General features: G+C 51.9%; 52 protein-coding genes and 1 tRNA gene (1 of these 53 running past the window's edge). 40 read left to right on the forward strand and 13 right to left on the reverse strand.

What is annotated here, in order from left to right:
• The 4 genes from dnaA to gyrB all read left to right on the forward strand — a co-directional run.
• The coding region (dnaA, locus tag DY231_RS00005) for a chromosomal replication initiator protein DnaA (RefSeq protein ID WP_115626818.1) at positions 1–1,047 on the forward strand (1,047 nt) is incomplete at its 5' end.
• A gap of 4 nt (positions 1,048–1,051) precedes the next feature.
• Positions 1,052–2,152, forward strand: coding sequence for a DNA polymerase III subunit beta (gene dnaN, locus DY231_RS00010; RefSeq protein ID WP_034499793.1), 1,101 nt, complete (start codon positions 1,052–1,054; stop codon positions 2,150–2,152).
• The gene (gene recF / locus DY231_RS00015) at positions 2,153–3,226 is read left to right on the forward strand and encodes a DNA replication/repair protein RecF (RefSeq protein WP_034499790.1); all 1,074 of its coding nucleotides are present in this window, start codon (positions 2,153–2,155) and stop codon (positions 3,224–3,226) included. It abuts the gene before it with no gap.
• Between the two features lie 28 nt (positions 3,227–3,254).
• Entirely contained in the window at positions 3,255–5,669 is a 2,415-nt protein-coding gene (gyrB, locus tag DY231_RS00020; protein ID WP_115626819.1) for a DNA topoisomerase (ATP-hydrolyzing) subunit B, read from the forward strand.
• Position 5,670: 1 nt separating this feature from the next.
• Here the strand turns inward: gyrB and DY231_RS00025 are convergent, their stop codons facing one another.
• On the reverse strand, positions 5,671–6,573 hold the full coding sequence (locus DY231_RS00025; RefSeq protein WP_115626820.1) for a LysR family transcriptional regulator: 903 nt from the start codon (positions 6,571–6,573) through the stop codon (positions 5,671–5,673).
• Between the two features lie 111 nt (positions 6,574–6,684).
• Here DY231_RS00025 and DY231_RS00030 point away from each other — a divergent pair, with 111 nt between their 5' ends.
• The 9 genes from DY231_RS00030 to DY231_RS00070 all read left to right on the forward strand — a co-directional run bounded on the left by DY231_RS00030 (position 6,685) and on the right by DY231_RS00070 (position 15,413).
• On the forward strand, positions 6,685–7,722 hold the full coding sequence (locus DY231_RS00030; protein ID WP_115626821.1) for a zinc-dependent alcohol dehydrogenase family protein: 1,038 nt from the start codon (positions 6,685–6,687) through the stop codon (positions 7,720–7,722).
• Positions 7,723–7,770: 48 nt separating this feature from the next.
• On the forward strand, positions 7,771–8,160 hold the full coding sequence (locus DY231_RS00035; protein ID WP_115626822.1) for a YidB family protein: 390 nt from the start codon (positions 7,771–7,773) through the stop codon (positions 8,158–8,160).
• 180 nt (positions 8,161–8,340) lie between these two features.
• Positions 8,341–9,153 (forward strand): sugar-phosphatase, encoded by an 813-nt coding sequence (yidA, locus tag DY231_RS00040; RefSeq protein WP_115626823.1) that lies wholly within the window; start codon positions 8,341–8,343, stop codon positions 9,151–9,153.
• A gap of 231 nt (positions 9,154–9,384) precedes the next feature.
• Positions 9,385–10,068: a D-galactonate utilization transcriptional regulator DgoR gene (gene dgoR / locus DY231_RS00045; RefSeq protein ID WP_115626824.1), complete on the forward strand. Its 684-nt coding sequence runs from the start codon at positions 9,385–9,387 to the stop codon at positions 10,066–10,068.
• The gene (locus DY231_RS00050) at positions 10,065–10,949 is read left to right on the forward strand and encodes a 2-dehydro-3-deoxygalactonokinase (protein ID WP_115626825.1); all 885 of its coding nucleotides are present in this window, start codon (positions 10,065–10,067) and stop codon (positions 10,947–10,949) included. Before dgoR ends, DY231_RS00050 begins: the two co-directional genes overlap by 4 nt.
• On the forward strand, positions 10,933–11,553 hold the full coding sequence (locus DY231_RS00055) for a 2-dehydro-3-deoxy-6-phosphogalactonate aldolase (protein ID WP_115626826.1): 621 nt from the start codon (positions 10,933–10,935) through the stop codon (positions 11,551–11,553). The genes DY231_RS00050 and DY231_RS00055 overlap by 17 nt, the downstream gene beginning before the upstream one ends.
• A complete protein-coding gene (gene dgoD, locus DY231_RS00060) occupies positions 11,550–12,698 on the forward strand; it encodes a galactonate dehydratase (protein ID WP_115626827.1) in 1,149 nt (382 codons plus the stop codon). The genes DY231_RS00055 and dgoD overlap by 4 nt, the downstream gene beginning before the upstream one ends.
• Positions 12,699–12,802: 104 nt before the next feature.
• Complete coding sequence (locus DY231_RS00065) at positions 12,803–14,095, forward strand: MFS transporter (RefSeq protein ID WP_115626828.1); 1,293 nt, start codon at positions 12,803–12,805, stop codon at positions 14,093–14,095.
• Between the two features lie 49 nt (positions 14,096–14,144).
• A complete protein-coding gene (locus DY231_RS00070) occupies positions 14,145–15,413 on the forward strand; it encodes a YidR family protein (RefSeq protein ID WP_115626829.1) in 1,269 nt (422 codons plus the stop codon).
• On the opposite strand, the gene DY231_RS00075 is transcribed toward DY231_RS00070, so the two are convergent.
• Positions 15,414–15,731 carry a YceK/YidQ family lipoprotein gene (locus DY231_RS00075; protein ID WP_370511341.1) on the reverse strand — a complete coding sequence of 106 codons (318 nt, stop codon included), beginning with the start codon at positions 15,729–15,731 and terminating at the stop codon, positions 15,414–15,416.
• Positions 15,732–16,052: 321 nt separating this feature from the next.
• Between DY231_RS00075 and ibpA the strand changes: the two genes are divergently transcribed.
• The 3 genes from ibpA (at position 16,053) to DY231_RS00090 (ending at position 18,904) form a co-directional block, all read left to right on the forward strand.
• A complete protein-coding gene (gene ibpA, locus DY231_RS00080; RefSeq protein WP_034499759.1) occupies positions 16,053–16,466 on the forward strand; it encodes a small heat shock chaperone IbpA in 414 nt (137 codons plus the stop codon).
• A 228-nt stretch (positions 16,467–16,694) separates the two neighbouring features.
• Positions 16,695–17,123 carry a small heat shock chaperone IbpB gene (gene ibpB / locus DY231_RS00085; protein ID WP_034499757.1) on the forward strand — a complete coding sequence of 143 codons (429 nt, stop codon included), beginning with the start codon at positions 16,695–16,697 and terminating at the stop codon, positions 17,121–17,123.
• Between the two features lie 125 nt (positions 17,124–17,248).
• Complete coding sequence (locus tag DY231_RS00090) at positions 17,249–18,904, forward strand: putative transporter (protein WP_115626830.1); 1,656 nt, start codon at positions 17,249–17,251, stop codon at positions 18,902–18,904.
• Positions 18,905–18,923: 19 nt separating this feature from the next.
• Here DY231_RS00090 and DY231_RS00095 read toward each other — a convergent pair whose 3' ends face one another.
• The gene (locus DY231_RS00095) at positions 18,924–19,631 is read right to left on the reverse strand and encodes a GntR family transcriptional regulator (protein WP_115626831.1); all 708 of its coding nucleotides are present in this window, start codon (positions 19,629–19,631) and stop codon (positions 18,924–18,926) included.
• 308 nt (positions 19,632–19,939) lie between these two features.
• Here DY231_RS00095 and DY231_RS00100 point away from each other — a divergent pair, with 308 nt between their 5' ends.
• Entirely contained in the window at positions 19,940–21,562 is a 1,623-nt protein-coding gene (locus tag DY231_RS00100; protein WP_034499750.1) for an alpha-glucoside-specific PTS transporter subunit IIBC, read from the forward strand.
• Positions 21,559–22,881: a 6-phospho-alpha-glucosidase gene (locus DY231_RS00105; RefSeq protein ID WP_115626832.1), complete on the forward strand. Its 1,323-nt coding sequence runs from the start codon at positions 21,559–21,561 to the stop codon at positions 22,879–22,881. Before DY231_RS00100 ends, DY231_RS00105 begins: the two co-directional genes overlap by 4 nt.
• 92 nt (positions 22,882–22,973) lie before the next feature.
• Here the strand turns inward: DY231_RS00105 and dsdA are convergent, their stop codons facing one another.
• Positions 22,974–24,302, reverse strand: a complete 1,329-nt coding sequence (dsdA, locus tag DY231_RS00110; protein WP_115626833.1) for a D-serine ammonia-lyase — start codon at positions 24,300–24,302, stop codon at positions 22,974–22,976.
• Positions 24,303–24,320: 18 nt separating this feature from the next.
• Entirely contained in the window at positions 24,321–25,658 is a 1,338-nt protein-coding gene (gene dsdX, locus DY231_RS00115) for a D-serine transporter DsdX (protein ID WP_115626834.1), read from the reverse strand.
• Positions 25,659–25,884: 226 nt separating this feature from the next.
• On the opposite strand from dsdX, the gene dsdC reads away from it, so the two are divergent.
• The 4 genes from dsdC (at position 25,885) to DY231_RS00135 (ending at position 29,308) form a co-directional block, all read left to right on the forward strand.
• Positions 25,885–26,808 (forward strand): DNA-binding transcriptional regulator DsdC, encoded by a 924-nt coding sequence (gene dsdC, locus DY231_RS00120; protein WP_115626835.1) that lies wholly within the window; start codon positions 25,885–25,887, stop codon positions 26,806–26,808.
• Positions 26,809–26,928: 120 nt separating this feature from the next.
• On the forward strand, positions 26,929–27,666 hold the full coding sequence (locus DY231_RS00125) for a basic amino acid ABC transporter substrate-binding protein (RefSeq protein ID WP_370511342.1): 738 nt from the start codon (positions 26,929–26,931) through the stop codon (positions 27,664–27,666).
• 168 nt (positions 27,667–27,834) lie between these two features.
• Positions 27,835–28,599 carry an amino acid ABC transporter permease gene (locus DY231_RS00130; RefSeq protein ID WP_115626836.1) on the forward strand — a complete coding sequence of 255 codons (765 nt, stop codon included), beginning with the start codon at positions 27,835–27,837 and terminating at the stop codon, positions 28,597–28,599.
• Positions 28,586–29,308 carry an amino acid ABC transporter ATP-binding protein gene (locus tag DY231_RS00135; RefSeq protein ID WP_034499910.1) on the forward strand — a complete coding sequence of 241 codons (723 nt, stop codon included), beginning with the start codon at positions 28,586–28,588 and terminating at the stop codon, positions 29,306–29,308. Before DY231_RS00130 ends, DY231_RS00135 begins: the two co-directional genes overlap by 14 nt.
• An 18-nt stretch (positions 29,309–29,326) precedes the next feature.
• Here the strand turns inward: DY231_RS00135 and emrD are convergent, their stop codons facing one another.
• Positions 29,327–30,511: a multidrug efflux MFS transporter EmrD gene (gene emrD / locus DY231_RS00140; RefSeq protein WP_115626837.1), complete on the reverse strand. Its 1,185-nt coding sequence runs from the start codon at positions 30,509–30,511 to the stop codon at positions 29,327–29,329.
• A gap of 134 nt (positions 30,512–30,645) precedes the next feature.
• Here emrD and DY231_RS25180 point away from each other — a divergent pair, with 134 nt between their 5' ends.
• Entirely contained in the window at positions 30,646–30,801 is a 156-nt protein-coding gene (locus DY231_RS25180) for a hypothetical protein (RefSeq protein WP_172588641.1), read from the forward strand.
• Here DY231_RS25180 and DY231_RS25575 read toward each other — a convergent pair.
• Both DY231_RS25575 and DY231_RS00150 read right to left on the reverse strand, forming a co-directional pair.
• On the reverse strand, positions 30,760–30,849 hold the full coding sequence (locus DY231_RS25575; protein ID WP_115626838.1) for a type I toxin-antitoxin system toxin TisB: 90 nt from the start codon (positions 30,847–30,849) through the stop codon (positions 30,760–30,762). The genes DY231_RS25180 and DY231_RS25575 overlap by 42 nt on opposite strands.
• Before the next feature lie 432 nt (positions 30,850–31,281).
• The gene (locus DY231_RS00150) at positions 31,282–31,584 is read right to left on the reverse strand and encodes a hypothetical protein (protein WP_115626839.1); all 303 of its coding nucleotides are present in this window, start codon (positions 31,582–31,584) and stop codon (positions 31,282–31,284) included.
• Between the two features lie 199 nt (positions 31,585–31,783).
• Between DY231_RS00150 and DY231_RS00155 the strand changes: the two genes are divergently transcribed.
• Positions 31,784–32,401, forward strand: coding sequence for a hypothetical protein (locus DY231_RS00155; protein WP_115626840.1), 618 nt, complete (start codon positions 31,784–31,786; stop codon positions 32,399–32,401).
• A 56-nt stretch (positions 32,402–32,457) separates the two neighbouring features.
• Here the strand turns inward: DY231_RS00155 and DY231_RS00160 are convergent, their stop codons facing one another.
• Positions 32,458–33,120, reverse strand: a complete 663-nt coding sequence (locus DY231_RS00160; protein ID WP_115626841.1) for an OmpA family lipoprotein — start codon at positions 33,118–33,120, stop codon at positions 32,458–32,460.
• Between the two features lie 166 nt (positions 33,121–33,286).
• Between DY231_RS00160 and DY231_RS00165 the strand changes: the two genes are divergently transcribed.
• Entirely contained in the window at positions 33,287–35,617 is a 2,331-nt protein-coding gene (locus tag DY231_RS00165; RefSeq protein ID WP_115626842.1) for a molybdopterin guanine dinucleotide-containing S/N-oxide reductase, read from the forward strand.
• Here DY231_RS00165 and DY231_RS00170 read toward each other — a convergent pair.
• Together DY231_RS00170 and tag are read right to left on the reverse strand one after the other, a co-directional pair.
• The gene (locus tag DY231_RS00170) at positions 35,586–36,026 is read right to left on the reverse strand and encodes an N-acetyltransferase (RefSeq protein ID WP_115626843.1); all 441 of its coding nucleotides are present in this window, start codon (positions 36,024–36,026) and stop codon (positions 35,586–35,588) included. The two genes, DY231_RS00165 and DY231_RS00170, sit on opposite strands and share 32 nt — an antisense overlap.
• Complete coding sequence (gene tag, locus DY231_RS00175) at positions 36,023–36,586, reverse strand: DNA-3-methyladenine glycosylase I (protein WP_115626844.1); 564 nt, start codon at positions 36,584–36,586, stop codon at positions 36,023–36,025. The genes DY231_RS00170 and tag overlap by 4 nt, the downstream gene beginning before the upstream one ends.
• A gap of 140 nt (positions 36,587–36,726) precedes the next feature.
• Between tag and DY231_RS00180 the strand changes: the two genes are divergently transcribed.
• A complete protein-coding gene (locus DY231_RS00180; RefSeq protein ID WP_034499715.1) occupies positions 36,727–37,443 on the forward strand; it encodes an autotransporter domain-containing protein in 717 nt (238 codons plus the stop codon).
• 238 nt (positions 37,444–37,681) lie between these two features.
• Positions 37,682–38,890: an L-lactate MFS transporter gene (locus DY231_RS00185; protein ID WP_115626845.1), complete on the forward strand. Its 1,209-nt coding sequence runs from the start codon at positions 37,682–37,684 to the stop codon at positions 38,888–38,890.
• Here DY231_RS00185 and DY231_RS00190 read toward each other — a convergent pair.
• A complete protein-coding gene (locus DY231_RS00190; RefSeq protein ID WP_115626846.1) occupies positions 38,881–39,465 on the reverse strand; it encodes an HD domain-containing protein in 585 nt (194 codons plus the stop codon). The two genes, DY231_RS00185 and DY231_RS00190, sit on opposite strands and share 10 nt — an antisense overlap.
• 277 nt (positions 39,466–39,742) lie before the next feature.
• Between DY231_RS00190 and eptB the strand changes: the two genes are divergently transcribed.
• Both eptB and DY231_RS00200 read left to right on the forward strand, forming a co-directional pair.
• A complete protein-coding gene (eptB, locus tag DY231_RS00195; RefSeq protein WP_115626847.1) occupies positions 39,743–41,425 on the forward strand; it encodes a kdo(2)-lipid A phosphoethanolamine 7''-transferase in 1,683 nt (560 codons plus the stop codon).
• Positions 41,426–41,525: 100 nt separating this feature from the next.
• A tRNA-Pro gene (locus DY231_RS00200) sits at positions 41,526–41,602 on the forward strand.
• Positions 41,603–41,683: 81 nt separating this feature from the next.
• On the opposite strand, the gene DY231_RS00205 is transcribed toward DY231_RS00200, so the two are convergent.
• Complete coding sequence (locus DY231_RS00205; protein ID WP_172588644.1) at positions 41,684–42,292, reverse strand: DUF3829 domain-containing protein; 609 nt, start codon at positions 42,290–42,292, stop codon at positions 41,684–41,686.
• A gap of 778 nt (positions 42,293–43,070) precedes the next feature.
• Here DY231_RS00205 and dppA point away from each other — a divergent pair.
• From dppA to DY231_RS00265, 11 genes are all read left to right on the forward strand, one after another.
• Positions 43,071–44,678: a dipeptide ABC transporter periplasmic-binding protein DppA gene (gene dppA / locus DY231_RS00215; protein ID WP_115626849.1), complete on the forward strand. Its 1,608-nt coding sequence runs from the start codon at positions 43,071–43,073 to the stop codon at positions 44,676–44,678.
• A gap of 145 nt (positions 44,679–44,823) precedes the next feature.
• A complete protein-coding gene (dppB, locus tag DY231_RS00220) occupies positions 44,824–45,843 on the forward strand; it encodes a dipeptide ABC transporter permease DppB (protein ID WP_115626850.1) in 1,020 nt (339 codons plus the stop codon).
• A 9-nt stretch (positions 45,844–45,852) separates the two neighbouring features.
• The gene (gene dppC / locus DY231_RS00225) at positions 45,853–46,755 is read left to right on the forward strand and encodes a dipeptide ABC transporter permease DppC (protein ID WP_115626851.1); all 903 of its coding nucleotides are present in this window, start codon (positions 45,853–45,855) and stop codon (positions 46,753–46,755) included.
• Between the two features lie 11 nt (positions 46,756–46,766).
• Positions 46,767–47,750 carry a dipeptide ABC transporter ATP-binding protein gene (gene dppD, locus DY231_RS00230; protein ID WP_034499682.1) on the forward strand — a complete coding sequence of 328 codons (984 nt, stop codon included), beginning with the start codon at positions 46,767–46,769 and terminating at the stop codon, positions 47,748–47,750.
• On the forward strand, positions 47,747–48,751 hold the full coding sequence (gene dppF, locus DY231_RS00235) for a dipeptide ABC transporter ATP-binding subunit DppF (protein WP_115626852.1): 1,005 nt from the start codon (positions 47,747–47,749) through the stop codon (positions 48,749–48,751). The genes dppD and dppF overlap by 4 nt, the downstream gene beginning before the upstream one ends.
• A gap of 429 nt (positions 48,752–49,180) precedes the next feature.
• Positions 49,181–49,924, forward strand: a complete 744-nt coding sequence (locus tag DY231_RS00240) for a Fic family protein (protein ID WP_115626853.1) — start codon at positions 49,181–49,183, stop codon at positions 49,922–49,924.
• Between the two features lie 538 nt (positions 49,925–50,462).
• A complete protein-coding gene (bcsO, locus tag DY231_RS00245; RefSeq protein ID WP_172588645.1) occupies positions 50,463–51,077 on the forward strand; it encodes a cellulose biosynthesis protein BcsO in 615 nt (204 codons plus the stop codon).
• Positions 51,068–51,871, forward strand: coding sequence for a cellulose biosynthesis protein BcsQ (gene bcsQ / locus DY231_RS00250; protein WP_115626855.1), 804 nt, complete (start codon positions 51,068–51,070; stop codon positions 51,869–51,871). The genes bcsO and bcsQ overlap by 10 nt, the downstream gene beginning before the upstream one ends.
• 19 nt (positions 51,872–51,890) lie before the next feature.
• Positions 51,891–54,011, forward strand: coding sequence for a UDP-forming cellulose synthase catalytic subunit (gene bcsA / locus DY231_RS00255; RefSeq protein ID WP_115626856.1), 2,121 nt, complete (start codon positions 51,891–51,893; stop codon positions 54,009–54,011).
• Complete coding sequence (gene bcsB, locus DY231_RS00260; RefSeq protein WP_115626857.1) at positions 54,008–56,329, forward strand: cellulose biosynthesis cyclic di-GMP-binding regulatory protein BcsB; 2,322 nt, start codon at positions 54,008–54,010, stop codon at positions 56,327–56,329. Before bcsA ends, bcsB begins: the two co-directional genes overlap by 4 nt.
• A gap of 12 nt (positions 56,330–56,341) precedes the next feature.
• Positions 56,342–57,671: the beginning of a cellulose biosynthesis protein BcsC gene (locus DY231_RS00265; RefSeq protein WP_115626858.1), read on the forward strand. It continues 2,519 nt past the right edge of the window; the window shows 1,330 of its 3,849 coding nt (coding positions 1–1,330); its start codon is at positions 56,342–56,344; its stop codon lies beyond the right edge, outside the window.

Below are 57,671 nucleotides of genomic sequence, written 5' to 3' on the forward strand. Positions count from 1 at the left end.
CTCCCGGCTCCGGCTGAACAGTTATACCGCTCTAACGTCAACGTAAAACATACGTTCGATAACTTCGTTGAGGGTAAGTCTAACCAACTGGCTCGCGCGGCGGCGCGTCAGGTGGCTGATAACCCAGGCGGCGCATATAACCCTTTATTCCTTTATGGCGGCACGGGTTTAGGTAAAACGCACCTTTTGCATGCTGTTGGCAACGGTATTATTGCTCGCAAACCGAATGCAAAAGTGGTGTACATGCACTCTGAGCGTTTCGTTCAGGACATGGTAAAAGCACTGCAAAACAACGCTATTGAAGAGTTCAAACGTTACTACCGTTCTGTTGATGCGCTGCTCATTGATGACATTCAATTCTTTGCTAATAAAGAGCGCTCACAAGAAGAATTCTTCCACACCTTCAACGCCCTGCTTGAAGGTAATCAACAGATCATTCTGACTTCGGATCGTTATCCAAAAGAGATCAACGGTGTTGAAGATCGTCTGAAATCTCGTTTCGGTTGGGGACTGACGGTAGCGATTGAACCGCCGGAACTGGAAACTCGCGTTGCGATCCTGATGAAAAAAGCTGACGAGAATGACATTCGTCTGCCAGGTGAAGTGGCTTTCTTTATTGCCAAGCGTTTACGTTCTAACGTGCGTGAGCTTGAAGGAGCACTGAACCGTGTTATTGCCAATGCCAACTTTACTGGCCGGGCGATAACCATCGACTTCGTGCGTGAAGCGCTGCGTGACTTGCTGGCGCTGCAAGAAAAACTCGTTACCATCGACAATATCCAAAAGACGGTGGCCGAGTACTATAAAATAAAGATTGCTGACCTGTTGTCCAAGCGTCGTTCTCGCTCGGTTGCCCGTCCACGTCAAATGGCGATGGCGCTGGCGAAGGAACTGACTAACCATAGCTTGCCAGAAATCGGCGATGCCTTTGGTGGCCGCGACCATACTACGGTCCTGCACGCCTGCCGTAAGATTGAGCAGTTGCGTGAAGAAAGCCACGACATCAAAGAAGATTTCTCCAACTTAATCAGAACATTATCTTCGTGACGCTATGAAATTTACCGTTGAACGTGAAACTTTATTAAAACCGCTGCAACAGGTGAGTGGCCCCTTAGGTGGCCGTCCGACGTTACCGATTCTCGGCAACCTGCTGTTGCAAGTCGCGGAAGGGACTCTTTCATTAACAGGCACTGACCTGGAAATGGAGATGGTCGCGCGTGTCGCATTGGTGCAACCGCATGAGCCGGGTGCTACAACCGTTCCTGCGCGTAAATTTTTCGACATCTGTCGTGGTTTGCCAGAAGGTGCAGAAATCGCTGTTCAGCTTGAGGGCGACCGCATGTTGGTGCGCTCCGGGCGTAGCCGTTTCTCGCTTTCAACGCTGCCTGCGGCGGATTTCCCGAACCTGGACGACTGGCAGAGCGAAGTCGAATTCACGCTCCCGCAAGCGACCATGAAACGCCTGATTGAAGCCACGCAGTTTTCTATGGCGCATCAGGACGTCCGTTACTATTTGAACGGCATGTTGTTTGAAACCGAAGGCGAAGAACTACGCACCGTGGCGACCGATGGTCACCGCCTGGCTGTGTGTTCAATGCCGGTCGGTCAGTCTCTGCCTAACCATTCGGTGATCGTGCCGCGTAAAGGCGTGATTGAGCTGATGCGTATGCTCGACGGCGGTGATTCACCGCTGCGCATTCAAATTGGCAGCAACAACATTCGAGCTCACGTCGGCGACTTTATCTTCACTTCTAAGCTGGTTGATGGCCGTTTCCCGGATTATCGCCGCGTATTGCCGAAGAATCCGGACAAACATCTCGATGCCAGCTGTGATTTGCTGAAACAAGCGTTTTCGCGGGCGGCGATTTTGTCGAATGAGAAATTCCGTGGCGTTCGTCTGCAAGTGATTGCCAATCAGTTGAAAATCACCGCGAACAACCCGGAACAGGAAGAAGCCGAAGAGATTCTGGACGTCACTTATGACGGCACAGATATGGAAATCGGCTTTAACGTCAGTTACGTGCTTGATGTACTGAACGCACTGAAGTGCGAGAACGTACGCATTTTGCTGACTGACTCTGTTTCCAGCGTGCAAATTGAAGATGCAGCTTCTCAGGCCGCGGCCTATGTCGTCATGCCAATGAGACTGTAGATGTCGCTGTCGCGTTTACTGATTAAAGACTTTCGTAATATCGAAAATGCGGACCTGGCTCTCTCTCCAGGGTTTAATTTCCTGGTGGGAGCCAACGGAAGCGGCAAAACCAGCGTGCTTGAGGCGATTTATACCCTCGGGCACGGGCGTGCTTTCCGCAGTCTGAAAATTGAACGTGTGATCCGCCATGAAACAGAATCCTTTGTCCTGCATGGGCGTATACAGAACGGCGAGCGGGAAACCTCTGTTGGCCTGACCAAAGACCGTGCAGGCGACAGCAAAGTGCGCATTGATGGTAGCGACGGCCACAAAGTGGCAGAGCTCGCGCTGTTAATGCCCATGCAACTTATCACCCCTGAAGGGTTTACATTGCTCAACGGCGGTCCCAAATACCGTAGAGCTTTCCTCGATTGGGGATGTTTCCACAACGAACCAGGTTTTTTCGTCGCCTGGAGCAATCTCAAGCGCCTGCTAAAGCAACGTAACGCTGCGTTGCGGCAAGTCACGCGCTATGCGCAACTACGGCCATGGGATCAAGAGCTTATCCCACTCGCGGAGCAAATCAGCCGCTGGCGCGCCGAGTACAGTGCAGCCATTGCCGATGACATGGCAGATACCTGTGCGCAATTTCTACCGGAATTCGCGCTTAACTTTTCCTTCCAGCGTGGTTGGGAAAAAGAGAGTGACTACGGTGAGCTACTGGAGCGCAACTTCGAGCGCGACAGAATGCTGACCTACACCGCCCACGGCCCTCACAAAGCTGATTTCAGAATTCGTGCAGACGGTGCGCCGGTAGAAGATACGTTGTCGCGTGGGCAACTTAAATTACTGATGTGCGCCTTACGACTGGCGCAGGGTGAGTTTCTCACCCGACAGAACGGGCAGCGTTGCCTGTATCTGATAGATGATTTTGCCTCTGAACTAGATGATGCACGTCGTGGTCTATTAGCCAGCCGGTTAAAGGCGACGGAATCACAGGTTTTTGTAAGCGCGATTAGCGCAGAACATGTGATGGATATGGCGGACAAAAATTCGAAGATGTTCGCCGTGGATCAGGGTAAAATAACGGATTAACCCAAGAATAAATGAGCGAGAAACGTTGATGTCGAATTCTTATGACTCCTCCAGTATCAAAGTCCTTAAAGGGCTGGATGCGGTACGTAAGCGCCCAGGCATGTATATCGGCGATACGGACGACGGCACCGGTCTGCACCACATGGTATTTGAGGTCGTAGATAACGCTATCGACGAAGCACTTGCCGGTCACTGTAAAGACATCGTTGTCACCATCCATGCTGATAACTCTGTTTCCGTAACCGATGATGGTCGTGGTATTCCTACCGGTATTCACCCTGAAGAAGGTGTGTCTGCTGCCGAAGTTATCATGACCGTGCTTCATGCCGGCGGTAAGTTCGATGACAACTCTTATAAAGTTTCTGGCGGTCTGCACGGCGTGGGTGTTTCGGTTGTTAACGCCCTGTCTCAGAAGCTGGAACTGCTGATTCGCCGTGAAGGCAAAGTACACCAGCAAACTTACATCCACGGCGTGCCACAAGCGCCGCTGGCGGCAACGGGTGATACCGATGCAACCGGTACGCAAGTCCGTTTCTGGCCAAGCCACGAAACCTTCACCAATGTGATTGAGTTTGAATACGACATTCTGGCTAAACGCCTGCGTGAACTGTCGTTCCTGAACTCTGGTGTTTCTATCCGCCTGATTGATAAGCGTGATGGCCGCCAGGACCACTTCCACTACGAAGGTGGTATCCGCGCATTTGTTGAATACCTCAACAAAAACAAAACCCCCATTCACCCAACTGTGTTCTATTTCAGCACTGAAAAAGACGGCATTGGCGTAGAAGTGGCGTTGCAGTGGAACGATGGTTTCCAGGAAAACATCTACTGCTTTACCAACAACATCCCGCAGCGCGATGGGGGTACGCACCTGGCCGGTTTCCGCGCCGCAATGACGCGTACGCTGAACGCGTATATGGATAAAGAAGGCTACAGCAAAAAAGCGAAAGTGAGCGCCACCGGTGACGATGCCCGTGAAGGCCTGATTGCTGTTGTCTCCGTAAAAGTTCCAGACCCTAAATTCTCTTCTCAGACCAAAGACAAACTGGTTTCTTCAGAAGTGAAAACAGCGGTCGAGCAGCAGATGAACGAACTGCTGTCTGAATACCTGCTGGAAAACCCGTCTGACGCGAAAATCGTCGTCGGTAAAATTATTGATGCGGCTCGTGCTCGTGAAGCAGCACGTCGCGCACGTGAAATGACCCGTCGTAAAGGCGCGCTGGATTTGGCTGGTCTGCCAGGCAAACTGGCTGACTGCCAGGAACGCGACCCGGCTCACTCCGAACTGTACCTTGTGGAAGGGGACTCTGCGGGCGGCTCTGCAAAACAGGGGCGTAACCGTAAGAACCAGGCGATCCTGCCGCTGAAAGGTAAAATTCTGAACGTTGAGAAAGCGCGTTTTGACAAAATGCTCGCCTCTCAGGAAGTTGCCACGCTGATTACTGCGTTGGGCTGCGGCATTGGCCGTGACGAATACAACCCGGACAAACTGCGTTACCACAGCATCATCATCATGACGGATGCGGACGTCGATGGTTCACACATCCGTACCCTGCTGCTGACCTTCTTCTACCGTCAGATGCCTGAAATCGTTGAACGCGGCCATGTGTATATCGCGCAGCCACCGCTGTACAAAGTGAAGAAAGGCAAGCAAGAGCAGTACATCAAAGATGATGAAGCGATGGACCAATACCAGATCGCAATCGCACTGGATGGCGCAACGCTGCACACCAATGCCCACGCACCAGCCATTGCTGGCGAAGCGCTGGAAAAACTGGTGTCTGAGTTTAAAGCCTGCCAGAAAATGATTGGTCGCATGGAGCGCCGTTATCCGCGCAACTTGCTGAACAACCTGGTATATCACCCGACGCTGGCTGACGCCGATTTGGTTGACGAAAGCAAAGTGAATGCCTGGGTTTCTGCTCTGGTCACCGCGCTTAACGAAAACGAGCAGCACGGCAGCACCTGGAACTCCCTGGTTCGCCATAACCGTGAACTGAATCTTTTTGAGCCGGTGATTCGTGTGCGTACCCACGGCGTTGATACTGACTATCCGTTGGAGCAAGAGTTTATCGTGGGTGGTGAATACCGTCGTATTTGCACCCTGGGCGAGAAACTACGCGGTCTGATCGAAGAAGATGCGTTCATTGAACGTGGCGAGCGCCAACAGCCCGTTGCCAGCTTCGAGCAGGCGCTGGAGTGGTTGGGCAAAGAGTCACGTCGTGGCCTGTCTATTCAGCGTTACAAAGGTTTGGGCGAAATGAACCCGGATCAGCTGTGGGAAACCACGATGGACCCACAAAGCCGTCGTATGTTGCGCGTGACTGTAAAAGACGCGATTGCAGCCGATCAGCTGTTCACCACCCTGATGGGTGATGCGGTTGAACCACGTCGTGCATTTATCGAAGAAAACGCCCTGAAAGCGGCGAATATCGATATCTAAGCTAAGTCATGCTGGTGGGCAATTTGCTCACCAGCATATCTACCGCCAGCCTTACTCTGAGCGGGAGATGAGATGTCTGAAGCCACACCGCATGGGTTTCATAAACATTATCCAAATCCTCACGCAGTATCCTCACCAGCTTCCCATTCTGTAACTCTTCTTCAATCAGCCAGCAAGGCAGTAGCGCAACACCCAATCCGGCAATCGCTGCATCTGCAATCGCTTCTAAATTGTCCATCATCACCCGTGATTTCGGGACAAACTCGCTTTTCTTGCCGCCATCGGCATTAATAACCCAGCGATGCGGCACGCCAGCATTCATGTAATTGAACACTTCGTGGTGCGATAAATCATCGATGGTTTGCGGTTCACCGTGTTGCATCAAATAGCGAGGCGACGCGCAAATCATCATGCGGTGCTCGCCAATCTTTCGCGCCACCAGGCCACTGCTGTCAGGTAATTTTCCGTTGCGAATCACCAGATCTAATCCGTCTTCAACCAGGTCAGAAATTTTATCGCTAAACAGCAAATCCACTGCCAGATTTGGATGCTGGCTCGCAAACTCTACCAACAAAGGCGCGATGCACATGCGCCCATAAAGCACCGGCATGGAGACACGCAACCGCCCACTGACGCTCTTTTTTCCGCTTTCTAGCAGCGTTTGGGCCGCATTAATTTCTGCCAGCGCTCGTAGGCAATGCTCATAGAACAGTGCGCCGTCATCCGTCAGTGCCAGGCTGCGCGTGGTGCGCTGAAACAGCCGGACAGCGAGCCGTTGCTCGAGCTGAGCCACTGTTTTTCCGACCGCAGAACGTGAAAGATGCAGGCGCTCCGCCGCAAGAGCAAAACTCCCCGCTTCAACTGCGGTCACAAAAACAGAGATCCCCTTCAGTTGTTCACTCATCTTTTGTATCCATTCTGGAACCAATATCGAGAAAATCTATCGCCACTGGTGACTCCAGGCCAGCGATATACTTCCGTTTGTGATGAATTAATCGAATACGCGGAGCAAATGATGAGCCAGACAACGAGCAAAACCATGCAACGCTGGACCATGAACGCCGTTGGGCGTGAAAACCTGACGCTCTCTACAGCAGCGATTCCAGCACCTGGCCCCGGTGAAGTTCTGGTGCGGGTCAATGCAGTATCGCTCAATTACCGCGACAAAATGGTGATTGACGGAACCATGCCGTTAGCACTTCCATTCCCTTTTACTCCAGCGTCCGATATGGCAGGTGTGATTGAAAGCATCGGCGAAGGCGTTACTCGCTTCCAGGCGGGGGCGCGAGTTATCTCAACGTTCTCGCCCGGCTGGATAGACGGCAAACCAAACGGAACGGCTCGCACTCCACCGTACCGCACGCTCGGCGGGGTTTATCAGGGGATGCTCGCGCAATACGTGGTGATGAATGAAAACTGGCTGGTAGCCTCACCTGAAAGTCTTGACGATATTCAGGCCAGCACATTGCCGTGCGCAGGGCTGACCGCCTGGTTTGCGCTGGTGGAGCGCGGCGGCATACACGCCGGGCAATCCGTGCTGGTGCAGGGAACCGGCGGTGTTTCAATGTTTGCTCTGCAAATTGCCAAAGCCCACGGTGCCGAGGTTTTTGTTACCTCAGGGAGCGATGAAAAACTGGCGCGTGCCAAAGCGCTCGGGGCGGATCACGGCATCAATCGACTGGAAAGTGATTGGGTCGATGCGATTTATGAACTGACTCAGGAACGCGGTATCGACCATATTATTGAAACCGTTGGCGGTGCGAACCTGGCAAATTCCCTGCGTGCGGTTGCCGTTCATGGGCGCATATCGGTGATTGGCGTCCTGGAAGGCTTTGAGTTCTCAGGCCCGGCAGGTGAGCTATTACTGAAATCCCCGACGATTCAGGGGATTGGCGTTGGGCATCGCCGTGCTCTTGAAAATTTCGTGCGCGCCATTGACGCAAGCAACATCCAACCGGTCATCGAAACCTGCTACCGTCTGGATGAGCTGCCGCAGGCACTGGAGCACCTCGACCGTGGAGCATTCGGCAAAATCGTCTTAACCCTCCCGTGATTGACTACACTTCAAGTACACACTTCGTGAATGCAAGAGGACACGGTCATGGGTTTATTCGATCAAGTTACTGGCATGATGGGGGGTGGCGATGCAGGTAAATTCAAAGTCATCCTTACATGGATAAATGAACAAGGCGGCATTCAGGCAATTCTGGAGCGGTTTCGCGAAAAAGGTTTCTCAGATGTGGTCACTTCATGGCTGAGTGGCGCGCATAATCAAAGCGTTAGCCCTGAGCAAATACAAGATGTCCTGGGCACGCCTGCAATTAGCGGCCTGGCCGAGAAACTCGGGATTGATGTGGGAAGTGCCTCTCAGTTGCTGGCAGAGCAGTTCCCGAAAATTGTCGATACTTTATCGCCAGCAGGTGAAGTCGCTCACGATGAAGATTTGCTGACCAAAGGTTTCCATATGCTGAAGGATAAATTCTTCCGCTAATACCCGCCTTTCTGCAACTCGAATTATTTTGGGTATAAACGCCACTCACGCCAGTTTTTTTACGGTTCCGGGTGGCGTTTTCTTACCGTTAAAACGGACCTATTTCTTAAGCAACGTAGCGCTATTTTTGCAGGCTTAATCGCGTTAGCATGAGATAAACTCACTACCTCAGATAATCCTATGCCTATAAAACTCATTGCTATTGATATGGACGGCACACTGTTGCTGCCAGACCACACCATTTCTCCAGCCGTTAAAGCAGCCATCGCCAGCGCGCGCGAACGCGGCGTCAACGTTGTTTTGTGTACCGGACGTCCTTTTGCAGGTGTTGAGAGCTATCTCAAAGAGCTGCATATGGATAAACCGAATGACTACTGCATTACCTATAACGGTGCATTAGTTCAGAAGGCCAACGATGGCAGCACCGTGGCGCAAACCGCGCTGAGTTATGACGACTATCGCTACCTGGAACAGCTTTCCCGCGAAGTCGGTTCCCACTTCCACGCGCTGGACAGATACACGCTGTACACCGCGAACCGCGATATCAGCTACTACACCGTTCATGAATCCTTTGTCGCCAATATCCCGCTGGTATTCAGCGAGCCAGAAAACATGGATAAAAACGGCGCGTACCTGAAAGTGATGATGATCGACGAGCCAGCGATTCTGGATAAAGCCATCGCTAAAATTCCAGCCGATGTGTATGAGCGTTATACGCTACTGAAAAGCTCGCCTTATTTCCTCGAGATCCTCGATAAGCGCGTTAACAAAGGCACAGGCGTGAAAGCGCTGGCGGAATCCTTAGGCATCAAGCAAGAAGAAGTGATGACGCTGGGCGATCAGGAAAACGACATCGCGATGCTGGAATACGCGGGTATCGGTGTGGCGATGGAAAACGCCATTGATAAAGTGAAAGAAGTCAGTAACTTCGTCACGAAATCTAACCTCGAAGATGGCGTTGCGTATGCGATTGAGAAGTTTGTTCTGAACTGATCCCATGCTGAAATTGAAACAGAAACCCTGGCTTTTGCGCCGGGGTTTTTTTTGATCTTATTTTTATCAATTGTCTGTTTTGTGATCCAAATTGTAGTACAACCTATCTATGTTGTACTACATTACGCACATAAGAAGAATAATCTGTCTGACATTGGTACTTCAAAATAGCGGTGTTTTTCAGCGATCGCGGTAAAGTGGGGTTAAAACCTACGTTGAACAGGGCAAACCATGACTAAGACCGATCGCATCATCGTGACGCTGGGCAAACAGATTGTCGGCGGCAAGTACACACCGGGCGCTGCATTACCGTCAGAAGCGGACTTATGTGAGGAGTTCGAAACCTCACGCAACATTATCCGCGAAGTTTTTCGCTCCTTGATGGCGAAGCGCTTAGTTGAAATGAAACGTTATCGCGGCGCTTTTGTGCAGTCGCGTAACCAGTGGAATTACCTCGATACCGAAGTGTTGCAGTGGGTGCTGGAAAACGATTACGACCCGCGTCTGATTAGCGCCATGAGCGAAGTGCGAAATCTGGTCGAACCCGCTATCGCACGCTGGGCCGCAGAACGGGCCACATCAAGTGACCTGGCACGTATCGAAGGCGCACTCAACGACATGGTGGCGAATAACCAGGATCGTGACGCGTTTAACGAAGCCGATATCCGCTACCACGAAGCGGTGCTGGAATCGGTGCATAACCCGGTGCTTCAGCAGTTAAGTATCGCAATAAGCTCACTCCAGCGTGCCGTTTTTGAACGCACCTGGATGGGTGATGAAGCCAACATGCCGCAAACGCTTCAGGAGCATAAAGCGCTATTCGATGCGATTCGCCATCAGGATAGAGAGGCGGCAGAAAAAGCGGCGCTGACAATGATTGCCAGCTCCACCCGACGACTAAAGGAAATCACATGACATCACGTTACATCGCTATTGACTGGGGTTCGACTAACCTGCGCGCCTGGCTCTACCAGGACGGTATTTGCATTGATAGTCGCCAGACCACCGCGGGCGTTACGCGCCTGAACGGTAAAACCCCAGAAGCGGTGTTCGATGAAGTTACCCAGGGCTGGCGTGAAAAGACTACGCCAGTACTGATGGCCGGAATGGTAGGCAGCAATGCCGGGTGGAAAATAGCCCCTTACCTGCCGTGTCCGGCGCGGTTTTCTGATTTAAGCCAGCAACTGACTCCGGTGCTGGATAACGTCTGGATCATTCCCGGTCTTAGCGTCCAGAGCGACGATAACTGCAACGTGATGCGTGGTGAAGAAACCCAGCTTCTCGGTGCGCGTACTCTTGGCCCGTCGTCGCTCTACATCATGCCGGGAACGCACTGCAAATGGGTTCATGCGGATAACGAAACGGTGCAGGATTTCCGAACCGTGATGACCGGCGAGCTGCATCATATCCTGCTCAATCACTCCTTAATTGGCGCAGGTCTGCCTGAGCAACAAACCAGCCACGAATCCTTCGAGGCCGGGCTGCATCGCGGTATTAACGACAGCGATTTGTTGCCACGACTTTTTGAAATACGGGCTGCCCATGTGTTGGGTGAACTGCCGCGTAGCGAAGTCAGCGAATTTCTTTCCGGGTTGTTGATTGGTAATGAAGTGGCGGCGATGGCTCGCCTGTACGCTCCGGACACTCAACAGCCTGTCACTATTGTTGCTAATCCATCCCTGAGCCAGCGTTATATCAAAGCGCTTGAGTTGCTGGGCTACCAGGCGAAAGTGCTGGATGGCGACAATGCATTCCAGGCAGGAATAAGGAGTATTGCAAATGCAGTGGCAAACTAATCTTCCGCTCATCGCTATTTTGCGCGGTATTACGCCGGATGAAGCGCACGCCCACGTTGCCGCGTTGCTGGATGCGGGATTTGACGCGATAGAAATCCCGATGAATTCACCAAACTGGCAGCAAAGTATTCGCGCGATGGTTGCGGAATTTGGGCATCGTGCACTGATCGGTGCAGGGACCGTTTTGAAACCCGATCAGGTCAATGAACTGGCTGAGATGGGCGGCAAACTGGTCGTCACACCGAATACGCAGCCGGAAGTTATTCGTCGCGCTGTCGCCAACGGAATGACGGTCTGCGCCGGTTGTGCGACCGCCTCAGAAGCGTTTACCGCACTGGATGCGGGCGCTCAGGCCCTGAAGATCTTCCCTTCTTCCTCTTTTGGCCCGGACTACATCAAAGCGCTGAAAGCAGTGCTGCCGCCAGAAGTACCCGTTTTTGCCGTTGGCGGTGTGACACCTGAAAACCTGGTGCAATGGCTAAAAGCTGGCTGCGCTGGAGCAGGTCTTGGCAGCGATTTATACCGTGCTGGTCAATCTGTTGAGCGTACAACTGAGAAGGCGAAAGCATTTGTTAAAGCGTACAAGGAGGCTGTGCAGCCATGAAAATTACTAAATTAACCACTTACCAATTACCGCCGCGCTGGATGTTCCTGAAAATTGAAACTGATGAAGGCGTGGTTGGCTGGGGCGAACCGGTTATTGAAGGTCGGGCAAAAAGCGTTGAGGCAGCCGTTCATGAATTAAGTGAAATGCTGATTGGTCAGGACCCTGCACGTATTAATGATTTATGGCAAGTGATGTATCGCGGCGGTTTTTATCGTGGTGGCCCTATTCTGATGAGCGCAATTGCCGGTATTGACCAGGCATTGTGGGATATTAAGGGTAAAGTATTAAACGCTCCTGTCTGGCAATTAATGGGTGGACTGGTTCGCGACAAAATTAAAGCCTATAGCTGGGTCGGCGGCGATCGCCCATCAGAAGTGATTGAAGGTATTTCTGCATTGCGGAAAATTGGTTTTGACACCTTTAAATTAAATGGCTGCGAAGAAATGGGAATTATTGATAACTCCCGTAAAATTGATGCCGCTGTTAATACCGTTGCACAAATTCGCGAAGCCTTTGGTAATGAAATTGAATTTGGTCTGGATTTCCATGGCCGTGTCAGTGCGCCAATGGCGAAAGTGTTAATTAAAGAATTAGAGCAATATCGCCCGCTGTTTATTGAAGAACCGGTTCTTGCCGAGCAAGCCGAATACTATCCGCGTCTGGCGGCACAAACCCACATTCCAATCGCCGCAGGCGAACGTATGTTCTCGCGTTTTGAGTTCAAACGCGTACTCGAAGCGGGCGGACTGGCGATTCTGCAACCCGATCTTTCTCATGCGGGTGGTATCACCGAGTGCTACAAAATCGCCGGTATGGCTGAAGCTTATGACGTTTCACTGGCTCCACATTGCCCGCTTGGCCCAATCGCACTGGCTGCATGTTTGCATATCGACTTTGTGTCCCGCAACGCGGTGTTCCAAGAACAAAGCATGGGGATTCATTACAACAAAGGAGCGGAATTACTCGACTTCGTGAAAAACAAAGACGATTTCAAAATGGATGGCGGTCACTTTATGCCATTAATGAAACCGGGCCTTGGTGTAGAAATTGACGAAGAAAAAGTCATTGAACGTAGTAAAAATGTGACCGACTGGCGCAACCCTTTATGGCGTTACGAAGATGGTGCTGTAGCCGAGTGGTGATAATTATTTTATAGCTGACCCGCAATACCAAAATAAACACAAAACACCCTATGTAATAAACAGGGTATGGTTAAGCCATACCCAAATTCTGGAGACAGAACACGATGGATATTTCTGTAACCGCTACAAAACCTACGCGTCGCCGTTATGTGACGCTTATTATGATCTTCATTACCGTTGTTATTTGTTATGTCGATCGCGCGAACTTAGCTGTGGCGTCGGCGCATATTCAGGAAGAATTTGGCATCACTAAAACTGAAATGGGCTATATCTTCTCGGCATTTGCCTGGCTATATACATTATGCCAGATCCCAGGCGGTTGGTTCCTCGACCGGATGGGTTCGCGCATGACCTATTTTATTGCTATTTTCGGTTGGTCTGTCGCAACATTATTCCAGGGTTTTGCTACAGGATTAATGTCGTTAATTGGCCTGCGTGCGATTACCGGTATTTTTGAAGCCCCTGCATTCCCTACGAACAACCGCATGGTAACAAGTTGGTTCCCGGAGCAAGAACGTGCATCGGCAGTCGGTTTTTATACTTCCGGGCAATTTGTTGGCCTGGCATTTTTGACGCCGCTGCTCATCTGGATTCAGGAAATGCTGAGCTGGCACTGGGTGTTCATCATCACCGGCGGCATTGGTATTGTTTGGTCGCTGATTTGGTTCAAGGTTTATCAGCCACCCCGCGCCAGCAAAGGGATTAACCAGGCCGAGCTTGAGCACATCCGTAACGGTGGTGGTCTGGTAGATGGCGACGCTCCGGTTGAGAAAAAAGCCCGCACGCCGCTGACACGTGCCGACTGGAAACTGGTGTTCAATCGCAAGCTCGTGGGTGTTTATCTTGGGCAGTTTGCTGTGGCTTCCACGTTATGGTTCTTCCTGACCTGGTTCCCGAACTACCTGACTCAGGAAAAAGGAATTACGGCACTGAAAGCCGGATTCATGACCACGGTTCCGTTCCTGGCGGCATTTGTCGGTGTGTTGCTCTCTGGTTGGGTGGCGGATCGCCTGGTGCGTAAAGGCTACTCATTGGGTGTGGCGCGTAAAACGCCAATCATCTGCGGCCTGCTGCTTTCCACCTGCATTATGGGCGCGAACTACACCAATGATCCGGTCTGGATTATGACGTTGATGGCTATCGCCTTCTTCGGCAATGGTTTCGCATCAATTACCTGGTCGCTGGTTTCTTCACTGGCCCCGATGCGCTTGATTGGCCTGACTGGCGGGGTCTTTAACTTCGCGGGTGGTCTGGGCGGGATTACGGTTCCGTTGGTGATTGGTTATCTGGCTCAGAGTTATGGCTTTGCTCCGGCTCTGGTCTACATCGCCGTCATCGCCTTGCTTGGCGCACTCTCCTACATTCTGCTGGTGGGTAAAGTAGAAAGGGTGGGATAAAAATCAGCAATGATTTACCCTGAGGCGTCCACCGCTTCAGGGTAAAACCATGACCAAACAACTCACTTTTGCACCTCGTCATCATCAACTCACCAACACCCATACCTGGACTCCAGATAGCCAATATCTGGTGTTTGATGTGCGCCCGTCTGGCGCGTCGTTTACCAGCGAAACCATTGAGCGCGTTAATATCAATACCGGCGAAGTGCAGGTTGTGTACCGGGCATCACTGGGTGCGCATGTTGGCGTAGTGACGGTAAATCCGCAGCAACCTGAGCGTTATGTTTTTATCCACGGCCCCGAAAATCCTGACGAAACCTGGCAGTACGATTTCCATCACCGCCGTGGCGTGGTGGTCGAAAACGGGATGGCAACCAATCTCGATGCAATGGATATCACCCCACCCTTTACCAAAGGCGCACTGCGCGGCGGTAGTCATGTTCATGTCTGGAGCCATGATGGTTCACGCCTGAGCTTCACCTATAACGACCACGTCATGCATAAATACGACGCGGCGCAAGATATGCGTAACGTCGGTGTTGCGCTGCCTTACGGGCCTGTGACACCCGCGAAGCAACATCCTCGTGAATATGACGGCAGCCATTATTGCGTGTTGGTTAGCCGCACGACATCAACGCCGCAGGCAAGCAGTGATGACATAAACCGTGCTTATGAGGAAGGTTGGGTCGGCAATAACGGCTACCGCAAAGCCGATGGAGAGCAACAGCGCTGGGCGCTGGCGTTTATCGGCGATACGCTTTCAGCAAGCGGCGACAAAGTACCAGAACTGTTTATCGTTGATTTGCCTGAGAACAAAGAGGCGTATTTTATTGCGGGTGATGAGCCGATTGAAGGCTCGCAAACTACGCTGCCTTCGCCACCTGCGGGTGTGCAGCAACGTCGCCTCACGTTTACTCACCAGCACCGCTATCCAGGTTTAACCACGCAGCCACGGCATTGGGTGAGATGCTCCCCGGACGGCAGTTTGCTGGCATTTTTGATGCGTGACGATTCAGGTGTGGTGCAGATGTGTCTGGTTTCACCCAACGGCGGGGAGCCACGCCAGCTTACGCAGGGTAAAGATGACATTCAGTCGGCGTTTAATTGGCACCCGTCAGGGCGTGTAGTGGGCTTTGTGCAGAACAATCGGATTGTATTGTGCGATGTGAATAATGGTGCCATCACACCGCTCACGCCGCCAAATGGCAATGCGCCATCAGCGGATGCGGTGGTGTTTTCACCCGATGGGAAACAGGTTGCGTGGATGCAAGATGTTGACGGCTTCCGCCAGCTATTTATAACCCAAACAGGGCTTTAATTACTGAACGGGCGGGATCACAGAATTTGTCGCCAGGTTCTTGCTCTCGCTCGCTTCAACCCTGGATTTCAGTGATTTATCTTCGCGGAACAGATCCCACGGTAACAACACGGTATCCGCCACTGCGGTAAACGGCATATCAAGCGCGACAAATGGTTTGTATCCCCAGCTCGTTTCACTGTCAGTCAGCATTTCGTAGCTTGCGCGAGTGCCGGGATAGGTTCCCTCTTGCCCACCTGTGTGAGTCATAACACTTGAACATCCACTGACTGTCAGAAGCCCGCTGCCCAGAATTATTGTTGGAAGATAGCTATTCATCATCACTGTTAATTTTTCGTTAATAAGGGCCATTTCCGGCCTGGCTGCATTGGGTTATATCACCCATGCAGAGAATAAAAACTGTGCGGTTGCCACTCTGTGGCGGCTATCGCAGATTAATCTTGTTTACTCCATTAGGAGTCTATGTACTGACAGCCAATGTCGCAAAAAATTTCCTTTCGTACCCTTGAAAAGTGTAGATAAGGACCGATTTTAGGAATGTAGCCAATGACAGTACGCCGTAAGGGTACTGGGTTCCTGAAGCCTGTCCATGATGGAAGGCAATGTTTGATTCTCGCTGATTATCAGGAGTTTTAATTTATGCGTAATTTCGACTTATCCCCGCTCTACCGTTCTGCAATCGGGTTCGACCGTCTGTTCAACCTGCTGGAAAACAACCAGGGTCAGAGCAACGGCGGCTATCCTCCATACAATGTTGAATTGGTTGATGAAAACAACTATCGCATTGCCATTGCTGTTGCCGGTTTCGCTGAAAGCGAACTGGAAATCACAGCCCAGGATAACCTGCTGGTGGTAAAAGGCGCGCATGCAGACCCACAGCCAGAACGTACTTATCTGTATCAGGGGATTGCTGAACGCAACTTCGAACGCAAATTCCAGTTAGCTGAAAACATCCACATTCGTGGCGCTAACCTGGTTAACGGCCTGCTGTACATCGACCTGGAACGCGTAATTCCGGAAGCGATGAAACCGCGCCGTATCGAAATCAATTAATTCTGCGGGTCGCATTAAGCGGCCCACACCAAAAATTTAACCAGACTTAGGCTTGCCGACAGGGAGCCGAAGGCTCTTACCCGAGCAACTTCATGATGCAGGTAGGCGGCAATCGAATGAATCCCGATGAGCTTACTAAAGTAAGTGATTCGGGTGAACGAGAGCAGCCAACAACCCTGAATCTTGAAGGGCGATGGGTAAAACTCGCTTCATAGAAGGAGAATAACTATGCGTAACTACGATTTATCACCTCTGCTGCGTCAATGGATCGGTTTTGACAAATTGGCTAACGCCTTACAAACCAGCAGCGAAGGCCAGACATTCCCGCCTTACAACATTGAAAAAGGCGATGACAACCACTACCGCATCACCCTTGCGCTGGCCGGGTTCCGTCAGGAAGATCTCGAAATTGAGCTGGAAGGCACGCGTCTGCATGTGAAAGGGACGCCGGTAAAATCTGAAAAAGAGACCACCTGGCTGCATCAGGGGTTAGTGACTCAGCCATTTAACCTGAGCTTCACCCTCGCGGAATATATGAAAGTTTCCGGCGCGACCTTTACCAACGGTCTGCTGCACATCGACCTGGTACGCGAAATTCCGGAAGAAGTCGCACCGAAACGCATCGCAATCAGCGAACGTCCGGCGCTTAATAGTTAATAGTAGTAACCCCCTTTTGAGGCCCCCTTTTATGGGGCCTTTTTTGTGCTCTGCACCCCATTAACTCCCCTGCCTCTCTGCCAGAATCCTTGTTAACAATAATGTTATTCACAGGGAATTCTTAAATGAGTGGAATAGCGTTAACCGTCAGTATGTTGGCATTGGTCGCAGTCGTGGGCTTGTGGATTGGTAACATCAAAATTCGCGGCGTCGGGTTTGGCATCGGAGGCGTGTTGTTCGGCGGGATTATCGTCGGCCATTTTATCAATCAGGCGGGAGTCAACCTGAATGGCGATATGCTTCATTTCATTCAAGAATTTGGCCTGATTCTTTTCGTTTACACCATCGGCATTCAAGTGGGGCCAGGTTTCTTCTCGTCATTACGGGTTTCCGGCCTGCGGCTTAATCTCTTTGCCTTGCTGATTGTGGTGATTGGCGCGCTGGTCACGGCACTCATCTATAAAATTTTCGATGTTCCGTTACCGGTGGTGCTGGGGATTTTCTCGGGTGCGGTAACGAATACTCCGGCACTCGGTGCGGGTCAGCAAATTCTGACCGATCTCGGCACGCCTGCGGAGTTGGTGGATAAAATGGGGATGAGCTACGCGATGGCCTATCCCTTCGGCATTTGCGGCATTTTGCTCACCATGTGGCTCATTCGTATGGCTTTTCGCATCAATGTCGATCAAGAAGCGCAGCGTTTTGATAGCAGCTCAGGGCAATATCACGCACAACTCCAGACGATGAATATCTGCGTCGCCAACCCGAATCTCAACGGATTACCGATTCAGGATGTTCCGGTACTTAATAGCGACACCATTATCTGCTCGCGCCTGAAACGCGATGAATTGCTGATGGTTCCGGCGCCTGGCACCATCATTCAAACCGGAGATTTATTGCACCTGGTCGGCCAGGAAAAAGATCTGCACTCCGCATTGCTGGTGATTGGCCAGCAGGTTGATACCTCACTTTCTACACGTGGCACTGATTTGCGCGTGGAGCGCGTGGTGGTGACGAACGAGAAGGTGCTCGGCAAGAAAATCCGCGATCTGCATTTAAAGCAAAAGTATGACGTGGTGATTTCACGCCTGAATCGTGCGGGCGTCGAGCTGGTTGCCAGCAGTAATGCCAGCCTGCAATTTGGCGATATCCTCAATCTGGTGGGCCGCCCGGAATCCATAGAGGCGGTGGCGGCAGAGGTGGGGAACGCGCAGCAAAAACTCCAGCAGGTGCAAATGCTGCCGGTGTTTATCGGTATTGGGCTTGGCGTGCTGCTCGGATCTATCCCGTTGTTTATTCAGGGATTCCCGGTTGCGCTGCGTCTCGGGTTAGCGGGCGGGCCGCTGATTATGGCAATTATCCTGGGGAGAATCGGAAGCATCGGCAAGCTGTATTGGTTTATGCCACCGAGTGCGAATCTGGCGCTGCGGGAATTGGGGATTGTGCTATTTCTGGCGGTCGTCGGTTTAAAATCTGGCGGTGATTTTATCGGCACTTTGCTACATGGTGACGGTGTGAGCTGGATTGGCTACGGCATTCTGATTACCGGCATTCCGCTACTGGTCACGGCGTTGGTTGCCCGGCTCCTCGCCAAAATGAATTACCTGACGCTGTGCGGCATGCTGGCTGGTTCGATGACCGATCCGCCCGCACTGGCCTTCGCAAACGGTTTGCACGCGACCAGTGGTGCCGCAGCACTTTCTTACGCCACGGTTTATCCGTTGGTGATGTTCCTGCGCATCATCACGCCGCAGCTTCTGGCCGTGCTGTTCTGGATGTAATGGTGATGAATGCCAGCGCTTACAGGTGTACCCGTCGTAAGTGGTAATCCACCTGATATTCGCTGGCATTCCGGAACATCACGGAATAATTCACATAGTCACCGCTGTCGCTATATGACAGCGATGTGATGCGCAGAATAGGAGTTAGCTCATCGATATTGAGCAATTTTGCCATCTTCTTGTCTGCTAATACCGGCGTCAGGCTTTCATAGTTACCGCACACGATAATGTGGCACTCATCCTCAATATAACTGAATTTTGAACCTTCCAGATGGGCGATGGACAAATTGCGGAATAATTTCAACGGCATATAGCTGTCTTCTACCATCAGCGGTTTGCCATCTACCGAGCGCACCCGGCGCGAGAAATAGATCCGTTCATCAATATTAATGCGCAACTGACTGGCGATGGCGGGCGGTGCGGGCATTATCAGAAACTCCAGCACATTGCTTACCACCTCTTTGCCCTGGTTGCGCATCACCTCGATAAAACCCGTCAGGTTGCTGGTTTCGTGGTGGACGTCTTTTTTAGCCACATAGGTGCCGCTGCCGTGGCGGCGCACAACTAACCCCCAGCTCACCAGCAAATCGATAGCTTTGCGTAAAGTCATTCGTGATACGCCGAACTCACTCGCCAGACGCTTTTCAGAAGGCAGCGGGCTGCCAATATTGTAATCCGCTGAATTAAGCCGGATTCGTAACCTGTCAGCGATAGATTTGTAGATCACCTGTAGACCTCTTAATGGCTTCGCGCTGGGCTTAATAAACCCTCGTTCCATTAAACAATTATCTGATTTTAATGATTTTAATTTCACATTCACCTAATGAATTAGAAAGTAAAAATCACAGTGTCTAGTTATTAATCAAAAAGTAGACAACTTACCCCAAATAAAAACTATGAAAGCGATCACGAATCGGTGCGACGGGCAACGATAAGTCACCTGCGTCTCCCTACTCTCAGTCTCAGGCCAGCGTTAAAACCAGCGTTAAAAAATAAGGCCATTTACCCTACAGGTTGTTACGTGAGGATTTAAAAATGCTCAGTCAAATACAACGTTTTGGTGGCGCAATGTTTACCCCAGTTTTGCTGTTTCCGTTCGCCGGGATTGTCGTTGGTATCGCCATCATGCTGCGCAATCCGATGTTCGTCGGCGAAGCGCTCACCGCCCCCGATAACTTATTTGCGCAGATAGTCCACATTATTGAAGAAGGTGGCTGGACGGTATTTCGTAATATGCCGCTGATTTTTGCCGTCGGCTTACCGATTGGCCTCGCTAAGCAAGCGCAGGGCCGTGCTTGCTTAGCGGTGCTGGTGAGCTTTATGACCTGGAATTACTTCATTAACGCTATGGGGATGACCTGGGGCCATTACTTCGGCGTCGATTTCAACGCCGATCCGGTGGCGGGATCGGGGCTAACCATGATTGCCGGGATCAAAACGCTTGATACCAGCATCATCGGTGCGATTGTTATCTCAGGGTTTGTCACGGCGATTCACAACCGCTATTTCGAAAAACAACTCCCTGTTTTTCTCGGCATCTTCCAGGGCAGTTCATTTGTCGTGATTGTCGCTTTCTTCGCCATGATCCCTTGCGCCTGGTTTACCCTGTTTGGTTGGCCAAAAGTGCAAATGGGCATTGAATCCCTACAGGAATTTTTGCGCAGCGCCGGTTCGCTTGGCGTCTGGGTGTATACGTTCCTGGAACGCATTCTGATTCCAACCGGCCTGCATCACTTTATCTACGGTCCGTTTATCTTTGGCCCGGCGGTCGTGGAAGGGGGCATTCAGGTTTACTGGGCGCAGCATTTACAGGAGTTCAGCCAAAGCACGCTGCCGCTGAAAACCCTGTTCCCGGAAGGCGGATTTGCGCTGCACGGTAACTCGAAGATATTTGGTTGCCTCGGGATTGCGCTTGCTCTGTACGCCACTTCGGCTCCTGAAAACCGCGTGAAAGTCGCAGGCTTGCTGATACCCGCAACACTCACCGCGATGCTGGTGGGCATTACCGAACCGCTTGAATTTACCTTCCTGTTTATCTCGCCGGTTTTATTTGCCGTCCATGCATTCCTCGCCGCAACGATGGCGACCGTGATGTACATGTGTGGCGTGGTGGGCAACATGGGCGGCGGGCTTCTCGACCAGTTCCTGCCGCAAAACTGGATACCGATGTTCCACAACCACGCGTCGATGATGTTTATCCAGATTGGTATCGGTCTGGCCTTCACCGGCATCTACTTTGTGGTGTTCCGCACTCTAATCTTGCGCTTCAACCTGAAAACGCCAGGCCGTGAAGAGAGTGAGATCAAGCTGTACAGCAAAGCGGATTACCAGGCGTCCCGCAGTCAGACAACGGCTGCGGCAACCAAAGAAACCAAACAAGGCCAGGCTGCTGGCATCCTCGAAGCGCTGGGCGGTACTGGCAACATTCTTAGCGTCAATAACTGTGCGACTCGCTTACGCATCACCCTTGCGGATATGGCGCAGACGCAAAGCGACGACATTTTCAAAGCGCTGGGCGCCCACGGTGTGGTGCGACGCGGCAACGGTATTCAGGTGATTGTGGGCCTGCATGTCCCGCAGGTCCGAGACCAACTTGAAACCCTGATGAAAGACACTTCTTTGACCGAACTTAAATCCATGACGGAGGCAGTATCATGAAAAAATTCTCTGTAGTTGTAGCCGGTGGCGGCAGCACATTCACTCCTGGTATCGTATTGATGTTACTGGCAAACCAGCACCGCTTCCCGCTGCGCGCCCTGAAGTTCTATGACAACGATGGTGCACGCCAGGAAACGATTGCAGAAGCGTGCAAAGTTATCCTCAAAGAGCAGGCTCCTGAAATCGAGTTCAGCTATACCACCGACCCGAAAGAAGCCTTTACCGATGTGGATTTCGTGATGGCGCACATCCGTGTTGGCAAATACCCAATGCGTGAAAAAGACGAGAAAATCCCACTGCGCCACGGTGTACTGGGTCAGGAAACCTGTGGGCCAGGCGGGATTGCCTACGGCATGCGCTCCATCGGTGGAGTATTAGAGCTGGTTGATTTCATGGAAAAATATTCGCCAAACGCCTGGATGCTTAACTATTCCAACCCGGCAGCGATCGTGGCTGAAGCCACGCGTAAACTGCGTCCGAACGCGAAGATTCTCAACATTTGCGATATGCCAATCGGCATTGAAAGCCGTATGGCGCAAATCGCTGGCCTGAAAGATCGCAAAGAGATGCGCGTACGCTATTATGGTCTTAACCACTTTGGCTGGTGGACATCAATCGAGGATAAGAATGGCAATGATTTAATGCCTAAGATCCGCGAACACGTCGCTAAATTTGGTTATGTTCCGCCATCAGATGAACATGGCACCGAAGCCAGCTGGAACGACACATTCTCTAAAGCAAAAGACGTATGGGCTTTGGACCCGGGCACCTTCCCGAATACTTACCTGAAATACTACCTGTTCCCGGATTATGTCGTTGAGCACTCCAACCCGGAACACACTCGCGCCAACGAAGTGATGGATCACCGCGAAAAACATGTGTTTGGCTCCTGTAATGCCATCATTCAGGCCGGGAAATCATCGGCTGGGGAACTTGAGATTGACGAACATGCGTCGTACATCGTCGATCTGGCTGCGGCTATCGCCTTTAACACTCAGGAACGCATGCTTTTGATTGTGCCGAACAACGGCGCGATTAATAACTTTGACCCGGAAGCGATGGTCGAAATTCCATGTCTGGTCGGTCAAAGCGGGCCGGAACCGCTGGTTGTCGGCAACATTCCGCAATTCCAGAAAGGGTTGATGAGCCAGCAGGTGGCGGTAGAAAAACTGGTGGTCGAAGCCTGGGAAGAAGGCTCTTACGTGAAGTTATGGCAGGCGATTACGCTGTCTAAAACCGTACCGAGCGCCTCGGTTGCCAAAGCCATTCTTGATGATTTGATTGAGGCTAACAAAGAGTACTGGCCTGAACTGAAGTAACGGTGGACTGGAGTAAGGGGTCCCCCTTACTCCAGATTTTTTCGTAGGTCGGATTAGCGTTAGCGACATCCGACAACTTTGCCGTAAACGGATTACTTCGCTTTCGCCAGATACTGCGCCATCTCTGCTTCTGGCACCATGCCGCCGCCCGTCGCCCAAACGATATGCGTGGCGTTTTGCAATTGTTCAGCCGTGAAACCGTGTATCTGATGGTAAGCCGTATCCGCACTGATGTGCAGCGGGCCAGGCATTCCTGCTAATGCTGAAGGCTCAAGGCGAATACTTTCTTCTTGCGCAAGCCAGCCGAGCAGCCGGTACATGGTCTGATCTTCAAGAGTATAGAAACCGTCGAGCAAGCGTTGCATCGCACGCCCGACAAACCCGGATGCGCGCCCAACCGCCAGGCCATCTGCGGCAGTAACATTATCAATGCCTAAATCCTGCACGGAAATTGTGTCATGCAGGCCGGTGTAAACGCCCAGCAGCATGCATGGCGAGTGAGTCGGCTCGGCGAAAATGCAGCGAACGCTATCGCCGAACGCCATTTTCAGGCCAAACGCTACGCCGCCAGGGCCGCCGCCTACGCCGCACGGCAGATAAACAAACAGCGGATGCTGTTCATCCACAATGCGTCCGAGCTGCGCGAACTGGTCTTTCAGGCGCTGCCCGGCAACCGAATAGCCGAGGAATAATGTGCGCGAGTTTTCGTCGTCGATAAAGAAACAATTCGGGTCGGATTCAGCGGCTTTACGACCTTGTTCAACGGCGACACCGTAATCTTCTTCGTACTCCACAACCGTCACGCCGTGGCTGCGTAGTTTGGCTTTCTTCCAGGCGCGGGCGTCGGCAGACATATGCACGGTGACGTTAAAACCAATGCGCGCGCTCATGATGCCGATGGATAAACCCAGGTTGCCCGTTGAACCCACGGCAATGCTGTATTTGCTGAAAAATTCTTTAAATTCAGCCGTCAACAGCTTGCTGTAATCGTCTTCGGTGGTCAGCAACCCAGCTTCAATCGCCAGTTTTTCGGCGTGAGTCAGAACTTCATAAATCCCGCCACGCGCTTTGATCGAACCTGAAATCGGCAGATGACTGTCTTTTTTGAGCCACATCTGGCCGCCAATCACCTGCTTAAACTCTTTCTCCAGGCGTTTTTGCATCGCCGGAATCGCCACTAATTCTGATTCAATAATCCCGTTGGTGGCGGCTGTTTCTGGAAACGCCTGCGCCAGATAAGGTGCGAAACGCGTCAGACGGGCATGCGCATCCTGCACATCTTCTGCCGTCAGGCCGACGTACGGCAAGCCTTCGGCAAGTGTGGTGGTTTGCGGGTTAAACCAGCGTGTTTCTTGCAGCGCAACCAAATCGCGAACCAGTGGGAACTGTTGAATCAATGTGTTTATTTCAGCGTTTTTCATAAGACAATCTCTTTGCGCTTAAATGATAAAGGAAAGCAGGAACGTTGCACCCAGTGCCAACACAGAGGCGATAAAAGTCGCCGTTGTATAGTATTTGAATGTTTCGTTGAGTGTCGCGCCGCAATACTGTTTCACCAGCCAGAACAGTGAATCAGTGACGATGGTGCAACCAATCGCGCCGGCACCGATAGCAATGGTGATAATTTCCGGGCTGACGTTGGGATAGAGCGGCAGCATCGGGGCGACAATCGCGGTAGCTCCCATCATGGCGACCGTTGCCGAGCCGACAGCCGCATGCAGAATTAGGGCGACCAACCAGGCCAGCAAAATCGGGTGCATATGCAAATTCGACAGCAATACCGCCAGCGAATCTGCCAGGCCACTGGTTTTCAGAATCGCGTTAAACGCACCACCCGCACCGATAATCAGCAAAATATTGGCGATAGAAGCAAAGCCATTTTCGGTATGCGTCAGGAGTTTGTTCATCCCGATATGCTGGCGGAGCCCCAGCACGTAATAGGCGACAAACACGGCAATAAACATGGCGGTAATCGGGTTGCCGATAAACTCCAGCAGCGTATACAACGTACCGCTTTTCGCCATATTCAGCTCGGCGATGGTTTTCACCAGCATCAGGCCAATCGGCAGCAATATCGTAAACAGCGTTGCGCCTAATGAAGGGAGTGTTTCTTCGTTACGTACTTTCAGATCGGAAAATTCAGCGGGCACCGCTTTAAACGGCAGGCGATTGCCAATCACTTTCAGGAACAGCGGCCCGCCGACTAGCGATGCGGTTAAACCGACCAGCAAACCGTACAAAATCACCGTGCCGACATCCGCGCCCAATTTGTTGGTGACAAACATAGCTGCCGGATGTGGTGGAACCACGCAATGCACTGCCATTAACGCTGTGCACAATGGAATAGCCAGTTTCAGCAAAGAGGTGTTGGTCTTTTTGGCGATTGAAAACGCCAGTGGAATCAGCAACACCACGCCCACTTCTACAAATAACGTAATGCCGCAAATCAGACCGACCAAAACCATTATGACGTCAGCAGATAACCATCGGCAGCGCTGGAGCGCGAGGCCAATGCGTTCCGCACCGCCTGACACTTCCATCATTTTGCCCAGAATCGTACCCAGGCCAATCACTGCCGCGAGGAACCCGAGAGTGCTGCCGATGCCGCTTTCAATAGCATTCACCATATCCAGCGGGCTCATGCCCATCATGGTGCCGACAAAGAAACTTGCCAGCAGCAAAGCGAGGAAAGGGTGAAACTTCAGTTTGACGATGGTTAAAACAATTAAAATGATGCTACTCAGTAGCGTGCCCACAACCCAAATCTGAGATTCCATACCTCACCTCGTTCTGCGATTTATCTGCCGCTATTGGATAAAAATTGCGCCAGGCTGACAAACGATATAAATGGCATTTCACATGAGCTGAATTGAGGCAAAAGAGTGATTCAGGTCGAAAATAGGGGGGGTAATTTGATTTTGGTTCGATTTTTCACATCTTAAAACGAAGTTTTCGAGAGCATATTTTACAATGCCGCCATGATTTATCTCTCAGGAAAGCACTATGGATCCGTTACGTGAAGTCAGAAACCGCCTGCTTAACGGCTGGCAGCTATCAAAACTCTATACTTTTGAAGTGGCTGCCCGGCACCAGTCATTCGCACTGGCGGCAGAAGAACTTTCGTTAAGTTCCAGTGCGGTCAGTCACCGTATAAACCAGCTTGAGCAGGAGTTAGGGATTCAATTATTTGTGCGTTCACACCGCAAAGTTGAACTGACTCATGAAGGGAAACGTGTTTTCTGGGCATTGAAATCATCGCTCGATACGCTAAACCAGGAGATTCTGGATATAAAAAACCAGGAGCTTTCGGGCCTGCTGACGATTTATTCGCGCCCTTCCATTGCTCAGTGCTGGCTGGTTCCGCTGCTGGGGGATTTTACCCGGCGCTATCCTTCGATTTCCCTGACCATTCTGACCGGCAACGACAACGTGAATTTGCAGCGCGCTGGTGTTGACCTCGCACTCTATTTTGACGATGCACCCTCTTCGCAGTTATCCCACCATTTCCTGATGGATGAAGCCATTTTGCCCGTGTGCAGCCCGGAATATGCACAACGTTTTGAATTGCACAATAAGCCTGCGCACCTGCGAAATTGCACGTTGTTACATGACCGCCAGGCATGGAGTAACGACTCCGGCACTGACGAATGGCACAGTTGGGCGCAACATTTCTCCGTTGATTTACCGCCTTCTTCTGGCATTGGTTTTGACCGCTCAGACTTAGCGGTGATCGCCGCTGTGAACCAGGTGGGCGTGGCAATGGGACGGAAAAGACTGGTGCAAAAACGTATCGACAAGGGCGAGTTGGTGGCCCCATTTGGAGACATGACCCTGAAATGCCATCAGCATTACTACGCCACCACACTTCCTGGGCGGCAGTGGCCTAAAATTGAAGCGTTTATTCAGTGGATGCAGTCACAAGTTTGATTTTGTTGTTGCCGCGCCTCGTCAAATTATGTATTTTTATGCAAATTAAATGCATAAATAATTCATCAGGAGCGTCACATGTTAAGGATGTTTGCCAAGTCAGTTCTTTTAGCCGGGTGCATGGTTTCCACCGTTCTCACTTCCGCCTACGCCGCACAGCAGACTTATGTGGTCGGCTCTGGCGGCACTTACCGTCCATTTGAATTTGAAAATAGCCAGAAGCAACTGGAAGGCTTCGATATCGACATCATTAAAGCTATCGCTAAAGCGGAAGGCTTTGATATCAAACTGGTTAACACGCCGTGGGAAGGTATTTTCGCCACCCTGAATTCTGGCGATCGCGACATTATTATTTCCGGCATCACCATCACCGACAAGCGTAAAGCGATGGTCGATTTCTCCGCGCCTTACTTCCCGGCAGAGCAATCCATCGTGGTACCAAATGATTCCAAAGTGGATTCTGTTAATGCGCTCAAAGGTAAGAAAGTCGGCGTGGTGAACTCCAGTGCGGGTGACACCGTGGTTTCCGACACTCTGGGTAAAAACAGCACCGACATCAAACGTTTTGATAACACGCCATTGATGCTACAAGAGCTGGCTGAAGACGGTATCGACGCGGCTGTTGGTGACGTTGGCGTGGTGAAGTACTACATCAAATCTCACCCGGAAAAAGCGCTGAAAGCCGTTAAAGACGACAAATTTGAACGCCAGTATTTCGGTATCGCGGTCGCAAAAGATAACCAGGAGCTGTTGGGTAAAATTAACTCCGGCCTGAAGAAAATCGTTGCCGATGGGACTTACGCAAAAATCTATTCCACCTGGTTTGATAGCAACGTTCCAACCCTCCCCGCTGAATAATTTGTTATACCCGTTAGCATTCGAGTTGCAGCCAGGCGGCAAGAGAGTCAGTCCCCAGGAGCTTACTTGAGTAAGTGACTGGGGCTAGGGAGCGCAGCCAACACCCCTGCAGCTTGAAGGATAATGGGTATATGACTCGGGGCCGCTTCGGCCCCAACAAGGACAGGTATGACCGGATTTCGCTGGGAGATAATCTCAGAATACGCGCCGCTATTTATGCAAGGCGCGATCATGACCATCAAGTGCACCATCATCTGCGTTATTTTAGGCACCACCTGGGGCTTGTTGCTTGGGCTAGGCCGCATGGCGCACGCTGAAGATGGCCCGTGGAAACACGTGCTGCGTTACGCTGTGCAGTGGCCAGTGCGCGTTTATGTGAGCGCCTTCCGTGGCACGCCATTGTTTGTGCAAATCATGGTGGTTCATTTTGCGCTGGTGCCGCTGTTTATTAACCCGCGTGACGGCATGTTTGTGACCAGCGGACTGATGTCGGTGGATTTCGCCCGCATGCTGCGCTCTGAATACGGCGCGTTTCTTTCGTGCGTGGTGGCGATTACGCTGAATGCGGGAGCTTACGTTTCGGAAATTTTCCGCGCTGGTATTCAGTCAATCGACAAAGGCCAGATGGAAGCGTCACGTGCACTGGGAATGGGATGGGGAAAAACGATGCGCAAAGTGATTTTGCCGCAGGCGTTCCGCCGCATCCTGCCGCCGTTGGGCAATAATGCTATCGCCATCGTGAAAGATTCTTCACTGGCTTCAGCGATTGGTCTGGCCGATCTGGCTTATGCAGCGCGTACTGTTTCTGGCGCTTATGCGACGTATTGGGAACCGTACCTGACAATTTCATTAGTTTATTGGGTGCTGACGTTCCTGCTTTCGCTGATGGTGCAACACATGGAAAAGAGGTTTGGCAAAAGTGATTCACGTTAAAGACTTGCAGAAACAGTTTGGCAAAACCCATGTGCTGCGCGGTATTTCATGTGATATCGCGCCGCAAGAAGTGGTGTGCGTCATTGGTCCGTCCGGTTCCGGGAAAAGTACTTTCCTGCGTTGTCTGAACGCGCTGGAAAAACCAGACGGCGGTGAAGTCGTGGTCAACGGTTACGCGGTTCATGACCCGAAAACCAACCTGAATACGCTGCGTTCTGGCGTCGGCATGGTCTTCCAGCGTTTCAACCTGTTCCCGCATATGACGGTGCTGGAAAACCTGACGATGGCGCCGATCTCGCTTAAAGGTTTGTCGAAAGCCGAAGCCGTGTCACGTGCCGAAAAGCTGCTACAAAAGGTGGGATTGATCGACAAGATTGACGCCTGGCCGTCGAGCCTTTCCGGTGGACAGCAGCAGCGTGTGGCGATTGCGCGTGCACTGGCAATGGAGCCGTCGATCATTTTGTTTGATGAGCCAACTTCAGCGCTCGACCCTGAACTGGTGGGCGAAGTGCTGGCGGTCATGAAACAGCTGGCGCTGGAAGGGATGACGATGGTTATCGTCACCCACGAAATGGGCTTTGCCCGAGAAGTCGCTGACCGCGTGGTGTTTATCGATCAGGGCGTGATTCAGGAGCAGGGGCCGCCGTCGCAACTGTTCAGCAACCCGACCAACCCGCGTACCAAAGAGTTCTTGAGTAAGGTGCTTTAATTTCGGGCATGGGGAAACTTACACCGTTTCCCCATGCTGCTGAAAACGATGCGCCAGCGGCAACCAGCAGAACAGAATCATCACGCCCATCGCGGTCATTAACATGCCGAGGCTGAATTGCCCGGTTTGTGGCAGCAACGCTGAAAACCACGCCATTGCGCCTGATCCAATATTTTGCAGCCCGCCCACAAGCGCCCCTGCGGTGCCTGCCAGGAACGGAAACGGCTCCATTGCACCGCTGGTCGCCAGCGGGAATAACATGCCTGCGCCGAAGAAGAACAGCGCGGCTGGCACCAACAGCGTCCAGATATTCATCACTCCCAGCCAGCCTGGGATCCACATCAGGATGCCAGCAAACAGGCAGCTTAAAACCGCTTGCCACATCAGCGATGAAAAGCGCGCGTTTTGCCGCCCGGCATACCAGGAGCCAAAAAAGGCGGCAGGAATCGGCAGAATGAACAGAATACTCACCACCACGCCATTAAGCCCCAAAACGCCGCCCATCAACACGCCAGAGCAGGCTTCAAACACGGCAACACCGGCAAGACCACCGACCAGCATCAGCAAATAACAATTAAACGAACCACTGCCGAGCAGCGTTTTATAGCTCGCCATCAGCCGTTGCGGTTTTTCCTGAACCGGGCGCGTTTCCGGCAGCCAGCGCAGCATGCAGAACGCCACAATCATGCACAGCACCAGCAGGAAACCGTAGCAAGCGCGCCAGCCCCACACGGAGTCAAGCATTCCGCCAATCACCGGCGCCATGAGTGGGCTAACCAGAATTCCCATATTCAACAAACTGTTAGCAGAGCGAAGCGATGCACCTTCGTAAAGGTCACGTGGCATGGTCCGCGCCATGACGCCCGCAACGCCCGTCCCCATTCCCTGCAACGCGCTGGCAATCACTAGCGCAGTTAAATTTGTTGTAAACAGCGCCCACAGAGTGGCGAGGATGAAAATGCTCATGCCAGTGAGAATGACCGGGCGACGGCCAATGCGGTCTGAAATTGGCCCGTAGACAAGTTGTGATAAGCCATAGGTCAGCAAATAAGCCGCCATCACCTGCTGGATTGCGCCGCTGCGCACGCCGAAGTCGCGAGCCATATCGGGAATTGAGGGGATATAAATGGTTTGCGTCATTTGTCCGACAGCAACCAACAGAATCAACATCATCAGAAGGTGAATATTGGCTAACTTTTTCATTTTCTCAGGTGTTATTTTGGGTATAGATGCCAATTGCCAGTTTATAAAACTGACTGTGCCAAAAAATCGAGAGGAATCTACCACACAAAGACCATGAAACCCTATCGCCTGACACCTTTTGAACCAGAGATAAAATGGCAGCCTGTAAAGCCTCAACGGCAATTTTTGTTGCCAGCGAAACGGCTGCGGAGATTTATAAAAGGGAGGCGGTTTCCCGCCTCCCTTTGGTGCGACTTGAAGGCCAGGAATTACTTAAAGTATTTCATGGCGACTTCAAGCAGTTGCAGTAACGCAACCATGAGTTTCAGAAACGCAATAGCCAGTCCCATCAAGCCCATACGCTTTTTCTCCTGTAGTCAGGAGCACTTTCAGCTGACGAGCCTTTCCGCTGCCTGTAGCCAGCTGAATTTGTTGAGGTTGTACGATGTGCCCCTCCGAGGTTAAGACACTGACGGCACCACCCGTTTCAGCCAGGACTTGAATTGCGCGGCGGTTTGCGGCCCTCAGAGCACATCACTTCCAACACACTCAGTATATCTATTTTACTGTATAAATAAACAGTAAAATGATGAAAATGCGAACAGCTTCGCAAGCCACAGATTTATGCGGTGCTCACAATAGCAGCAAGTATTTGCGCCAGTTCGGCTTTCGTCGTATATTTGGGAGGTTGATGTTGTACGGTGTGCGAAGCAGTAAAAGCACTAGCAGCAAAAACAAAAGACCTCGCCTCACCAGCGGGGTTTTTTGTTTTTATAAGATATGAAATTTACTTAGTTATAAAACCCTTGTGGAACCGACTGCCCGAAGCCATCACCGCTGTCGGTGCTGTTATCACGTCGCCCGCGAGCTTCAAGTCTGTCGGCGCGCATTTGTTCGCTTATCTCTCTGCGCTGCTCCGTCGTTAAATTCTCACGGCCATAATAGTGATCCGGATATTGCGAGCGCATGATTAATGCCTCGTTGGTCTCGGTCGGGCTAAGGGTTTTATGCCCGTCATAGCCTGACGTATCAGTCGATGAGCAACCAATAATGGCGAGCGGGATAAGCAATATCAAAGCGTATTTATAAGCCATATCTCTTCCTGAACCAGCACGATGGATAACGAATTCACGCAGCGTATCATGGATAGTTTAGCTGCGACTGTCTGCCGCCACACGATTCGGCGAAATGTTTAATCACACTCTTTCAGCCCACTTTTCTCACCGTTTTTCATTTGCGAATTACCCTTAATAAGCTTGCTAATAATTCATGAACTGAATACTGGAGAGAAACATGATTAAGCCTTGTTTTTCCGCTTTGTTGCTCAGTGCTTTACTGCTGAGTGCCGGAGCCATGGCTGCTGGATCTGAAAATGTCATCAGGCCCGTGCGAGGCACCATCGACGCGGTGGAGGGGAATACGCTCAAAATCACCACGCGCCAGGGCGAGAAGCTCGACGTCGCGCTAACAGATGAAACCAAAGTCAATAGCGTCAGCGAGGCGAAAATCAGCGATATCAAGCCTGATAGCTTTATAGGCACCGCCGCCGTGCAACAGGCGGATGGCACGCTAAAGGCGCTGGAAGTCCATGTTTTTGCACCCAGTTTACGTGGTTCAGGCGAAGGATTTAATCCCTTTGAATCTGCGGATGGGAATGTGAACACCATGACTAACGGCACCGTAGGTAAGCTGGTGAATAGTCAGGGTCGGACGATGACAGTGAAGGTTAAGGATCAGGAGAAAACGGTTATCGTGCCAGACGATGTGCCTGTGGTTTTGATTGCCCCGGGCGATCGCAAATTGCTGCAACCGGGTACAAAAGTGGTGCTGCACGTGACAAAAGACGACAAAGGGCCGTTCGTCGTGCGCGGTGTTTCTGCGGGTAAAGACGGGCTGACGCCGCCGATGTAAATGCCTGGGTACAAAATATTTCGCCCCGGCACAGCGCCCGGGCGAATTAAAGCCGATTAAGACAGCGGGCTAAGCGTTATTTCTACGCGGCGGTTCTGCGCTTTGCCTTCAGCTGTGCTGTTGCTGGCGATTGGATTTGCCGGGCCAGCCCCTGTGGAACGCACGCGGTTTGCGGCCACGCCTTGCGTGATAAGCGCGCTACCCACGCCGTCTGCACGTTGCTGTGAGAGCTTCATATTCAGCTCCTGGCTGCCGGTGCTGTCGGTGTAACCCACAACGTTAACCGCCGTTTTTGGATACTCTTTCAGGACCATTGCCACGCCGGTTAAGGTATTTGCACCAGCCGGTTTCAGCGTCGCGCTGCTGCTATCAAAGGTCACATTATTTGGCATGTTCAGCACGATGTTGTCGCCATTACGCGTCACACTTACGCCTGTTCCCTGCATCTTGTCGCGAAGTTTAGCTTCCTGCACATCCATGTAGTAACCCACGCCACCACCTAAAGCTGCACCCGCAGCGGCACCGATCAGTGCGCCTTTGCCGCGATCTTTCTTGGATGAGGAAAGTACGCCTACGCCCGCCCCAACCAGCGAGCCGATGCCTGCTCCAATACCTGATTTCCCTGCTTCACGTTCGCCGGTGTAAGGGTTGGTCGTACAACCAGAAACTGCTAACGTGCCGCAAACAATGGCGGCAATCATCATGACGCGTTTTTTCATCTCATTTCCTTTGTGAATTTAATAACTCAACCGCATGATCGGCGGCGGTTGATTATGCAGTGTGAATGTGTAGAAATTTCTATAGAGTCGTCTGAATTTGTAAACTAAATATTGAGTGGCCATCAGGCCGCCACCTGCCCACTACCTGCAACAAGGGGAGCCTGAATTGGCTAATACACTCTCATCAAACAAGAAAATCCTGACCGCCGCTCACTGGGGGCCGATGCTCGTCGAAACTGACGGAGAGCGCGTGCTCACATCCATCGGCGCACTGGAAACCGGCCACGAAAACTCATTGCAAAGCGCCGTTCCGGATCAGGTCCACAGCAAAGCCCGCGTGCAATTTCCCATGGCGCGAAAAGGTTTTCTTGCCTCGCCTGATGCCCCACAAGGTGTGCGTGGCGACGATGAATATGTGCGGATTAGCTGGGATGAGGCGCTGCACCTGATTCACCAGCAGCACCAACGTATTCGTGCCACTTATGGCGCAGCGTCTATTTTTGCGGGTTCTTACGGCTGGCGATCCAATGGCGTGTTCCATAAAGCGGCGACGTTATTGCAGCGCTATATGAGCCTTGCGGGTGGTTACACCGGGCATCTGGGAGACTATTCAACGGGCGCTGCGCAGGTGATTATGCCGTATGTGGTTGGCTCAAATGAAGTTTATCAGCAGCAAACCAGTTGGCCGTTAGTGCTTGAACATAGCGACGTGGTGGTGCTCTGGAGCGCTAATCCGCTGAACACATTGAAGATTGCGTGGAACGCCAGTGACGAACAGGGCGTGAAGTTTTTTGAGCAACTGAAAAACAGCGGCAAAACGGTGATCGCCATTGACCCGATGCGCTCGGAAACGGTGGATTTCTTTGGCGACAATGCACAATGGATTGCCCCGAATATGGGGACTGATGTTGCGCTGATGCTGGGTATCGCGCATACGCTGGTGAGACACGGCTGGCACGATACAGAATTCCTGGACCGTTGCACGCATGGCTACGATAAATTCGCCGCTTATCTGATGGGCGAATCAGACGACCAACCGAAAACGGCAACCTGGGCGGCAGAAATTTGCGGCGTGCCTGCGAAAACTATCGAATATCTGGCGCAGTTGTTTAGTGAAAACCGCACCATGCTGATGTCCGGCTGGGGTATGCAACGCCAGCAATACGGCGAGCAAAAACACTGGATGCTGGTGACGCTCGCGGCGATGCTTGGGCAAATTGGCACGCTTGGCGGCGGTTTTGGCCTGTCCTATCATTTTGCGAATGGCGGCAATCCAACGCGGCGCGCGGCGGTATTAGGGTCTTTGCAGGGAGCCGTGGCAAACGGAACCGATGCCGTGGAAAAAATCCCGGTGGCGCGAATTGTAGAAGCGCTGGAAAACCCCGGTGGTGAGTATCAGCACAACGGGCAGCAGAAAACCTTCCCGGATATCCGCATGCTGTGGTGGGCTGGCGGCGGTAATTTCACCCATCACCAGGACACAAACCGCCTGATAAAAGCCTGGCAGAAACCGGAACTGGTGGTGATTTCCGAATGCTTCTGGACGGCGGCGGCAAAGCACGCCGATATTGTTCTACCGATCACCACATCGTTTGAACGCAATGATTTAACGATGACCGGCGATTACAGCAATCAGCATCTGGTGCCGATGAAGCAGGTCGTTGCCCCGCAGGGTGAAGCGCGCAATGATTTCGACGTTTTTGCGGCACTTAGCGCATTGTGGGAAGAGGGCGGCGAGGCGCGTTTCACCGAAAGTAAAACCGAGCTGCAATGGCTGGAAGCGTGCTATGAAATCGCCCGCAAACGCGGTGCGGCGCAGCAGGTGGAATTACCGGACTTTAAAACGTTCTGGGAAAGTAACCAGCTGATTGAAATGCCGGAAAGTGAAAAGAATGCCGGTTTTATCCGTTTTGCTGATTTCACGCGCGATCCGCTGGCGAATCCATTAAAAACGCCGAGCGGGAAAATCGAAATTTATTCTGAACGAATCGCCAGTTTTGGTTATGCCGATTGCCCGCCGCATCCGACCTGGCTTGCTCCGGACGAATGGCAAGGCAATGCTGAAGCAGGCCAGCTTCAATTGCTTTCTTCTCACCCGGCGCACCGTCTGCATAGCCAGCTTAACTACGCAGCGCTGCGTGACAAATACGCCATCGCCGGGCGTGAGCCGTTAACACTGCATCCGCAAGATGCCGCAGCGCGTGGTATTGCTGATGGCGATTTGGTGCGGGTCTGGAACGCCCGAGGGCAGGTACTGGTGGGGGCGCGGGTGACGGACGGCATTAAACCTGGCGTCGTCTGTATACACGAAGGTGCCTGGCCGGATTTAGATGACCGGAAACTGTGTAAAAACGGGGCGGTCAATGTGCTGACGCTGGATATTCCGACGTCTCGGCTGGCAAATGGCTGTGCGGCGAACTCCTCGCTGGTATGGGCCGAAAAATATCTCGGCCCGGTGCCGGAGGTTACTGCGTTTTCTCCTCCTGCCAGCTCATAATCCACGTCGGGTGGCGCGTTTCATTTTGCCAGGCGCTTTCTTCAATGCGAAAGCCCTGGCGATGGTAAAAATGCACCGCCCGCTGATTCTTCTGGTAAACCTCGAGGCTCAGGGAGGGGTAAATCGCTTTGACGTGTTCCATCAACGACTGACCAATCCTCTTGCCGATAAAAGGTTCGCTGACAAACAGCGCGCCGATAAACAGTGAATCCAGCACGCTAATAAATCCCACCATTTTGTCCTGATGCTGATAAATCCAGGTCGCAGATTGCGGGATATACACGTTGCGCACGATGGACTCACTTTCGTGCCAGTAGTTTTCGCTGATAAAGGGATGAGCCTGAATAGTGCTGGCAAGCCAGATTTCAATCAGTTCATCCATTTCACCTGGCTGTAAGCGGCGAATCATTTGAGATTATCAGGATGGCAGAAGCAGGTGGTGACATGATCGTTAACCAATCCGCAAGCCTGCATAAACGAGTAGCAAATCGTCGAGCCGACAAATTTGAAGCCGCGTTTTTTCAGCGCTTTTGACAGCGCGTCGGAAGCGGGAGTCATGGCTGGAATTTCACCCAGCGTTGCGGCTTTCGTCACTTGCGCCTGATTATCGACAAATGACCAGACGAACTCCGGGAATTTCTCGCCGTTGGCTTCCATCGCCAGATACGCTTTGGCGTTATTGATGATGGCTTCAATTTTCCCACGATGGCGAATAATTCCCGCGTCTTGTACTAATACATCGACATCTTCCGGTTGCAGTAATGCCACGGCCTGCGGGTCGAAATTCTTAAAGCACCGACGGTAGTTTTCACGCTTTTTCAACACGGTAATCCATGACAAACCGGCCTGTTGCCCTTCAAGGCAAATCATCTCGAAAAGGTGTTGACCGTCAGTCACCGGCACGCCCCATTCCTTATCGTGGTACGCAATATAGAGCGGGTCCTGGGATACCCATCCACAACGCAACATATGTATCTCCTTTGATGAAATTTCTCGTGCCAACTTGACGTGCCAGATAAAGAGACAATAGTTAATTCAGGGCTATCCGCAAGCCCGCCAAAAACACAAAAAAATATCGCCGGATTTGGCTCTTTCCTGGAGTCGCTTTAATGAATAAAAACTTTAAACGCAGTGGTCGCCGTGTCACTTTCTCCACGGTGCTGGTTTTGTGTTGCCTGCCCTATGCTACGAATGTATTTGCCTGGCAACAAGAGTATGTCGCCGAAGAAACTTCAGGCGAAGCGCAGGATCGTTATACCTGGGACAGTAATCACCAACCAAGTTATAACGATATTCTCGCAGAAAGGATTAATTCTTCATTTACCTCCCAAAACCAGGAGGGGCTGATGCTCGTTTCTGGTAACGACAGTGTTAACGCTGATAGCTCACATTTGGGTATCGGCTGGAATATCTCTTTGCCTGGCAAAATAACCACCGGGCCGACGGCAAAATACCGTTGGGATGGCTCGTCTACCGGGATTTATAACGAATATGGCGACTCCGCCGTTGCCGCGCAATTTACCGATCAACTCTGGCATGCCAGCGTTTCCACTGTGGGCTGGCGGGTCGATTCATCCGTGGGTTATCTGCGCCCGTGGGCACAGCTCAGTTACAACCATCAATATGGTGAAAATCAGTGGAAAGCGCAGTCCGGGATGCGATCTAACGTCGCGAACGGACAGGATGCGAGCTGGATGGATGTGACCGTGGGTGCGGATATGCCGATTGGTAAGAATATGGCAGCGTTTGCTTCTATGTCACAAGCGGAAGGTTTAGCCACCGGCGAGGCCTATATTTATAATGTCGGTGTCAGCGCCCGTTTCTGATCATTAATTTAACCTTGAGTCTGTATATTTAACATCTGATGCTCAATGTTTACGGGCATCAGGTTGATAGTAATCACTAACAAAACGGGCTGCTCAATCCCCGTCCAGGTCATTCATACCCTCTCAGATGCATTTCATTCCGGCTTGAGTGCAACTCATGCCTTTTTCTCCTGGAATAAAATGCACTTCGTTACTCTTGGCAGCAGAAGATTTCTCTTAAATTTTGCGGACATCTGCCATGAACAATGCCTCTTACAACCGTACTCGCTGGTTAACTCTGATCGGCACCATCATTACCCAATTTGCCCTGGGTTCCGTTTATACCTGGAGCCTGTTTAACAGCGCGCTTTCACAAAAACTGGATGAGCCAATCAGCCAGGTCGCGTTCTCCTTCGGTTTATTAAGCCTCGGTCTGGCGATTTCCTCCTCTGTTGCGGGCAAATTGCAGGAACGCTTTGGTGTCCGCAAAGTCACAATGGCGGCGGGTGTGTTGCTGGGTGTCGGTTTCTTCCTTACCGCTCACTCCAATAACTTGTTGATGCTGTGGCTCAGCGCTGGTGTGCTGGTCGGCCTGGCCGATGGCGCGGGTTATCTGTTGACCCTTTCCAACTGCGTGAAATGGTTCCCGGAACGTAAAGGCCTGATTTCTGCATTTGCCATCGGTTCTTACGGCCTCGGTAGCCTGGGCTTCAAATATATCGACAGCCATTTGCTGGCAACTGTCGGCCTGGAAAGCACCTTCATGATTTGGGGTGGCCTGGCGATGGTGATGATTCTGCTGGGTTCCATGCTGATGAAAGATGCGCCATTGCAGGAAGTGAAATCCGCAAACGGCGTGGCTGAAAAGGACTACACCCTGGCAGAATCTATGCGTAAACCGCAGTACTGGATGCTGGCAGTAATGTTCCTGACCGCCTGCATGAGTGGCCTGTATGTGATTGGTGTGGCGAAAGATATTGCGCAAGGCATGGTGCATTTAACCGCTGAGTCTGCGGCGAATGCGGTAACGGTTATCGCGATTGCTAACCTGAGCGGCCGCCTGGTGCTGGGTATTCTGTCCGACAAAATTGCCCGTATCCGTGTTATCACCATCGGCCAGGTTATTTCTTTAGTGGGCATGGCAGCGCTGTTGTTCGCCCCGCTTAACGAAGCGACTTTCTTTGCCGCGATTGCCTGTGTGGCATTTAACTTCGGCGGCACCATCACCGTTTACCCTTCACTGGTAAGTGAGTTCTTTGGTCTGAATAACCTGACTAAAAACTACGGTGTGATTTACTTAGGCTTCGGTATCGGCAGCATTTGCGGTTCGATTATCGCGTCTATCTTCGGCGGTTTCTATGTGACCTTCTGCGTCATCTTCGCCCTGCTGATTCTGTCTCTGGCGATTTCCACTACCATCCGCCAGCCAGCACGAGAAGTTATGCAGAAAGTTCCCGCTCACGCTTGATAGCGAGTCATTAATGCCGCAAACCATGCCGCCGGGACGTTATACGGCGGCATCATTAATTGTGAAATACCCTGTTCGATAATGTTCTCCGCCTGACCCTTCAGGAACTCATTTCCCCGTTGTAACCCCGCCAACTGAATTCGCTTTTCGATTAAATAAACCCGCGCAAAATGCGGGTCGTAGCGCAAAATCTCACGGGTATTATCAATGATGTCAGCGAGTTTAATGGTTTGCGCTTCACCGCTGGCATTGGCGGTGTGCAGGAAATGGGCGCGCTTGCGATGCATGCGGTTGGTGCCGGGGAGTTGCTCCGGGTTGGTAACCATGGCGACAAGTGCCGCGACCTCCGGGCCGAAGCGCTCTTCAATATCAATTATCGTGGTGCCGGTGTCTTCCACCGTATCGTGTAGCCAGGCGGCTGCGAGCACCTCTTCAACAGGGCAAACACCCCTGACTAGCTCAACCACAGCGGCAGGATGGACAATATAGGGTTCAAGCGTATATTTGCGGCGCTGATCGCAAGCCGCATGTGCCTTTGTTGCATACCGACGGGCGCGTTCTTCCAACGATTGCATGTTTTTCCCTCAGCATTAACAACATTATTTAATATGCTCATAACATCGTTGCGGCGTCATTCAGCCGTTCGGCTTCAAATTGTGTAAACAACGGGCCAGATCACGCATTTTGCCGATACTTTTGACCTTCCCTATGTTCTACTAATCCGCGCTAAATCGGCTAAGAATCGTCCTGATTCAGACACTATTTTTTATTGCTCAGAATTTTCCAGGTAATGTGGAGTCTGAGTGATGCTTATAACTTTTTCTTTTTGCGCTTTATTTTCGGACACCCTGCATGAACTACGTTAAATCGATGTCGCAGCAGAAGCTCAGTTTTCTGTTAGCGGTATACATCGGACTGTTTTTGAACCTTTCAGTTTTTTACCACCGTTTTGAGGGATTCGTTCAGAACTTTAGTGGCCTGTCAGGCGTTTATATGGTGGCGGAAGTCGTGGCTTGTGTATTGGTCACTTTCTTTTTATTCCGCATGTTATCGCTGTTTGGGCGCACCGCCTGGCGCATATTATCGACGCTAGTGGTACTGTGCTCTGTCGCCGCAAGCTACTACATGACGCTACTTAATGTGGTCATCGGCTACGGGATTATTGCCTCGGTAATGACTACCGATATTGACCTTTCGAAAGAAATTGTCGGCTATCAGTTCGTATTATGGCTCATTCTGATAAGCGCCGTGCCGTTGGTACTTATCTGGACTAACGCCGCACGCGATACGCTTATTAAGCAGCTCAAAACCCCTGGTCAGCGTTTTAAAAATGTCGCCATTGTGCTGCTCGCCGGGCTAATGGTGTGGGCGCCGCTCAATTTACTGGGCAAACAACAAAAGAATTCAGAAAGGCGCACGACCGTAGATATGCCAAGCTATGGCGGTGTGGTGGCCAACTCCTACTTACCCTCTAACTGGGTTTCAGCGTTAGGGTTGTATGCCTGGGCACAAGCCGATGAGTCCACCGATAATCGCTCTTTGATGAACCCGGTAAAACAGTTCACTTATGTTGCGCCAAAAGAGCTGGATGATACCTACGTGGTGTTTGTGATTGGTGAAACCACTCGCTGGGATCACATGGGGATTTTAGGCTACGGGCGAGATACAACGCCGAAACTGGCTAAAGAGAAAAACCTGGTCGCATTCAGAGGCGAATCTTGTGATACCGCCACAAAGCTTTCGCTGCGCTGCATGTTTGTGCGTGAAGGTGGGGCGGAAGACAACCCGCAGCGTACCTTAAAAGAGCAAAACGTTTTTGCCGTGCTCAAACAGCTGGGCTTCACATCAAACCTTTTTGCGATGCAAAGTGAAGTGTGGTTCTACGGCAACACGATGGCAGATAACTTCTCTTACCGTGAGCAAATTGCTGCCGAGCCGCGTAACAGTGGCAAACAAGTCGATGACATGCTGTTGATGGAAGAGATGAAACTTTCTGTCGAACAGCATCCAAAGGGTAAGCATTTGATTATCCTGCATACCAAAGGTTCGCATTTCTCGTATGTGCAACGCTACCCACGTAGCTACGCGAAGTGGACGCCAGAGTGCGTCAGCATTGCTAACGAGTGCAGCAAGGAGCAGTTGATTAACGCGTACGATAATACGGTGCTGTATACCGACTCCGTGCTCGAGCGTGTTATTGACCAGTTGCGCGACAAACGGGCAATTATTTTCTATGCCGCTGACCACGGTGAGTCCATTGATGAGCACAAACATCTGCACGGTACGCCGCGTAAAATGGCACCGCCGGAGCAGTTCCGTGTGCCGCTGTTAGTTTGGGCGTCTGATAAATACCTGGAAAACCCAGACCGCGCGCGCGAGTTTGCCCACATGCAAGAACAGGCAAAAATGAAAGTGCCGCATCGCCACGTGGAACTGTATGACACCATTATGGGTTGCCTGGGCTATACCTCACCAGACGGTGGTATTAACCAGAATAACAACTGGTGCCATGTGCCAAAGACGGCCGCGAAGTAACCATTTCGCTACAAATGCTGGATTTTAAAACAAACGGACGTGATTTTTACTTTCAGGGATTGACGGCTAAAACGGTGCGCAGTACTATGCGCTCCGCATTCGGCGAGTAGCGCAGCTTGGTAGCGCAACTGGTTTGGGACCAGTGGGTCGGAGGTTCGAATCCTCTCTCGCCGACCAAATTTAGAAAAGACCAACCTTCGGGTTGGTCTTTTTGCATCTGTAGTTTATAGAGGATGAGAATCTTCAAACCCTTGCCGGCTAGTAAAGCTGATTAAAATCACTGATCACTTTGTTACGCGAACGAATCACCTTTCCAGCAGAACCTTTAACCATCCACTCTGACAGACCACCAATTTGGTTTTGCTCGCCTGGGTTGTAGGGGACGTTATCCCAGTGTCGCTTAATGCGTTCTTCAACAACCTTACTGTACTCGGTGGCTGAATCGAGCATGAAGGAGTAGCGGATAAGCCTGGCGTTATCTGCAGGAGGCGCCGCTTTATAACATTCCTGTGCCGATGCAATAAGTGAGTCCAACGCTGTTGCTTGCAGTTGAGCTTCCTGCGGAATAAAGCTTTCTTCCGCCAGCTGTTTTGTTGTTTTATCTATCTGAATAACAATGGCGAGCGAATAATATTTTAAGGTTTTCCCCTGGTCTGTTTCTATATTAGCCAGTTCATTTGTATAAGACTGATTATTATCTCTTGTAGATTCTTTCTGCCAGGAAGAAAAACGCATTGGATTCTTATCACTCGCCAGCCTCAGAGCCTGCTTGCAGACTGGGATTTCCACAGCTGTAGCGGGCGAAGGAGGGCCAGACGTTTTGGCACCGTCACACCCTGAAATTAATATGACTGGGAAAATAGCCATTATAATAACTCTGTATATATGCTTGCTAATACATTCCTTGAGAATATACATATTAATTACCGACGTAAAAATTACATGATAATAATTATGTTATTTATCGACTAATGTTTATTAGTGGTTGTACTAATCTGGACTTTAATTTCGCCGGGAAGTTATTGAGGAAATATCATTTTGGGCTTTTCAGGCGCTATCAGCCTTGGGTACGCGATTTTGTGACATATTCCATCGTATTTTGTTATGGAAAATAGCGGACTAATACCCCGTTGCTTATGTTTCAGACCAGCATGATTCGCTGTGAGAGACTTAGATCACAAAATTAATCGTTCAGATAATCAGCATTCGGCAAGAAATTTTTCAAAAAGCGCGCAACCGATTACCGCTATCGGTTGCAAATTAAGCAGTGTAATATTCTGGTAACAACCCCGTAGCATAAATTTCCCTGCTGGAAATGGTACGGCAGGCTTTTTTTAAACTTTGTTCGCCAATTCTCACCTCGGTTGTAAATCCCTGTTACCTATATTGACGTTTAACTCATCTATTGACAGATTGTAGGGCGTGAGGGGCAATTTATGGACAGTCCGCACTATCACACAGCTAGTCTGACGAAAGGAATCCCTGGCCTCACTTCCGCCTCCGGGCACACCGAACGGACCGCACACAAATAACAAAGGTCTAACGGAAAAAAAACAACACGACAAATGTCCCTTAACAATTTCCTGAAGCGGCCCATAACGCTGTAACCGGAAAATAAAAGGGAACATCACAATGGAGCAGAAGAATGAGTCTTTCCTTGAAGAAGTCAGGGATGCTGAAATTTGGTCTGAGCCTGGTGGCACTGACCGTAGCAGCAAGCGTTCAGGCAAAAACACTGGTTTATTGCTCAGAAGGTTCCCCAGAAGGTTTTAACCCGCAGCTGTTTACCTCTGGTACCACGTATGATGCCAGCTCAGTGCCAATCTATAACCGTCTTGTCGAATTCAAAACCGGCACGACTGAAATCGTCCCAGGACTTGCTGAAAAGTGGGAAGTGAGCGAAGACGGTAAAACGTATACCTTCCACCTGCGTCAGGGCGTGAAGTGGCAGGATAATAAAGATTTCAAACCAACACGCGATCTGAATGCTGATGACGTCGTGTTCTCGTTCGATCGTCAGAAAAATGCCAATAACCCGTACCACAAAGTTTCTGGCGGCAGCTACGAATACTTTGAAGGCATGGGCTTGCCTGACCTGATCACCGAAATTAAGAAAGTGGACGATAAAACCGTTCAGTTCGTACTGGCGCGTCCAGAAGCACCGTTCCTGGCAGACCTCGCGATGGACTTCGCCTCTATTCTGTCCAAAGAATACGCTGACAACATGATGAAAGCCGGCACGCCGGAAAAAACTGACCTGAACCCAATCGGTACCGGTCCGTTCCAGCTGCTGCAATACCAGAAAGACTCCCGCATTCTGTACAAAGCGTTCCCGGGCTACTGGGGCACCAAGCCTCAAATCGACCGCCTGGTCTTCTCCATCACGCCTGATGCCTCCGTGCGTTACGCTAAATTGCAGAAAAACGAGTGCCAGGTTATGCCGTATCCAAACCCGGCTGACATCGCTCGCATGAAGCAAGATAAGAGCATCAATCTGATGGAACAGGCTGGCCTGAACGTCGGTTACTTGTCCTTCAACACCGAGAAGAAACCGTTTGATGATGTGAAAGTACGTCAGGCGCTGACTTACGCGGTGAACAAAGAAGCGATCATCAAAGCGGTTTATCAGGGCGCAGGCACTGCGGCTAAAAACCTGATCCCACCAACCATGTGGGGCTACAACGATGACGTGAAGGATTACACCTACGATCCTGAGAAAGCAAAAGCGCTGCTGAAAGAATCCGGCCACGCTGACGGCTTCACCGTTGACCTGTGGGCAATGCCAGTACAACGTCCGTACAACCCGAACGCTCGCCGCATGGCTGAGATGATTCAGGCTGACTGGGCGAAAGTCGGCGTGACCGCCAAAATCGTCACCTACGAGTGGGGCGAGTATCTGAAGCGCGCCAAAGCGGGCGAGCACCAGGCTGTCATGATGGGCTGGACTGGCGACAATGGGGACCCGGACAACTTCTTCGCCACCCTGTTCAGCTGTGCTGCGGCGAAAGACGGTTCCAACTACTCTCGCTGGTGCTACAAGCCGTTTGAAGACCTGATTCAGCCTGCGCGTGCGACTGACGATCACAACAAACGTATCGAGCTGTACAAACAAGCTCAGGTAGTGATGCATGACCAGGCTCCGGCGCTGATCGTTGCTCACTCCACGGTATACGAGCCAGTGCGCAAAGAAGTGAAAGGTTACGTGGTTGACCCATTGGGCAAACACCACTTCGAGAACGTGTCAGTAGAATAATTTTCTGACTTTAAGCGCCGCCCTTGCCTGGTTTTAAATCCCTCTCCCTCAGGAAGAGGGGTAGGGTGAGGGTGGTGTCTTTTGATATGTGAGCAATACAGACGAAGAGTCACCAGGCTCTTGGTCACTACAGAGAATACGGGTTATGTTGCAGTTCATCCTCCGACGTCTGGGATTAGTCATCCCCACGTTTATCGGTATTACCCTTCTTACCTTCGCTTTCGTACACATGATTCCCGGGGACCCGGTGATGATTATGGTGGGTGAGCGCGGTATCTCTCCTGAACGTCATGCTCAGTTGTTGGCCGAACTTGGCCTCGACAAGCCATTGTGGCAGCAATACCTCCATTACATTTGGGGTGTGATGCACGGCGACCTGGGCATTTCGTTAAAAAGTCGTCTCCCGGTCTGGGACGAGTTCGTGCCGCGCTTTAAAGCGACCATGGAACTTGGCGTTTGCGCGATGATGTTCGCCGTTGCCGTGGGCATTCCGGTTGGCGTTTTGGCTGCGGTTAAACGCGGCTCTGTGTTCGACCACACTGCGGTAGGCCTCGCGCTGACCGGCTACTCCATGCCTATTTTCTGGTGGGGTATGATGTTAATCATGCTGGTTTCCGTCTACTGGAACCTCACCCCCGTGTCGGGGCGTATCAGCGATACGGTATTCCTCGATGACACCTTGCCGCTCACCGGTTTTATGCTGATAGACACCGCGATATGGGGCGAGCCGGGCGACTTCATCGATGCGATGGCGCACATGGTGCTGCCAGCCGTGGTGCTCGGCACGATTCCGCTGGCGGTTATCGTGCGTATGACCCGCTCGTCCATGCTCGAAGTGCTCGGTGAAGATTACATCCGTACCGCTCGCGCTAAAGGTTTGACCCGCATGCGCGTTATCGTGGTTCATGCTCTGCGCAACGCTATGCTGCCTGTCGTCACCGTTATCGGCCTGCAGGTCGGTACGTTGCTGGCGGGTGCGATTCTGACGGAAACCATCTTCTCCTGGCCGGGACTTGGCCGCTGGTTGATTGATGCATTGCAACGTCGTGACTACCCGGTAGTGCAGGGCGGCGTATTGTTGGTCGCGACGATGATTATCCTCGTGAACCTGATCGTCGACTTACTGTACGGCGTGGTGAACCCGCGTATACGCCATAAGAAATAAGGGGCCATCATGACGCAATTAACTGAAAACAAAATGGTAGCGGCGCCAGTTCCAATGACGCCATTCCAGGAATTCTGGCACTACTTTAAACGTAACAAAGGGGCGGTCGTCGGCCTGGTGTATGTCACCGCCATGATTTTGATCGCTATTTTCGCCAACGTTCTCGCGCCACACGGCCCGGCAGAACAGTTCCGTGATTCACTGCTGAACCCGCCAGTGTGGCAAGAAGGCGGAAGCTGGCAGTTTATCCTCGGCACTGATGACGTTGGCCGCGACATCATGGCTCGCCTGATGTACGGCGCACGTTTGTCGCTGCTGGTCGGCTGCCTGGTGGTGGTGCTGTCGCTGGTCATGGGCGTGGTCCTCGGCCTGGTTGCGGGCTACTTCGGCGGCCTTATCGACAACATCATCATGCGTGTTGTCGATATCATGTTGGCCCTGCCAAGCCTGCTGTTGGCGCTGGTACTGGTGGCCATTTTTGGCCCGTCGATAGTCAACGCTTCATTGGCGCTTACCTTCGTAGCACTTCCGCACTATGTGCGACTGACGCGCGGTGCGGTGCTGGTGGAAGTGCATCGTGATTATGTGACGGCCTCTCGCGTGGCGGGTGCAAGCCCGATGCGCCAGATGTTCATCAATATTCTGCCAAATTGTCTCGCACCGCTTATCGTGCAGGCCTCTCTTGGCTTCTCTAACGCCATTCTCGATATGGCCGCTCTCGGCTTCCTCGGCATGGGTGCGCAACCGCCAACACCGGAATGGGGCACCATGCTCTCCGACGTGTTGCAGTTCGCCCAAAGTGCCTGGTGGGTTGTCACCTTCCCCGGTGTCGCAATCCTGCTGACGGTGCTGGCATTTAACCTGATGGGTGACGGGCTGCGTGACGCGCTCGATCCTAAACTCAAGCAGTAGAGAGGCACGAGATGGCGTTATTGAATGTAAATAAATTATCGGTGCATTTCGGCGACGAAAAGACACCGTTCCGTGCCGTAGACCGCGTGAGTTACAGCGTAAATCAGGGCGAAGTGGTCGGTATTGTGGGTGAATCTGGTTCCGGTAAATCGGTCAGCTCGCTGGCGATTATGGGGCTGATTGATTACCCAGGCCGCGTAATGGCGGAAAAATTGGAATTTAACGGCCAGGATCTGCAAAAGATTTCTGAGAAAGAGCGTCGTAACCTGGTTGGAGCCGAAGTGGCGATGATCTTCCAGGACCCGATGACCAGCCTCAACCCTTGCTACACCGTAGGTTTCCAGATTATGGAAGCTATCAAGGTGCACCAGGGCGGCAACAAAAGTACCCGTCGTCAGCGTGCTGTCGACCTGCTGAACCTGGTGGGCATTCCCGATGCGTCTTCGCGTCTGGACGTTTACCCGCACCAGCTTTCCGGCGGTATGAGCCAGCGTGTGATGATTGCAATGGCGATTGCCTGTCGCCCTAAGTTGTTGATTGCCGACGAACCGACTACTGCGTTGGATGTGACCATCCAGGCGCAAATCATTGAGCTGTTACTGGAACTTCAGCAAAAAGAGAACATGGCGCTGATTCTCATCACCCATGACCTCGCGCTGGTGGCTGAAGCGGCGCACAAAATCATCGTGATGTACGCAGGCCAGGTAGTGGAAACGGGGGCTTCGCACGATATCTTCCGTGCGCCACGCCACCCGTACACCCAGGCGCTGCTGCGTGCGCTGCCTGAGTTTGCGCAGGATAAAGCCCGTCTGGCATCACTGCCGGGTGTGGTTCCGGGCAAATACGACCGCCCGAACGGCTGCCTGCTCAATCCACGCTGTCCGTATGCGACCGATAAATGCCGCACGGAAGAACCAGAACTGAACATGGTGGATAACGGGCGTCAGTCCAAATGCCACTATCCACTCGATGATGCCGGGAGGCCAACGCTATGAGTACCGAAAAGGCCACTGCGCAACCTCTGTTGCGGGCCATCGACCTGAAAAAACACTATCCGGTGAAGAAAGGCATTTTCGGCCAGGAACGCCTGGTGAAAGCGCTGGACGGCGTATCGTTTGAACTCGAACGTGGAAAAACGCTGGCGGTAGTGGGTGAATCTGGCTGTGGTAAATCCACGCTGGGCCGTCTGCTGACGATGATTGAAATTCCGACCGGCGGTGAGCTTTACTATCAGGGGCAGGATCTGCTCAAACCTGACGAAACCGCCGAAAAGCTGCGTCGCCAGAAAATCCAGATCGTGTTCCAGAACCCGTACGGCTCCCTGAACCCGCGTAAAAAAGTGGGGCAAATTCTTGAAGAGCCGCTGCAAATCAACACCAGCCTGAGCAAAGCCGAACGCCGTGAAAAAGCGCTGGCGATGATGGCGAAAGTTGGCCTGAAAACCGAGCATTACGATCGCTACCCGCATATGTTCTCCGGCGGCCAGCGCCAGCGTATTGCTATCGCCCGTGGTCTGATGCTCGACCCGGACGTGGTGATCGCCGATGAACCGGTATCGGCACTCGACGTTTCCGTGCGTGCGCAGGTTCTGAACCTGATGATGGACTTGCAGCAGGAAATGGGGCTGTCGTACGTGTTCATCTCCCATGATTTGTCGGTGGTGGAACACATCGCCGACGAAGTGATGGTGATGTATCTGGGGCGCTGTGTAGAGAAAGGGACGAAAGACCAGATCTTCTCAAACCCGCGCCACCCGTACACTCAGGCACTGTTATCTGCCACACCACGCCTGAATCCGGACGACCGCCGCGAGCGCATTAAACTCACCGGCGAGCTGCCAAGCCCGCTGAACCCACCTCCGGGTTGCGCGTTCAACGCCCGTTGCCGCCGCCGTTTCGGGCCGTGCACGCAGTTGCAACCGCAGCTTAAAGAGTACGGCGGCCAACTGGTGGCGTGTTTCGCTGTTGATCAGGATGAGAACGGGGAAATTCGTTAATACGAGTGGGGGCATGGAAGCTCTGTTGTTTTTCGTTCACCCGAACGTTTGGTTATCTCTGTAACCGTTGCAAACGGTGAACGTGCCAGGTGGCTCACGCCAGCCCCCTGGCGACCCCGGCGCCCGGCAAGTAAATCGCCGCTGCGCGGTAAACCCCGATTATTTCCCCAACATTCAGGGTCGTTCGCGACTCGCTCCAGGCGATCGCTCTCTTGCGCCGTTCCCGACGGCGCAACCCTGCCTGAAGGGGAAAATCGGTGCGATTTAAGCCGGGAACAAGGGCGTCGCTGTTAACTGTGAGAAATGAATTGGTTTTCGTAGGGCGGATAAGCTTGCGTCATCCACCTTCTTCACACTCCCATGCGACATTTTTGTATCCCCAGCCCCGCTGATGTAGATTACAAGCCGAGAGTCACAAAGGAGTTACCCTTGAACACACAAAATTCCACTCCGCTTGGATTTAGCTGGGATCCCAGCGTATTGCCGCAGGTTAATCCTGGCAGTACACGTCGTGCATTGGCGATCTACCTGCAACAGTTAACCTCATTCGTTTGGGATGCAGCAAAACTGGAAAATAATCCTTTCACCTTTGTCGAAGTGCAAACACTTCTGGATGGTGTCACCGTGGGTGGGCATAAACTTTCCGATGCCGAGCAGGTAACGAATCTGGCTGATAGCAGTAAAAAGTTGGTGGAGTTAGTTAAGACGGATCGTTTTGACCTGGATAAACCTACAATCATTCTCTTGCATGGCATTGTTGCGCGTAATGAAGCACTTGAATGGGGTGTGTTCAGAGGTGAGGGGGAAGAAACATCATACTCTCCGTATGTAGCCTTAGGGGAGCAAGGCGAACATCGCCCATTGCCGACGTTAACGGGTGCTCCTGAATTAAACCGTGTCTATTCTGAAGGTGTGGAATTTATAAAGACATTGCCGCCATTTGAAGGAGCATTAACGATGTTTCTTTTCGGTGCATTACAGCAGTTCTTTTTTGACGGTAACAAACGCACCAGTCGACATATGATGAATGGTTGGTTGATGAAACATGGCTTTGACCCGATCAGCGTACCTGCCGCACGCGCCCAGGTATTTAATGACAAGATGGTGAGCTTCTATCTCAGTAAAGAGGGGACTGATATGCTGGCATTTTTAAATAGCTGCCGCCGAGCCTGATTAGCAGGATCCTAGCTGTTCAGCACCGATTACCCCCTGAGTTTTGTGGTCTTCCGAATAGTTTTATATATTCAGTTCCTGAATATATAAAACCCATCACTATTTTCCACTGATTTATTCCTCACGAAAATCAGGGGAATATACCCTGCAAAAAATGTTAATTTTATTCGCGAAATATTCATCTTGGCCCAATTCTATTTATGTGTGTGAAATCACAAACAAAAGCTGCTACCTTTTAATGGTTAGTATTAAATAGCGCTTAATTACAAATCTAATCATCTTCATGCTTAGATGCGTATTGATAAGAAAAAAAGATGGAGAAAAGGCCGCTGCTGCCTATATATTGGCTTGAAATGCCATTGTTTTATCTGCAAAAACAATAATAAAAATAGTGATGATAACTCATCGCAATTAATAATGATTTATGAAGTCAATAACACTAATTAATGACTGGAAAGGCCTTCCTAAGAGTATTGGTATAAACTTTGAATCAATTCACATCTCTAATACGCATGTCCTTTAAATCATGAGTGTCGCAATGAAAAATTATGATGATTTACAGCGATTCAAGGATAAGACCCGCACAGGCGCTATCGAATTCAAGGATATGTCGGCGCAAAACAAACACTCAGATACCAGCAATTGGGCCATCATCAAGCAGTTAATGAATACTGACGATGACGGCTCCGTGTTATCTCATGCCGGAAGCATTGCGGTGCCAGCACCCCAGGCGGTGAAGGCGGATGAGTTTGATGCCAGCCATTTCAGGCCGTTAGTCGCTCAACCCATCTCGAGTACGGCGGCGCAAGGGTCTATTCTGGATAGCCTGCAAAGCGCATTACCCGAAACTAAAACTGCGGCTTTTCAACCTGAGCAAACGCAGCACACCACCGCAACCCTGTTTGAACAACTGGCACCGGTCGCCACCGCGCCAGAAGCGGCTGTCGAGCCTATCCGGCACCCTATTCCAGAACCCGTAAAAGAAACCGTGAAACCTGCCGTGGTATCCGCGCCGCAGGCCCCTGCACCGGTAACGACCGAACCCGTGCGTTTTGACAAACTGTTCGCAGCCAAAGGGAATACGGCGCGGAGTCATCCCGCCAAAGACTTACCGCTGCAACCGTTGCTGGAGATGATTGCGTCATGCCGCTAGTGTGTGTTTGCTCGCCAAAAGGCGGAGTAGGGAAAACCACGGTTACTGCCAATCTGGCGTATGCGCTCGCGCGTGCGGGTAGCAAGGTTTTAGCCATTGATTTTGATGTGCAAAATGCGCTGCGCCTGCACTTTGGCGTGCCGTTATCTGATGGCCGGGGTTATGTCACAAAAGCAATTGAATCGGCAGACTGGAGCCAGTCAGTTTTAACCGCTGGTAGCAATATGTTTGTGCTGCCGTATGGCGATGTCACGGAAGATCAGCGTCTTGAGTTTGAGCATCTTCTGACGACCGATAGCCACTTCCTGATGCGCGGATTAAGCACATTGCTTAACTATCCAGGACTTGTGATTATCGCCGATTTCCCGCCTGGGCCGAACCCGGCGCTGAAGGCTGTATCGCGCCTGGCTGATTTGCATCTGGTGACGATGCTGGCGGACACCGCTTCGCTTTCACTGTTGCCGCATATTGAAAACCATCGTTTGATTGGCGAGCCGTTAAATAATAAAGCGGGATATTATTTTGTTCTCAACCAGAGCGATAACCGCCGTCATATAAGCCGCGACGTCACCGCATTTATGCAGCAGCATCTTGGCGATCGCCTGCTTGGTGTTATTAACCGTGATGAAAGTGTGGCTGAAGCAAATGCTTCTCAGCAATCAATATTCGATTTCAGCCCTGCTTCTGCTGCGGCTTTTGATATTGAACTGATCAGTAAACGAGTTGCAGCTATTCTCGGCATAAAAATTGGTGATGGTGCGGTTCACACCGCCTTGAGAACGTCAAATTTCTGACATTTATCCAGGATGTCCTATGAAAAAGGTCCTGTTTTATTTACTGCTATTGGTATTAGCGCCAATAGCAGTCCTGATCATCATTACGCCTATGGACAGCCAGAAGCAGTATATCTTTGGCTTTATTAGCCTTGCGATTCTGTTTTTATTAGGCTTCAGCAAAAAGCACAGCGTCTCGATAATCATGATGCTGGTCTCGGTTTTGATGTCGACGCGTTATATTTATTTCCGTGCGACACAAACGCTGCACTTTAATTCTGAAATAGAAGCCATTCTGGGAATAGGGTTATTTTTAGCTGAACTTTATATCTGGGTCGTTTTATTACTGAGTTATCTGCAAACCGCTTTCCCATTAAAAAGGGGAATTGTGCCGTTGCCGGAAGATACGTCGACCTGGCCGACGGTGGATGTTTACGTCCCGAGTTATAACGAAAGCCTCGAAGTGGTACGCGATACCGTGCTCGCTGCGCAATGTATCGATTACCCGCGCGACAAGATCAAAATCTATCTGCTTGATGACGGTAAACGGCGCGAGTTTGCGGTGTTTGCCGCAGATGCGGGCGTGGGTTACATCACGCGTAACGATAACTCGCATGCTAAAGCCGGGAACCTCAACCACGCCATGAAACTCACCAAAGGTGAGCTGATCTGCGTATTTGACTGCGACCACGTCGCCACGCGTATTTTCCTGCAAGCGACCGTCGGTGCGTTCCTGAAAGACCCGAAACTGGCTCTGTTGCAGACTCCGCACTATTTCTACTCGCCCGATCCGTTCGAGCGTAACTTATCCGGCGGGAAAAACATTCCCAACGAAGGCGCGTTGTTCTACGGCCCGATTCAGCAGGGGAATGACAATTGGAACGCGACATTCTTCTGCGGCTCCTGCGCAGTGATTCGCCGTAGCGCACTCGAAGAAATCGGTGGTTTTGCGGTAGAAACCGTCACCGAAGATGCGCACACCGCGTTGAAAATGCAGCGCCTTGGCTGGAAATCCGCGTTCCTGGATATCCCTCTGGCGGCGGGCCTTGCGACTGAGCGCCTGGTACTGCACGTGATTCAGCGAACCCGCTGGGCGCGCGGCATGACGCAAATCTTCCGCCTCGATAACCCGTTATTTGGCCGTGGCCTGAAATGGCAGCAGCGTCTGTGTTATCTCAACGCGATGCTCTATTTCCAGTTCGCCTTGCCGCGCGTGGCGTTTGTGACGGCGCCGCTGGCGTATTTGCTGTTCAACCTGAACATCATCCACTCCTCGGCGAGTCTGATTTTTGCTTACGCCCTGCCGCATCTGATATTGAGCATTTACCTCAACTCACGCATGAACGGACGCTATCGCTACAGTTTCTGGGGTGAGATTTACGACATGGTGATGGCTTTCCACCTGGTTCTGCCGACGGCCGTCACGATGCTGTTCCCGAAACGCGGCAAATTCAACGTGACCGATAAAGGCGCGCTGTTGAACGTCGGATACTTCGATTTCAGCGTCGTGCGTCCGCATATGATTGTCGCGGTTTTACTGGCCGTCGCGGTGGTCGCCGGGATAGTGCGTGCCTGCGCCCATGACTATTTCGGCGTGGATCCGAATGTTATCGCGCTCAACGTGGGCTGGGGGTTATATAGCCTGGTGTTCCTGCTAGCGGCGATTGCCGTCGCCCGTGAAACGCGTCAGACCCGTAAAACCATTCGTATTGATGTCGATATTCCCGTGGTGATCCACTACGCCAGCGGGATTTCATCGCGCAGTAATACGCTCGATTTGTCGATGGGCGGCTGCCGAATTGCGGTGCCGGACGATCGCCATCTCACCGATGAAATTGAAGAAATTGAGCTGCAACTGAAGTCCGGCTCCATCAGTATTCCGGTGCAAGTGATTGCCAACGACGAACAGGCGATTCGCCTGCAATTTGAAGAGATCCCACTCGACCGTCGCCGTGAGCTGGTGCGCGTGGTTCTGGCGCGTGCTGATGCCTGGATTCACCCACCGAAGCCGCAGGATAACCCGTTCCGTTCCCTGCTTATCATCATCCGTTGTGTGTTTGACTTGTTCTGGCTGACCTGGAAATCACGTCGCGAAAACCGCCGTCTGCGCCAGGAAGAAGCGAAGCGTATGGAAAGTGCCAGTGAGGACAACGTGACATGAAACGGATGACCGTTAAAGTTTGCCAGTTATTGCTCGCGTTAAGTGTTTTAAGCTCGCCCGTTATGGCCGAAGACACCACGACGGTAGAGTCACAAATTCCGCTGGATTTACCGGCACCGGACGTTGCTTCTCCGGCGGTCGTGGCCCCGTCGTCGCCATCGGTCTTCACGCCGGGCAACGTCAGCAGTATTACCGTGGCGCAAATGGGCCAGCCGCGCGGCGTCATGCTCAGTGGCGGCCAGTTGCAGGCAGGGATCGACTTTACGTTGCCCGCAGATCAGGTCATCACCAATGCGCAACTGCTGCTGAATCTGAAAGTGTCTCCGGCGATGGCGGCACGTAACACCACATTGCAACTGATGATGAACGGTCAGCCGTTGGGGACGGTGCCGCTAGGTTCTGCGGACAGCGATGTCTCGAATTACCAGCTGGACATTCCGGCGGCGATGGTGGTGTCGAGCAACAACATCAGCTTTAAAATCAACGATGGCGATGCGTTACTGTGCCTGCGTGACCTGTCTGATAAATACCAGGTCACGATCATGCCGACCACGCGCCTGGATCTCGAAGGCCAGCAGTTGAATATCGGTGCGGATCTCAGCCATTTCCCGCGCCCATTCTTTGACTCAATGCAGATGACTCCGGCCTCTGTGGCGTTTGCCTTCCCGGCCAAAACGCTGCCTGAGCAGGTGAGTGCTGCGGCCCTGGTGGCGTCCTGGTTGGGGATCGAAGCGGATTACCGTGGGATTTCCTTTAACGCGCTGCACGACAAATTGCCCGAGAAAAACGGCATTCTGTTTGGTAAGCCGGGCGACCAGATTGGCGGCCTGACGTTACCTGCAACGCAAAAACCGATGCTGCAAATCATCGATAATCCCGGCAACCCGGTTTATAAACTGCTGTTAGTGGTGGGGAATTCAGATCAGCAACTTCGCGCGGCAGCGTGGCGTTTAACTCACGGTAAATTTGACGGGCAAACCGCCAGCACCGCCGTTGAAAACCAGGTGATTCCGGTGAGCAAAGCGTATGACGCGCCGCGCTGGATTTCTACCGAACGCCCGGTGCGTTTAACTGAACTGATGCGCAAAGACCAAAGCCTGACCGCAACGGGGATCTGGCACGAGCCATTAAGCGTTGCCTTCCGCGCCGCGCCGGATTTGTTCTTGTGGGATGGCGATACGATCCCGATGAAAATCGGTTATCGCTTCCCAACGGAAAACTGGATAGACGAAGAGCGTTCGTACCTTTCCATGACGTTCAACGGCACCTTCCTCAACAACCTGCCGGTGAACAAGCAAGGTGCGCTGGAAACGTTGTGGCGCAAAGTGGGCGGCGATGCACGTCAGGAACATTACAACCTCGCGCTACAACCGTATCTGATTTACGGCGACAACCAATTATCGCTGTACTTCAACATCCAGACCAAAGAAACCGCGCCGTGTAGCGTGCTGCTTAATAACAACATTAAGAGCCGTATCGATGATGATTCCTGGATTGATTTGAGCAAAACGCGCCACTTCTCGCTGCTGCCAAACCTCTCCTATTTCGTTGGTGCTTCGTTCCCGTTCTCCCGCTTTGCGGATTACTCACATACCGTTCTGCTGCTGCCTGAAAACCCAGGTGAGACTGAAATCAGCACCCTGCTGAATATGGCGGCTCGTTCGGGAAATGCGACCGGGGCATCGCTTAACAACAACGCGGTGATGTTTGGCCTGCCGACCGGCGGCGCGAACCTGCAACGCCTTGAAGAAAGCCATGTGCTGGCGGTTTCGACCATCAATCAGAATGCGTTCAACCGCACGTTACTGGCGCAGTCGCCATTTACCAGCAATGAGCATTCGTTCGGCGTTCGTGAACGTTCAATCTGGCAAAAAATTCAAAGCTGGATAGAAGGCGACTGGGGTTCGACGGGTATCGCCGCCGACCGCTATTTCTCCTCTAACGAAGCGTGGCGCGGGTTTGTGAGTTTCCGTTCGCAATGGAACCCGGATCGCGTGGTGGTGATGGCGATTGGTAGCACCGACGAACAACTCTCACGGCTTCAGACGGATCTCAGCTCGGCCCGAATCAACGCCAGTATTCGTGGCGATGCGGCGATCATTACCGATGAAAACGGGGTCCGCAGTTTCCGTGTCGGCCAGCAGTTCCCGAGCGGCCAAATGCCGTGGTACATGATGGTGGTCTGGTATGCCAACCAGCACTCCGCCTTCCTGGCCATTTTAGGTTTGTTGTTCGCCACGGTAATCGGCCTGAGCTTGTATGCCTTACTGAAAAAACGCGCACAAAAACGTCTTAATCCACAGGATGATGGTAAGTAAAGGTGGTGCTCAATGACTTATAAAAACAAAACTGCCCGGCACCTGTTAACTCTGTGCTTCTTTGGTGGCCTGACGTTGAGTGCGACGGCTGCGGATAATAATCCGGCGTTAAAAGCGTTGTTTGATCAGGCTAACTACTGGCATGAAAAGTCACACGACGAGCTGGCGAAAGAAGCGCTGCAAAAGGTGTTGATGGTTGACGCCAACAACACCCAGGCGATGTACCTGATGGCGTTGTGGTCGCAGCAGGCCGGAGATATCAAAGGTGCCACACAGTGGCGCGAACGCCTTGCGTCTGTTTCGCCGCAGGATAACAATTTGCAGGCGTTAGATAACGCGAAACAAATTCAGCAAATCCCTCGCGGGCAGTTGGATTTGGCTCGCCAGCAAGCACGCAGCGGCAACGTTCCCGCCGCCCTTGCGACCTGGCGTAATTTGTTTAACGGCGACCAACCGCCGCCAAGTCTTGCCCCGGAATATTACCTGACGATGGCGGGCGATAAATCGCTCTACCCGCAGGCGGTGGCAGGTCTTCGCCAGTTCACCGCGCAAAACCCGCAGGATAACGGCGGGCGCATCGCGCTGGGTAAAGTGCTGACTTATCAGGAAGGGACGCGCCGTGAAGGCATGGACATCCTGCAAAATATGGCCAGTGGCAGCCAGGATGCGGACAAAGCGCTGCGCCAGGCGTTGTTGTGGCTTGGCCCAACGGCGAGCGACGAGCCGTATTATCAAACCTTCCTGCAACGCCATCCGAAAGATACAGCGGTGCAAGATCACTACCGTAAAAACATCGGCGGTGCGGCGAAAGGCGAAGGCTTTACCGCGCTTAATAGCGGGAATACCGATGCGGCGAAAAGCCAGTTTGAACAAGTGCTGCAAACCAACCCGCAAGACGCCGACGCGCTGGCAGGCATGGGTTATATCGCGCAACGTAAAGGCGATTACACCGCCGCCGCAGAATATTTAAATCGTGCGGCGAACCTCGGCGGTGAACAGTCCGGCGAGCGCAAACAGCAGGCCGATGACGCCGAGTTTTACGGGCAACTGGCGAGCGCACAGGCCGCGTTTAAACAAGGCAATATCAGCCAGGCGCTGGCACTCAGCGCACCGCTGGCGCAACAAAGCGGTGAACGCGGGACATCAGCGAAATTATTCCGCGCCGATGTTCAGCGCCACAATAAAGATTACGCCGCTGCCGAGCAGACGCTGCGCAGTTTGCTGACCGATCAGCCCAATAACGGCCCGGCTCGTGAAAACCTCTATTACGTGTTGCACGAGCAGAACAAAACCGCCGAAGCGCAGGCGATGTTACAAACGTTGCCTGCCAGTTTGCAGGCAA

The sequence above is a fragment of the Buttiauxella agrestis genome (assembly GCF_900446255.1).
Taxonomy (GTDB): domain Bacteria; phylum Pseudomonadota; class Gammaproteobacteria; order Enterobacterales; family Enterobacteriaceae; genus Buttiauxella; species Buttiauxella agrestis.

What these genes read in the sequence shown, in the direction of transcription:
- dnaN (WP_034499793.1), top strand. Translation starts at nt 1,052, where the DNA reads ATGAAATTTACCGTTGAACGTGAAACTTTATTAAAACCGCTGCAACAG.
- recF (WP_034499790.1), top strand. Translation starts at nt 2,153, where the DNA reads ATGTCGCTGTCGCGTTTACTGATTAAAGACTTTCGTAATATCGAAAAT.
- gyrB (WP_115626819.1), top strand. Translation starts at nt 3,255, where the DNA reads ATGTCGAATTCTTATGACTCCTCCAGTATCAAAGTCCTTAAAGGGCTG.
- DY231_RS00025 (WP_115626820.1), bottom strand. Translation starts at nt 6,573, where the DNA reads ATGAGTGAACAACTGAAGGGGATCTCTGTTTTTGTGACCGCAGTTGAA.
- DY231_RS00030 (WP_115626821.1), top strand. Translation starts at nt 6,685, where the DNA reads ATGAGCCAGACAACGAGCAAAACCATGCAACGCTGGACCATGAACGCC.
- DY231_RS00035 (WP_115626822.1), top strand. Translation starts at nt 7,771, where the DNA reads ATGGGTTTATTCGATCAAGTTACTGGCATGATGGGGGGTGGCGATGCA.
- yidA (WP_115626823.1), top strand. Translation starts at nt 8,341, where the DNA reads ATGCCTATAAAACTCATTGCTATTGATATGGACGGCACACTGTTGCTG.
- dgoR (WP_115626824.1), top strand. Translation starts at nt 9,385, where the DNA reads ATGACTAAGACCGATCGCATCATCGTGACGCTGGGCAAACAGATTGTC.
- DY231_RS00050 (WP_115626825.1), top strand. Translation starts at nt 10,065, where the DNA reads ATGACATCACGTTACATCGCTATTGACTGGGGTTCGACTAACCTGCGC.
- DY231_RS00055 (WP_115626826.1), top strand. Translation starts at nt 10,933, where the DNA reads ATGCAGTGGCAAACTAATCTTCCGCTCATCGCTATTTTGCGCGGTATT.
- dgoD (WP_115626827.1), top strand. Translation starts at nt 11,550, where the DNA reads ATGAAAATTACTAAATTAACCACTTACCAATTACCGCCGCGCTGGATG.
- DY231_RS00065 (WP_115626828.1), top strand. Translation starts at nt 12,803, where the DNA reads ATGGATATTTCTGTAACCGCTACAAAACCTACGCGTCGCCGTTATGTG.
- DY231_RS00070 (WP_115626829.1), top strand. Translation starts at nt 14,145, where the DNA reads ATGACCAAACAACTCACTTTTGCACCTCGTCATCATCAACTCACCAAC.
- DY231_RS00075 (WP_370511341.1), bottom strand. Translation starts at nt 15,731, where the DNA reads ATGAATAGCTATCTTCCAACAATAATTCTGGGCAGCGGGCTTCTGACA.
- ibpA (WP_034499759.1), top strand. Translation starts at nt 16,053, where the DNA reads ATGCGTAATTTCGACTTATCCCCGCTCTACCGTTCTGCAATCGGGTTC.
- ibpB (WP_034499757.1), top strand. Translation starts at nt 16,695, where the DNA reads ATGCGTAACTACGATTTATCACCTCTGCTGCGTCAATGGATCGGTTTT.
- DY231_RS00090 (WP_115626830.1), top strand. Translation starts at nt 17,249, where the DNA reads ATGAGTGGAATAGCGTTAACCGTCAGTATGTTGGCATTGGTCGCAGTC.
- DY231_RS00100 (WP_034499750.1), top strand. Translation starts at nt 19,940, where the DNA reads ATGCTCAGTCAAATACAACGTTTTGGTGGCGCAATGTTTACCCCAGTT.
- DY231_RS00105 (WP_115626832.1), top strand. Translation starts at nt 21,559, where the DNA reads ATGAAAAAATTCTCTGTAGTTGTAGCCGGTGGCGGCAGCACATTCACT.
- dsdA (WP_115626833.1), bottom strand. Translation starts at nt 24,302, where the DNA reads ATGAAAAACGCTGAAATAAACACATTGATTCAACAGTTCCCACTGGTT.
- dsdX (WP_115626834.1), bottom strand. Translation starts at nt 25,658, where the DNA reads ATGGAATCTCAGATTTGGGTTGTGGGCACGCTACTGAGTAGCATCATT.
- dsdC (WP_115626835.1), top strand. Translation starts at nt 25,885, where the DNA reads ATGGATCCGTTACGTGAAGTCAGAAACCGCCTGCTTAACGGCTGGCAG.
- DY231_RS00125 (WP_370511342.1), top strand. Translation starts at nt 26,929, where the DNA reads ATGGTTTCCACCGTTCTCACTTCCGCCTACGCCGCACAGCAGACTTAT.
- DY231_RS00130 (WP_115626836.1), top strand. Translation starts at nt 27,835, where the DNA reads ATGACCGGATTTCGCTGGGAGATAATCTCAGAATACGCGCCGCTATTT.
- emrD (WP_115626837.1), bottom strand. Translation starts at nt 30,511, where the DNA reads ATGAAAAAGTTAGCCAATATTCACCTTCTGATGATGTTGATTCTGTTG.
- DY231_RS25180 (WP_172588641.1), top strand. Translation starts at nt 30,646, where the DNA reads ATGGCAGCCTGTAAAGCCTCAACGGCAATTTTTGTTGCCAGCGAAACG.
- DY231_RS25575 (WP_115626838.1), bottom strand. Translation starts at nt 30,849, where the DNA reads ATGGGCTTGATGGGACTGGCTATTGCGTTTCTGAAACTCATGGTTGCG.
- DY231_RS00150 (WP_115626839.1), bottom strand. Translation starts at nt 31,584, where the DNA reads ATGGCTTATAAATACGCTTTGATATTGCTTATCCCGCTCGCCATTATT.
- DY231_RS00155 (WP_115626840.1), top strand. Translation starts at nt 31,784, where the DNA reads ATGATTAAGCCTTGTTTTTCCGCTTTGTTGCTCAGTGCTTTACTGCTG.
- DY231_RS00160 (WP_115626841.1), bottom strand. Translation starts at nt 33,120, where the DNA reads ATGAAAAAACGCGTCATGATGATTGCCGCCATTGTTTGCGGCACGTTA.
- DY231_RS00170 (WP_115626843.1), bottom strand. Translation starts at nt 36,026, where the DNA reads ATGATTCGCCGCTTACAGCCAGGTGAAATGGATGAACTGATTGAAATC.
- tag (WP_115626844.1), bottom strand. Translation starts at nt 36,586, where the DNA reads ATGTTGCGTTGTGGATGGGTATCCCAGGACCCGCTCTATATTGCGTAC.
- DY231_RS00180 (WP_034499715.1), top strand. Translation starts at nt 36,727, where the DNA reads ATGAATAAAAACTTTAAACGCAGTGGTCGCCGTGTCACTTTCTCCACG.
- DY231_RS00185 (WP_115626845.1), top strand. Translation starts at nt 37,682, where the DNA reads ATGAACAATGCCTCTTACAACCGTACTCGCTGGTTAACTCTGATCGGC.
- DY231_RS00190 (WP_115626846.1), bottom strand. Translation starts at nt 39,465, where the DNA reads ATGCAATCGTTGGAAGAACGCGCCCGTCGGTATGCAACAAAGGCACAT.
- eptB (WP_115626847.1), top strand. Translation starts at nt 39,743, where the DNA reads ATGAACTACGTTAAATCGATGTCGCAGCAGAAGCTCAGTTTTCTGTTA.
- DY231_RS00205 (WP_172588644.1), bottom strand. Translation starts at nt 42,292, where the DNA reads ATGGCTATTTTCCCAGTCATATTAATTTCAGGGTGTGACGGTGCCAAA.
- dppA (WP_115626849.1), top strand. Translation starts at nt 43,071, where the DNA reads ATGAGTCTTTCCTTGAAGAAGTCAGGGATGCTGAAATTTGGTCTGAGC.
- dppB (WP_115626850.1), top strand. Translation starts at nt 44,824, where the DNA reads ATGTTGCAGTTCATCCTCCGACGTCTGGGATTAGTCATCCCCACGTTT.
- dppC (WP_115626851.1), top strand. Translation starts at nt 45,853, where the DNA reads ATGACGCAATTAACTGAAAACAAAATGGTAGCGGCGCCAGTTCCAATG.
- dppD (WP_034499682.1), top strand. Translation starts at nt 46,767, where the DNA reads ATGGCGTTATTGAATGTAAATAAATTATCGGTGCATTTCGGCGACGAA.
- dppF (WP_115626852.1), top strand. Translation starts at nt 47,747, where the DNA reads ATGAGTACCGAAAAGGCCACTGCGCAACCTCTGTTGCGGGCCATCGAC.
- bcsO (WP_172588645.1), top strand. Translation starts at nt 50,463, where the DNA reads ATGAAAAATTATGATGATTTACAGCGATTCAAGGATAAGACCCGCACA.
- bcsQ (WP_115626855.1), top strand. Translation starts at nt 51,068, where the DNA reads ATGCCGCTAGTGTGTGTTTGCTCGCCAAAAGGCGGAGTAGGGAAAACC.
- bcsA (WP_115626856.1), top strand. Translation starts at nt 51,891, where the DNA reads ATGAAAAAGGTCCTGTTTTATTTACTGCTATTGGTATTAGCGCCAATA.
- bcsB (WP_115626857.1), top strand. Translation starts at nt 54,008, where the DNA reads ATGAAACGGATGACCGTTAAAGTTTGCCAGTTATTGCTCGCGTTAAGT.